We start from the raw sequence: 56666 nt of genomic DNA on the forward strand, positions 1-56666 counted from the left end.
ACAATTGTTTTTCATCATAATCGAAAAGGAAATTTTCATCTATTAACTCTTTCATAGCTTCCATTTGAGCCATATGTTTTTGGTTTTCTTGTGATAATAAGGGGCTATCTTTGGAAGAATTTTTACCAAGGGTAAAACCTGTAAATCCAATACCAATTACCAGCAAGAAGGCCAATAAAACCTTACCAATTTTTTTCATAATACCTCCACTTACATAAAGCCTAAAATTAAGGCTTTTATTATAATAAATACTTCTCAGTATTCTTCTATTTTAACACAATCAGAGCTTTTTTTTAAATAAAGGAAAATTTTTTAAAAAAAATAAGCTGGAAAATAACTTTCCAGCCAGAGCGTATACAAAGTATAAATTTAGATAATATTTTATTTTGAAATAAAATTAAGCTAAGTACCATCTCGACTAAGTGAGTGAAACGAACGCATGGAGAGATCTCATGAGATTTCTCGACTCACTACGTTCGCTCAAAATGGGTGAAAATTTAGTTTGTCAACAATCTGAAATATTTATTTAAAATATTCTACTTAATTTTAAATAAATATTTAGATTTTTTTATATAAGAAATTTTAAAGAAAAAAATCCCCCAATCTCTAAGAGATTAGGGGTTAAATCTTATTAGACTTTATTTTTCTTTTTAGTAACAAAATATCCAATTATAGCAAGAAGAAGAACTCCGACAACAGCTCCAACTCCTGCAACTCCTGTTTTTACATTTACAGCAGATTTTGGTTTTTGTGTTGAATTATTTGCCTTTGAAACAAGCTTACCTGTTTTATTTTGTGAAGATGATTCTGATTGATTTTTATCTTCTTTTTCGCTCAAGCCGTATTTAAAGCTACCATCTTCTTGTTCAATCAAATAATATGATTTCCATTTTGAATTTGTTTGCATTTCTTTTTTAGCAGCATCTATAGCTTCTTCTCTTGTTGGATAAGATTTTTCAGAAATTTTATCCTTATCATCCTTATCTCCGGGTACTGGTGTAACTGTTATTTTCTTATCTTTGCTAGGATCACCTTTTGGTTGCTCATCGCTTGGATTATTGGAAGAATGTTTAGGGTTTTCATTAGATGAAGGGTTAGATTCATTTGAATTATTTTTACCATCCTTACCTTTTTTTGGATTTTCAGAAGATTGATCAGTCTTTTTGTCTTTTCCTTTTTTGGGCTAGGAGTGCTTGCTGATCCTTTTTCACTATCTTTTTCATCATCTTTTGGATCTGTTGGAAATCTTAAGTAAACATCCTTTGATTCAGATTCAACTAATTTACCTTCCGCTGGCATTTCATCTTCAATACTTGCCAATAATTCAGAATCAGCCTTATCCTTCCTTCTAAATTCAATTTTAAATTTTTTCCTACTTCATACTCAAAATTTTCTATTCTATCGCTAAAGCCATCGATTTCACGTATGAGTTTACCATCAACAAACATATAGTTTTTTCCACTAGGAAGTGATCTACTTTCATTTTTTTTGTCTTTAAATTTTAAAGTCATTTTCCTAGTTTTTATAGGAATTTTAGGTATAATTTCCACATCTATTTTATGCCAATCTTTGGCATCTTTTATGACATTTATTTCACCTTCTGCATAAACTTTTCCATCTTTTCCATCAAGGATTTCAATTTTTTGTTTTCCCCTGGAACTAATTTATCATCAATTACAATTTTTTCTTGATCTCTATATTGTAAAAATTGTTTTGCATCTTGACCTTCAATCCTATAATAAGATCCATCTTTAAGCCAATCCTTAGCTCTTCTATTTTTCACATATAATGTAATCTTACTATAAACTTTCTCTTTATTATCTAGACTTGTGACATTATCTTCATTCTTTTCTTCTGTACTTTCCACACTTAAATCTGAACTAAGATCATCACTAGCCTTTACAGAATTTATTCCTGCAAAAGAAAGGGATAGGATAAGCACTGATGATAATAGGGCCTTATTTTTTAATTTCATAAACTCCTCCTTTTAAAAAATATTCTATCTTAACCTTATAATAGCAGGTATTTTAATAAAAGTCTATAATACATTTAAAATATTCTTTATAATTTCAACAACTTATAAAGTTAGATTTTATTTTTTAAACAATCCTTATTCCTCACAATTAATTAGAAAATATTTATCAAATAATTACAAAACAAAAAAACCTATTGATAGGTCTCAGAGCGTAGACAAAGTATAAATTTAGCCAATATTTTATTTTAAAATAAATATTAAGATACGTACCATCTCGACTAAGTGAGTGAAACAAACGCATGGAGAGATCTCACGAGATTTCTCCGCTCACTACGTTCGGTCGAAATGGACATTTTTTTAGTTTGTCAACAGACTGAGACCTATTTATAGGTCTTTACATTAAGGGTGCAAGTGGTTTTATTATTGCTGCTGCTAATTTTTTATATAATGGGTATGCCTTTACATCTTCCATACTTATTTCTTTCGAAATATCAAAAGTTATTTCAAAATCTTCTAGAATTTCTTTTATAACTGGAGACTTGTGAATATAAACTCCACATTCGAAATTTAAGTATAGGGCCCTATAATCTAAATTTACAGATCCTACTACAGCTTTTTCACCATCAGAAATCCAAGTTTTTGCGTGAACAAAGCCTGGTATGTATTCATAAATTTTTACTCCAGCTTGAATTAATTTTTTGTAATGAGATTTTGCCAACATATATGGAAATTTTTTGTCTGGAATTTTTGGAAGGACAATTCTCACATCAATTCCCCTTTTTGCTGCAAAGGTCAAAGATTTTATCATTTCGTTATCAATAATAAGGTAAGGGGTCATTATATAAACATAATCTTTTGCTGTATCAAGCATATGCATGTAAATATTTTTGAAAAATCTTTCTTTTCTAATTGGATTATCGCCAACTCCAATCATGTATCCCTCAGATTTTTTTGCATATGTTTTTAAATATCTTTCAAGATCTTCTTTTTCCTCGCTATCCCAAAGTTGCAAGAACATTATGGTAAATGATTGGACAACTGGCCCTTCAAGTCTTATAAAGGTATCCTTCCAATGGCCAAATCTTTCTTCCACATTTATATATTCATCAGCCAAATTTACCCCGCCGGTAAAAGAAACTTTTCCATCAACTACCAAGATTTTTCTGTGGTCCCTGTTGTTATGGTAGGTTGAAATAATTGGAATAATTGGTGAAAAAACCTTACATTTTATACCCAAATTTTCCATCTCTTCTGGAAAGTTTTTTGGTAAATTTAAAATAGCATTGGTCCCATCATACATAAGCCTTACTTCAACGCCCTCGCTTGCTTTTTTTGCAAGCTCTTCAAGAAGTGTTCCCCAAAAATATCCTTGATTTATTATAAAAAATTCTACAAAAATAAAGTCTTTGGCACTTCTTATGGCCTCTATTAAATCATTAACTGTATCATCTCCTACCCTATAATATTTTGCATCATTATTCTTGCTTACAGGGTATGATCCGTAATCATTTAAATATTTTACTAGATTGTAAAATTCCTTATCCTCATTTTTTAATTCTTCAACTAGGTCATTGTCTATAGTATGTAGATAATTAGTCTCCTCCTCACTATCCATAATGGTGCTTTCTTCTAATTTTTTTCCTATATCAATTCTTGATAGAATAAAAAACATAATCCCAAAGGTCGGAAAAACTGCTATTACAAAAAACCAAGAAAGTTTTTCGTAAGGGTTTACATCCATTGATAGGATAAAAAGCAAAGAAATCCCGCCAATAAGGGCTGATGATCCAAAAATTAAAGATTTATCAATTGATATATATTTTAATATCCCAATAATCGCTAAGATTTGAAGGATTATAAAAAGGATATAAAGACCTGCCCTACCAAATACTACCTTAAGTAGTGATGATCTTGTTTTTTCGACAAACCTATTTTCATTTAAAATTTTTTAATTTTTTCATTATATTTTTTCATATTACAATTATATCTAATTTTATAAAATTTTGAAAGGATAAAATATAATAAATTTAATTTTCTTACAAATAATATTTATATTTTTTCTTATTTTATTCTAATTTGCTAATTTTTACCAATAAAATTATAATAGTCCTATAATAATGGGTAAGTATGTTTTATTTTAAAGGAGCAATATGAAAAAAAGCAAAAATACAGAAAGAATATTACTTATTGGTGACTTTCTTTCAAGTGGTTATATGGGAGGAAGTCTTTGTAGGGATGTTTTGAATTTTTATTCTTATGATGTTGATTTTCTACCTTCAGCCTTAATTTCCAATCAATTTTCTCAAAGTCCAATCGAGATTTTTGATTCTAGCCAATATTTAAAAAAATACTCTTGAGGTATATAAAAAACAAAATAGAAAATATAAGGCAGTTCTGGTAGGTTTTGTCTTAAATTTAAAGCAGGCAAAAATAATTTGTGATTTTGTAAAAGAAAATGACCTTTTTATGGTTTTAGATCCAATTATGGGAGATTCAGGAAAAATTTATAATAGTCTTGATAAAGGCATTGTAGAAATTTATAAATATATGGCAGACTTTGCCAAAATTATTATCCCAAACCTTACCGAGGCAAATCTTTTAACTGACAATAAATTCACTAGCCCCCACCCCATAGTAGATTTTTTTTGAAAAAAGAGATAAAAATCTTATAATAACAAGCGTTGAAGATAATAATAGACACTTTATTTTAAGTAAAGATAAAGAATACATAGAGGAAGAATATATTTATTTGAACAAGTCTTTTGGAGGAAGTGGTGACTTATTTGATTCAATTTTTTTGGCATATTTTTTAGAAAATAAGGATCTTAAACAAAGCATCAAAAAAACCAAGGACATGATATCAAAAGTCCTTAATTATCAAATAAAATTGGATGATAAGGCTAGTGATATTAATATATTCGAAATTTTTAAAAATTTAGAAAGTAAGGTGTTAATTTGATAAAAAATAAATATTGGAAAAGAGCACTGCAGATAGCCTGGCCTTCGGTTTTAGAATCTTTCTTCATAGCCTTGGCAGGTCTTATTGATACCTTTATGGTTTCATCTATTGGATCAAATGCAGTTGCAGCCATAGGACTTACAACCCAACCAAAATTTATAGCCCTATCATTTTTTATAGCAATTTCGGTTTCAGTATCAGCCCTTGTTGCAAGAAGAAGGGGCGAAGAAGATAAAAAAATGGCCAACCAAACTATGGTAACAGCCATGATTGTTGCCTTGCTACTGTGTATATTGATTTCATCAATCTTTGTAATTTTCACCCCACAAATTATAAAACTTTCTGGATCATCTCCTGACACTCATGATTTAGGAGTTTCATATTTTAGGATAATAATGGGTGGATTAATATTTAATGTCATTTCCATGACAATAAATGCCGGTCAAAGAGGAAGTGGTAATACACAAATTGCCTTTACAACAAATTTGGTTTCATCTTTAGTAAATATATTTTTTAATTATTTACTTATAAATGGTAATTTGGGTTTTCCAAAACTAGGAGTTGCTGGAGCTGGTCTAGCAACTGTTCTTGGAACCATAGTTGCTGCTATTATGAGTTTTTCTTCCTTATTTAGAAAGTCCTCATATATGTCCTACAAGCTTATCAAAAAATACGCCCTAGGCTTTTCAAATTTTATTTTTAAAGAAATTTTAGCCCTAGGATCAAATATTTTTGTAGAAAATATAGCTGCAAGAATAGGATTTTTAGTTACTGCTATCACTGCTGCCAAACTTGGTACAGACCAATTTGCAGCCCACAATGTCGGAATGAATTTATTATCCCTCTCCTTTTCTTTTGGAGATGGAATGCAAGTTGCAGCAGTTGCCCTTACAGGAAAGGCCCTTGGAGCTAGAAAAAAAGATGAGGCAATAAAATACGGAAAAACTTGCCAAGAGATTGGACTTTCAATTTCTATAATAATTTCTATAATCTTGGTCTTATTTAGAAAAAATATCTTTAGGATGTTTTTTGATGACGAAAACATCATTGCTATGGGATCAATAATTACTTTTTATTTAACTTTTATAGTAATTTTCCAAATATCTCAAATAATTTTTGGAGGAGCCTTAAGGGCTGCTGGAGATGTAAAATATACCCTAGCAGTAAGTTTAATTTCAATTACCTTTATAAGATCAGCTGCTACCTTGTTTTTTGTCCATGTCCTTCATCTTGGAATCCAAGGAATTTGGATGGGAATAATGGCAGATCAAATATCAAGATTTGTAGGTTTGTGGACTAGGTTTAGAAAAGGCGATTGGGTTAATATAGAAATTTAAGAAATTTATTTGTTATAAATAAAAAATATTTTTAACATAATAATTTGAATTTTTCTTCAAATCTGGTATATTATAACTACTATCGGGAATGATAGTAAGTATATTTTTTTAAACAGGGGGATTAAACAATGAAAATTAAAAAAGTATTACCAGTATTAGCACTATCTCTAGCATTAGTTGGATGTGGAAATAAAGCTGAAACAACATCAAACTCAAACTCAGCAAGCACACCAGCTTCTACTACAACAACAGAAAAAGCTGATTCAAACGCTAGTACAACAGATTCAAACGCAGCAAGCACACCTTCATCAAACGATGCAAGCACACCTGCTTCAGACGCTGGATCAAATAAATAATTAAAATTTATATAAAAAAAAGAGCAAGATATCTTGCTCTTTTTTTTGTTTGTTTTAATTTCATAAATTTATATGAAAATATCAGTAAGATACATATAATAATTTTTCAGACTTTCATTAATTTTCTATTATCAACTAATACTTCTTCTCCATTATCAAATTTTACCTTTGTAAAATCAAAAAAGTCCCAATCTATCACTATTCCAACTTCACCTTTACTAATACTCCAATTTAAATCTTCAGTTAACATTACTTTGTCGCCTTTTTCAAATTCTGCCATTTTTTCCACCTCTCTTTTTTTAATTTCCAAGACCTACTACAACAATTTTTCTCTAATAAATTTATATCACTTCCTTTTTTATATTCTATATATTAAACTTAACACATTAATATATTAAATACTCAGTATTATAAAACCAAAATATTTTTATCTCAAAAAAATATTAGTCTATTAGTAATTTTCTTAAAATTTCAAAAGTATTTAAATACTTTTAAAAATATATCGATTTAATGTAAAATAAGTTTATAGAGTATAAGTATTTTAGGTGATTTTATGAAATATGATTTATTAAAAAAGGAATTTGCTTATTTTGGTTCATTTATGATTTGGGATAATTCAATTCAAAAAAATGGACTTCCTAAAAAATTAGATAATAAAGAATTTAGAGATGAGAGACTAAATAGTGATTTTATATATTTAGCTATGAATATTAGGCTTGATAAGAAAAATTTTAAAGATATTGATAAGGATTTTCTAACCAATGATGAAATTTTCACTTCTGATATGCCAGCTTTTTGTAGTTTTCATTCCTTAGATGATGGAAAATACAATAATACTCCTTATACAAGACTTAACAAATTATATTCAAATACCGTTTTGGAAGGAGCATATATTACAGATTTTTTCAAAGTTGCTCCAAATTCAAAAATACCAAATGGTTATGCTACAAAAACTTCTGATGAAGTTTTCCTATATTTAGATTCTTTAAGCAAGGAAGACAGGGATAATTTTCTTAGATACCAACTCCTAGCCCTTGAAAGGGAGCTTGAACTCTTAGAGATTGAAAATCCTAAATTTATAGTTATAGAATTAATTTATGATCTTGTTAAATACTCTTTTGATAAGTTTGTAAATAAAAAAGATTTTCCGAATCTTTATAAGGCAAAAATTGTTGATAAACCTTCAAGTTTTGGGACAGTTTTAAATAAATATCAAAGAGATATCATCCATATTTTCTTAAAAAATTTAGATTACAATTCTTATCCTAAATTTTTGATAGCTTATTTAGAAAAATATAGCCATCATATTAAAGATTTAAAATCTATTAAAAACAAAGCAGATTTAATGGCAATTTTTTATATTTGCCTTGAAGATTATGATGATTTTCCTAATGATATAAAATCTTATCTAGATAAAATCAAGATATCTTATAAGGATTTGATAGAAAATATCAAAAAATCTTTTTCAAAAGCCTTTATCTATGAACTTATAAAAAATTTTCCTTTTATTTATGCAGATGAATCTATGTGGAATGAATACATAGAAAAATTTTATAAAGAATTAGCTGAGGATGGGATGCTTGTTAATATTAGTCAAAATCTTTCCTACATAATAAATTTATTTAAAGTTAAGGAAATAGAAAATTTGACTTTTCTCTCAAAAGATTTTGATACCTATATATTCATATTCTTATTTAAAAAAGCTCTAAATTTACAAGGTAATATTTATTATAAAGATCTTGTTAAAGATTTTAAATACCCTAGCTTTTTTTCCCTAATTAATAAAGCAAATTACAAATTAGTTGAAAAAATATTAGATGATAATAATTTTTCTTTTACAAATTTATTGCTTTCTTATGAAGCTTTTAATAGTTTGTACTTTAAAAATTTAAAAGAAAAATTATTTAATAAGGACCTTTATTTGCTTATTAATTTTAATAATGAAAATATTTTAATATCTACAGGAAAAAACACTAACAAAATAGAATATAAGTATTATGATGATAAGTGCAGGCTCTTTCTTAAAGAAATTATTGAAAAGAAAAATTTAAAAAATGATCCCCTAAGCTTATCTTTAAATGAGAATGCTAAAATCAAAAAATCACTCAAACTTTCTGATTTTTTATTATCTATTAAAAGGGGATATCCTACTGTTGAGCTTAATGATGATTGGGTAAATAATTCAAATTCCAAAAAAGGAGTAAAATATTTATCTAATTCCAATATTAACAAGGGCTTTGTTGATCATAGAAATTGTCTTGTTTATGAATTAATAGATGAAGATAAGGAAAAATCTTATAACTATGCCGAAAAAGGCGATATTATAATTACCAAAAACTCCCCCTACTCAGCATCAATTGTCGATAGGGACGAAAAATATCTGGTAAATGATAACTGTTTTATCTTGAAAGTTGATAAAAATAAAATTGAACCTTTTTATATACTTGCTTTTTTATCATCAAAAAAATTAATAAGGTCAATAAATACCAATGTCCTATCTATTAAAAAAATAAAATCCTTACCAATCAACTTACATTCTAGCTCTGATATAAAAGATATTTCAGCTAAAATGGAAAAAACAATAATAGATTTAGAAGTTTTTTACGAAAATTTCTTAAACCTAGATTACAACAGAAAAAATATTTTTAATTCTAGAGAAAAACTTAAATAATTTTATACAAAAAAATCATCCTTTATTTCAAGGATGATTTTTTTTAATTAATCTATAATTAATTTTTAATTTGTAATTTTACTGTAGATGTTAAAACATCTGAGTAACTATAAGATACAGTTCTTTCTGTATCAAAAGCATTATTTACTTTTATTGTAAATACACTTGGGAAAGCATCTAAAATTACACCGCTTTTGGTTACAATTCTTTTTCTTCCTTTATCAGCCTTTAATGTTACTTCTTTTCCTACGTTTTTTTCAACTTCTGTTCTTATTTCATTAACTGATTTATATTCCATATACCCACCTTCCATGCATTTATATTTATTATACTATGAAATTGTGGATAAGTCAAATTAGCATAATATTATACGCTAGATTAAATTTCTTGTCAAATGTTTTTATAAAAAGCCCTGTAAGCTGTAAATGTAGAATAAAAATCTGCTTTTGAAATTAATTCTATTGGGGCATGCATGGAAATTACTGGTGTTCCACAATCAACTACATCCATTCCATATTCTGCAAGAATATAGGCTATTGTTCCTCCACCACCTTGGTCAACTTTTCCAAGCTCTCCTGTTTGGAAGATTACTCCGTCTTTATTAAAGGCAAGTCTAACTTCTGATAAATATTCTGCATCAGCATCATTTGAACCGCCTTTTCCACCAGAACCTGTATATTTTGTAAGGGCAACTCCGTGAGAAATTTGGGCTGAATTTTGGCTTTCTGTTGCATCTTTAAAGTTTGGATCTTCTGCCAAGGTTACGTCAGCTGATAAAACTTTTGAATTTCTCAAAGCTCTTTTAAATTTAATTAAATTAAATTCTTCTTTTAAATTCATTATTTCTAATAATGTATTTTCGAAAAATTGTGAAGTCATTCCAGTAGCACCTACTGATCCAATTTCTTCCTTGTCAACAAAAAGTCCTACCAAAGTCTTTTTAGTTTCTTTTATACCAAGAAGGGCTCTTAAGGCTGCGTATGAGCAAACCCTATCGTCGTGGCCATGAGAGGCAATCATTGACCTATCAAAACCAACTTCTCTTGCTTTTCCTGCAGGAACTACTTCAAGTTCAGCTGTTATAAAGTCTTCTTCTTCGATGCCGTATTTTTCATTTAATATTTTTAAAATATTTTTCTTTACAGGATTTTCTTTTTCATCCAATAGTGGTCTATTTCCCACAATTATTGATAATTGTTCACCTGTTACAACTTCTTCTGCAGGTTTTGTCATTAATTTTTTGGATAGGTGGATTAAAAGTTCAGATATATAAAATACTGGCTCATCTTCCCTTTCTCCAAGAGAAATTTCTACCTTATCTCCATTTTTTGTAAATACAACTCCGTGAAGGGCAAGGGGCATATTTGTCCAATTATATTTTTTCACTCCCCCATAATAGTGAGTTTTTAAATATCCGATTCCATTTTCTTCCATTAATGGTACAGGTTTTAAGTCAAGTCTTGGTGAATCGATGTGACCTCCAACTATAGCAAGTCCTTCTGATAAATCTTCACTTCCTATGTGAAACATAACTACAGCTTTGTTTTTATTGACTGCATAGATTTTATCACCAGGATTTATTTTTCCAGATTTTATTTTTTCATCTAGGTCAACATAACCTGCCTCTTTTGCATATTTTACAATCTCTTTTGCAGCAAGTCTTTCTGTTTTTGCCTTATCTAGAAAATCCATATAATCTTTTGATAGGCTTTCCAATTCTTTTTCTTGGTCAGAGGATAAATTTTCCCAGACATTTTTTCTCTTGTACTCTGTCATTTTTTCTCCTAAATTAATTTCCATATATTTTTTGCATATTCAAGAGGATTTTCTATCTCTAGTCCCTCAATGAGTTTTGCTTGGTCAAATAATATATTTACTACCATTTTAAATTCATCTGAATTTTCTTTTAAATCTTTTTCCAAAAGTTCATAGGCCTTGGAGTTTTTGTTAATTTCTAATACCTTTTGAGCCTTCAAATGGGGAGCATTTACTTGGTCTTTCAAAGTTTTTTCCATCTCAATTGAAACATCTCCCTTTTGTTTTATCATTGAAATTACATCATCTGATAAGTTTTGGGAAATTTTTACATCAACAACTTCTTCTGGTAAAATTTCTTTTATTTTTTCAATAAGATCCTTATTTTCTTCATTTACTTCTTCATTTTCATCAACTTCGTTTATTGATTTAAATGAAATATCCTTGTATGAATTTAGCATTTTTATTAAAAATTCATCTAGCTTTTGATCAAGAAGTAAAACATCCTTATCCTCTTCTACAGATTTTAGGGCTGGGGAATTTTTGATTTTTTCTAGATTTTCTCCAACTGTATAAAGGATATTTTCATCAGTAGATTTCATCTTGTCCTTGTATTCTTTCAAAGAAATTAGCTTATCTTCCCTATAAGAATTAAACAATAAAAGATCTTCTAGCCTATTTTTTTTTGCCCCATAAGATTCATAAATGGCACCCTTTATATTGTTTCCAAATTCTTTGAAAAATATTTGGTATTTTTCCCTATCATTTTTCATCATATCTAAAAGGTGAGATCTTATTTTGTTATTTATTTGTTTGGCAATAAACCTTAATTCCCTGGTTTCTTGAAGAGTTTCTCTAGAAATATTTAAGGATATATCGTCACTTTCCACAACTCCCTTGGCAAAGGCAAATTCATCATCTAATAAGTCCTCGTGTCTGTCTTTTATTTTTACACCTGATGAATAAAGTTCTAAGCCTTTTTGATAATCTTTAGAATAAAAATCAAAAGGTGCCCTTCTTGGAATATAAATTATTGCCCTAAATTCAACAGTTCCTTCAATATTTAAATGAAGCCATGAAAGTGGATCATCAAATCCGTATCCTTGGTCCTTATAGAAATTTATATAATCATCATCAGTTAAATCTTTTTTTGATTTTTTCCAAATTGGAATTTCAGAATTTAAAACTTCTACTTCACTGTAATCTTCATATTTTGGATCTTCGTCTGTAGAATCTTCTGTTTTTCTTGATTTTGTAACTTCCATTTTTATAGGATATCTGATGTAATTTGAATATTTTCTAATAAGCTCTTTTATCTTGTATTGATCAAGATAAATATCATAATTTTCATCATCAGAATTTTCCTTTAAAAATAGGGTAACATCTGTACCTTGAGATTTTTTATCAGATTTTTCTATCTCATAGCCTTGGGCATTTTCACTTATCCACTTATAAGCTTGGTCATCTTTTTTACTATTTACAACAATCTTATCACTTACCATAAAGGCAGAATAAAATCCGACACCAAATTGACCAATAAGATTATTTAAATCTTGACCTTGAATATCTTTTTTGAAGATTTCGGTACCAGATTTTGCAATAGTTCCAAGATTTTCTTCCAAATCTTTTTCATCCATTCCAATTCCTGTATCCCTAATTGTTAAAGATCTTTTTTCCTTGTTTGGGATAATTTCTATATAATAATCCTTCTTGTCAACATTTTTATCTGATTTTAAATCTTTATAATATAATTTATCAATAGCATCTGAGCCGTTTGATATTAATTCCCTAAGAAAAATATCCTTGTTTGTATAGATTGAATTTATCATCAAATCCATAACTTTTTTGGCTTCTGCCTTAAATTCTTTTTTCATAAATCCTCCTTAGCACTTTAACTCTTCGACTGCTAATACTATACTTATTTTATAGATTATTTCAATTATTTGAATCCTTTACAAGGCTAAAAATTTCAGCTTGAATTTTAATTTGTTCTTTTTTAATTTTTTCAATCTCTTCCTTTTGTTTTTTGGATGTAAAAATTGTTTGTAAAATATTAGAAAGAACAAAAACTCCAACAAAAACCATAATTTTTGATTCATTCTTTAAATTTGTATATCTGCCTATAAATAAAAAAATCAGAGCAAGGACTAGGGATTTTAGGAAAAATTTCAAAAATGAATTTTTACTTTTAATCTTTATTAAATCTTGGTCCAATTCTTCTAATTTTTTTCTTAAAGACATAATTTTTTCTAAATTTTTTTCACTCATAATATCACCATAATAATTGTACCCCAATTCCTAGTAAATTACTTTGATTTTTACCATATCTTATAGTAAAATAAATCATAGAAATAAGGAGGGTTTTATGGCTTTAGAAGATAGAAAAAAAGAAAAAGTAGAAATTACACATGATATGTTAATCGGTGATATAATCCAAGCAAAACCAGAATCAATTAATACTTTCCTTTCAATCGGAATGGGTTGTATTGCTTGCCCTTCATCATTATATGAAACACTTGATGAAGCTTGCATGGTACACGGAATTGATCCAGATTTTTTGCTTGAACAATTAAATAAATAATTAAAAAATGACTTTTGCTTTTGCAAAAGTCATTTTTTTACTCAAAATATTTTTCCCATTTATTATCGTAGGTCCAAGCATAATTTCCTCTTTTTTCAGAAATCTTATACTCGTCAAAATCTTTTAAAATTTTTCTAAATGTTCCGCTCATTATTATAAGGGCAATTATATTTGGAATTACCATAAGAGCATTTGCAGTATCAGCCACAGACCAGGCAAATTTTAGGCCACCAATTGATCCTACATAGCAAAAACCAATATAAGCATACTTAAAAATTTCAGCAATCTTTGTTGATCCTGTCAAATATTTTACACATCTTTGCCCATAATAACACCAGGAAACTGCAGTTGTAAAGGCAAATAAAATTAAGGCAAGAGAAACTATATATTTTCCTAAAGGAAGAGTTTTTGAAAAAGATGCTGCTGTTAAGGCAGCTCCTTCAAGGCCCTTTGTTTCATACAAGCCACTAGTAATAATTACAAGGGCAGTCATTGTACAAATAATCATTGAAGATACAAAAACTTCAATAGCTCCCCACATTCCTTGCCTAATTGGATGGTCGGTGTGGCTTGTTGCATGGGCCATTGGTGCTGTACCAAGTCCAGCTTCATTTGAAAAAATTCCTCTAGCAAGTCCCCACCTTATAGAAAGTAAAATGGCAGAACCTGTTGCCCCTCCTGCTACAGATTTTCCAGAAAAAGCACACACAATAATTTCCTTAAAAGCTGGAAGTAAATTTTCAAATTGTAAAATAAGAATTAAAATACAACCGATAATATAAAAAATAGACATAATAGGAACAATTTTTGATGCAAAAGCCCCAATTCTTTTTATGCCGCCAACAACAACCAATAGCATAAAAATTACAATCAAAATTCCACCAATATGAAGATTTAAACCAGTCATTGCATTTAAAGATTCAGAAATAGAATTTGATTGGACCAAGGCTCCTGTTCCAATAATTGCTATAAAGGCAAAAAATGAAAAAATCTTAGCCAAAAATTTTGACCCAGCTCCCTTTTCAATGTAATACATGGGTCCACCAATATATTTTCCATCATCATCCGAAACTCTTGTAGCAACTGCCATAGTTACCTCTACCATTTTTGTAGTCATGCAAACAAAACTTGCAATCCACATCCAAAAAATAGCACCAGGCCCACCAAAACCAATTGCTGTTGCAACTCCTACAATATTTCCAGCCCCAATAGTTCCTGCTAGAGCCGTAGAAACTGCCTCAAAAGGAGAAATTGAATTTTCATCCGATTTTGAATCCTTAACAAGTCTTCCAAAAGTATTTTTAAAAATATAGGAAAAATTCTTAAAGACCCAAAAATTCGACCTGAAAACTAAAACAAGTCCCCCAAAAAGAAGAGCAACTATCATAGGATACCCCCACAAAAAATCGCTCAGCTCACTATTCATTTTTACAATTTTATCCATAGGACAAACCCTCTTTCTAATTTATATACTTTTATTCTTATTATTATAAACCAATTTTTCAAAAATAAAATAATTATTTATAACTTTTTTTATTATAATAAATTTTATGGCATAAAAAAATCAAGGATTCCTCCTTGATTTTAATTTCTTAATAAAGTAAATTTTATCAATTTATAGCAATCATTGTAATTAAAAAAATGTTTATAATCAAATTATATCCCCCGGAAATTAGCAAAATACTATATTATTTGTAAACAAGTAAGTTTATTAGTCTTGAGCTATATTTTATTAATTTTATAAATAACTTATTCTACAAAACTTCTTCTGCTACTTCTTTTATTAGGGCAATTTTTTTCCATTGGTCTTCTTCTGTAATTTTATTTCCTTCTTCTGTTGATGAAAAACCACATTGTGGAGATATTGCTATTTGATCTTTATCTAAGTATTTTTTAGCTTCATCAATTCTAGCTATCAAATCTTCTTTTTTCTCCAAATCTGCCCTCTTACTTGTAACTAGTCCTAGGACAACTTTTTTTCCTTTAGGAACTTTTTTTAACGCCTCAAAAGATCCTGATCTTTTATCATCATATTCTAAGAAAAATCCATTTACATGCTCATCTTTTAATAAATAATCTGCTATTTTATCATAGCCACCCTTAAAGTGGAAGGCTGATTTATAATTTCCCCTACAAATATGGGTTAAAACATTTAATCCTTCTGGTGCCTTATCAATTGCCTCATTATTTATTGTCAAATATGTCTTCTTTAATTCTTCAACGTTTTTGCCGTCTTTTTCATATTCTTTTATTGCATCATCATCAACCAAGGCTCCCCAAGTGCAATCATCAATTTGTACAGTTTCACAACCTAAATCATGAAGTTCTTTGAAAAATTCTCCATAGGCCTTAGCCACATCTTTTATAAATTCATCTTCTTTTTCATAAACCCCGCCTTCTCCAATTTGATTATAAACTGTTCTTAATAATTGGGCAGGAGCAGGTATTGTTTGTTTTGCTCTTATGTCATTTTCTTCAAATTTTTGTACATATTTAAAATGTTCCAAAAATGGGTGGTTTGTACCTGAAATTTTACCTACAATTTTTACTGAGTCTGGCCTTAAAACTTCTCCATGAAATTTTATTCTCTTATCTTCTTCTAGGGTATATTTTTCTATTCCATTTAGGCCCCAGAAAAAGTCATAGTGCCACCAACTTCTTCTAAATTCACCGTCTGTTATAAATTTAAGACCAGCCTTTTTTTCCTTTTCAATTAGTTTTTCAATTTCTTCATCTTCAATTTTTTTAAGGTCAATTTCCTTAATTTCTCCCTTAGAAAAATCTTCTCTTGCTTTTTTTAATCTTTCTGGTCTTAAAAAAGATCCTACAATATCGTATTTGTATGGTGCTCTTACTGTCATTTTTTTCTCCTTAAAAATATAAATTTTTAGGCCTGAGTTAAAATCTGGTTGATATCTTTGTAATAAAAAAGTCCTTATTATAATCAAATGATTATAATAAGGACGAAAATTCCGCGTTACCACCTTAATTGCATAATATTTTATGCCTCTTATCAGATACATTCATATCCTATCTCTGTAACGGGAGATCCCGTCTTGTCCTAAATATCGAACAAGCCCATCGGAGGCCATTTTCGTTTTTGCTTTGTTTTATTCCATCTCAGCTTACGGAACTCTCTTTGAAAACTCTACTAAACTACTTTTCTCGTTTTATGGTTTTTTATTCTTCTAACTTGATACTTATTCTAGCAGGGATTTTTCTTTTGTCAAATTTTTTAATCGTCAAGGCACATTTGGTAAATTTTTCTTACATCAGCTGGGCTAAGTTCAATAAAGCCATCAATTTTCCTTTTTTGCCACAGGCTTTTTTGCTCATTTGGTCAAAATATTTTTCATCAATACCAATTTCTTTAAGATTTGAATCAAGACCCAATGTGTCAAAGAAAAATTCTTTTACCTTTTCAATTGTTTTTTTAGCTACTTCTATTTGATCAAGATTTTTATTAATATCAAATACATTTACTCCCAAATCATAAAATTTATGGGCTGTTGTTTCATTTAATACGTATTCCATCCACCTTGGTGTTAAAATTGCAAGTCCTAGTCCATGAGTTATATCATAAAAGGCTGAAAGTTCATGTTCTATTGGATGAACTGTCCACTGAGATTTGCTTGATGATGAAATAAATCCATTTATTGCCCAAGAAGATGCCCACATCAAGTTTGCTCTTGCCTCATAATTTTTTGGATCTTTCATGGCAATTGGTCCATATTTTATTACAGTTTTCATTAAAGATTCCATAATCCTATCGAGCATATACATTGACCCATCTTGATTGAAATAATTTTCAAAAATATGGGATAAGATATCACTTGAACCACATGCCGTTTGGTATTTACTAACTGTATAAGTAATTTCTGGATTTAAAAATGAAACTTTTGGTCTAGTATCAGGATGGCCTGATGAAAGTTTTTCTTTTGTTTCAGGATTTGTAATAACTCCCCCATTGTCCATTTCAGATCCTGTAGCAGCCATTGTTAGAACTGATAGAAGTGGAATTGCAGGGCTCATAGGCTTTTTCTTTGAAATAAATTCCCAAGGATCAAAATCTGCGAGGGCTCCTGCTGCCATAAATTTTGAAGCGTCAATAGTAGATCCACCACCAACAGCAAGAATTGCTCCAATATCATTTTCTTTAATAATTTTGACCCCTTTTCTTACAGAATCAATTCTAGGATTTGGTTCAATTCCTGAAAGTTCGAAAATTTCTACTCCAGAATTTTTAAGTTCTTTTACTACCTTGTCATAAACTCCATTTTTTTTAATAGATCCCCCACCATAGGTCAAAAGAACCTTATTTGAAAATTTTTTAACTTCCTCTCCCACAAAATCTAAGGCATCTTTTCCAAAATGTATTTTTGTAGGAATACTATAAGTAAAATCTAACATAAATCCTCCTTTATTATTAACCTACTTTATTGTTACCCAAAAACTCCTAATAAAATTTTTCAAAAATAAAAGGGCATATTTAATTTTTTGATTAAATATGCCCAAAATTTTATTCTAATGCTTTTTTAATTTTATCTTTATCAGCGAGTTCTACAATTTCTTTTACTTTTTCTTCTGTATCAAATTCTGTAGCAATTTTTGATAAGATTTCTAAGTGTTCGTCACCCTTTCCTGCTATTCCTATAACAAGATATACTTTTTCGTCATTCCAAGTAATTCCGTTTTTATTTACTATAACAACAAGTCCAGTATTTAAAATTTCTGACTTATAGTCATAAGCTCCGTGAGGAATAGCAAGTCCGTTGCCCATATTTGTATGGAATTCTGATTCTTTTTCCTTCATTCCATCTAAATATTTTTCTGTTGTATAGCCACCAGCTACAAATTTTTGGTTGATTTTTATAAGGGCGTCTTCTTTTGTTGTAATTGAATCATCAATTATAATATTATCATTTGGTAAAACTTCCAAACTTGTTTTTAAATCTGATCTTTTTTCATTTAATAATTTTACTACATCATCAAATTCTTTCGGATTTATATAGGATGATATTATAATTCTTGTCTTAGTTGGTGCTTTTTTCTTAGCAGCTTCTGCTAATTCTTTGTGGACAACTATAAGGTCAGCGTCATCAGGAATTGATTGGATTGATGTATGGATTACATCAAGGTCAAATCCTTCATTTTTTAATCTTTTCTTTAATGATGAAGCTGTCATTGCAGATGATCCCATCCCAGCATCACAAGCTACAACAATTTTTTCTATTTCTTTTGAAGAAATTTCATTTCCTACATTCTCATTTAAGTTTTCACTTACTTCTTCTTCATCGCCAGTATAATTTCTGTAATATCTTTTTACAAAAATACTTGCAACTAAGAAGGTTACAACTGTAGCTGATAATACTACAATTAACATTGATAAATATTTTCCCTTAGGTGTCATCGCTATTACTGAAAATATTGATGCAGGTGATGGGGTATAAACTGTTCCGTAATGAAGAAGTTGCATTACAATTATGTTTGTTGCTTGTCCTGCAATACATGCAATTAAGGTTAGTGGGTTTGATAAAACATATGGGAAATATATTTCATGAATTCCACCCAAAAATTGAATAATCATAGCACCAGGTGCTGCTTCTTTCATGTTTCCTTTTCCAAATTTCCAATAAGCAAGTAAGATTCCAAGTCCGATTCCTGGGTTTCCTATTATCATAAATAATGGAGAATAACCTACTTTTGCAACTTGGGTTAGGCCAAGAGGTGCCATTATACCATGGTCGATTGCGTTATTTAAGAATAATACCCTACCAGGTTCTATTAATAATGAAACAAGTGGTAAGAATCCTTTGTTCATTAAAAATTCAATTCCACCAGCCATTGCATTTGTAACTGATACTACAACAGGTTCTATAAACAAGAAAGATAGAACACAAATAATTCCACCAAGAATTCCTAGTGAGAAATTATCAACTATCATTTCAAATCCGTTTGGAACCTTATCTTTAACTAAATCATCAAATTTTTTAATTATTAAACCTGAAAATGGACCAATAATCATTGCTCCCAAAAACATCGGTATATCTGCACCAACAACTATACCAAAGGTTCCTATAGCTCCTGCTACTGCTCCTCTTTTTCCATGTACAAGTCCACCACCACTATAACCAATTAAGATTGGTAGAAGGTAGTTTAAAAGTGGTGAAATAAGTTCTGCTATTTTTTTGTTAGGAGCCCATCCTGAATCGATAAAGATTGCAGTAATAAGACCAAAAGCAATAAAAGCTCCTATATTTGGAATTACCATTCCACTTAGAAACGATCCAAATTTCTGAAATTTATCACGAGTATTATTAATATTATTTTCCCTAGCCATAATTTTACCTTTCAAATACTAAATAATTTTTGTCGTTTTTACAATTTTTTTCCTATAATTTTCACTTACCTTATCGCTTATTAAATAATCATAATCTTCAATCTTAGAAAATGTAAATGATGATACCTTATCAAACTTGCTTGAATCCAAAAGCATAATTTTTGTTTTTGATGTTTCCATCAATCTTTTTTTAAAGGCCGCTTGGTTTTCGTCAAATGTTGAAAACCCTTTCTTTAAATCGAAAGATTCACAAGATATAAAGGCCTTGTCACAATTTATATTATCCAAAAAGCTTAAAGCCTTGGGCCCATTTGTTGAATTAATATCTCTTCCAATAAGTCCACCAACGAATATAAGCTTAAAGGTTGAATTTTCTGACAAAAAATTTGCTATTGCAAAATCATTAATAATCAAAGTTAGCTTATCAAAACTTGTTAGTTTTTTACAAAGTTCAAAACTTGTTGTTCCTGAATCCAAAGCTATGGTGTCATTTTCTTCAACAAGATCTATTGCTTTTTGGGCAATAATTGTTTTTTTATCAGTATTGATTATCTTTTTTTCACTTATAGTTTGGTATTCACCAATCTTTTTATTTAAAATTGCCCCACCGTGGGTCCTAGTAAGTTTGTTGTTTTCTTCCAAAAAAGTCAAATCTGACCTGATTGTTGGCAAGGAAACATTAAATTTCCCTGCCAAATCAGCCACACTTACCTCATTTTTTTCCCTAAGATAAGTTAAAATTTCTATCCTTCTTTGCTCAGTAAACATTATTTTATATCTTCTGTATTAAATTTTTTCCAAGGAATGTTTACTTCAGCACCATTTTCTATTATGTCGTATATGTGCATTAATAGTGGATATTCTTCCTTATCAATTTTTCCGTTTTTATCAAGAACTGTTATAGCTTGGCCCATTCTTTTTGAAATTACAACAGATTCTAAGGTAACTCCCTTTAATTCTTCCATAGCCTCATCAAATGAAAGACCACGTCCTAAAAGAGTTCCTATCTTTCTTGTTCTTCCACCAAAAACTGTTACGTATAAGTCACCAACACCTAGCTCTATTTGGTTGTCATTTCCGTTTACAAATTCAAGAAGACCTGTCATTTCTTTTGTAGCTTGTGTGAATAATGCTGCTTGAGAATTATAATGAACAGCTCCTATACCTTCTCTTTTTTCAGCAAGACCAACTGCCAAAGTTACTGCCAAGGCATAGGCATTTTTTAAAGCAACTGAAAGCTCAACTGCTCTTACATCTGTAGAAGTTGATATATGGTAATAATCTGTTTCAAAAATTTCCTTGAAGAAATTTACTGTATCAATATCTTCCCCACAATAGCAAACTAAGGAATCATCATGGTCTGCAAGTTCATAAGAAGTACAAGGACCACCAACAGCACAAATTTTTCTGTCAATTCCTTTTTCTTTTAATTTCATTTCCCAATATTCAGGATAAGTTAATAAGTTTCCTTCTTCATCATTAACCATTCCCTTTGTTACTGAAATAATTGGAAGTTTTTCATCAATTTTTGGATAAATTTCATCCAACATCCAATCAACACCAAAGGATGATACACCACATATTACAGCATCAGCCCCTTCTAAAGCCTCATCTAATTCACTTAAATAATAAAATTTAGTGTTTTTGTTTAACTGTCTTTTTAATGTGTTGTGATAAGCAGTTTCTTTTCCTTCTTTGATAATATCATCATCAAGTGGAGATCCTACAAGTCTAATTTCATGACCATTTTCATTTGCAGGCATACTCATTGATGATGCCATCATACCAGCACCGATAAAAACTAATTTCATATTTCCCTTCTTTCTTCGTTTGTTTTTATTTTTTCTTTTTCTTTCGTTAACTTAATTATAGCAGCTTTTATAGTCTTGTCAAATGTTTTCATAATTTTTTAAAAAATTATTTTTCTTTTATTTACTTTTTAATAAAAAAAATCTTTTAATCTTGAAATAAATCAAGATTAAAAGATCTTTTCTATTACTTTATTAATTTTTAGTTAAAATCTAGCTATCTATATCCAAGTCTTCTTTTTTCATAAAGGCTTGGTTGCCAAAATAATCTACTTTTACAAAGTTTTCGTTCTCAATAGATAAAATTTTTACGCTAGATTTCTTTTTTATCTTATCCCACTTTTTTAAGGGATTTATCTTTTCGTACATAAAACAATCTCTTTTTACCAAATAGTATCCGTCAATTTGAAATTCTTTTTTATGATTTTTTTCATGAGCTTGAGTGCTTTCTTCTATTTCTAAAGGATAGTGGTGATTCGATTTTTCTTTACATGATGAAAATAAAAATAAAATCACTAGGCTTAGGCATATTTTCTTAAATATTGTAAACCACCCCCACAATTGGGCATGATAATTTTTTGTACTCATCTAGGCTATTTTCAAATTTCTCTTTTTTACTTTTATTTTCTTTTACAAAGGCAATTTTCCCATCTTCAAATTTTGTCATCATGAATGAAAGATATTCATAATTTTCTTCATTTATCAAAATTAAATCATAGGAATTTTTTATATTTTCCATCATTTCTTTAAAGTCTAAGGAATTTATAATTTTTGCCATATCATCTTCAATGCTTATATTTAAAATTGACAAGTCACCATCTCTAACTATTATTTTTTCAATATTTTTATCAAACTTATAATTATCTAGGTCTGTAAAGTCTAGGTATAGGGTATTTTTTATCCTTGCACAAGATCTTGCAATTTCTAATCCTTGATTTTCTTTCTTTGTTTCCAAATTTATTAAGCCAAAAGTTTTTTCTTTTTTATCAGAAATTTTTACTGCAATTTTTTCATAAACTAATTTATTATTTTTCATCAATAACTCCTAAAAGATCAACTTCAACCTCATCAAAATAATGGTAAGACCTAATTTTTCCAGCAAGAAATTCCTTAGTTACTATAAACAAGAGGGATAGAATTAAGGCCATTAGTCCTAAAAATATTCCTATCAAGATAGGTTTTTTACTAGATGCATCTTTGACACTTACATTTTGTAAAACTTCAATATTATCCTTTCCCAAATATTTTTTAATATCTTTTCTAAATTCTTTAATTATTAAATTTAAGGCAAGAGCTGTTTGTTTTTCTCCCTTACCCTTGTATTCAAAAGTAATAATTCCAGCAGATGCATTAATTTCTGTTTCTAAATTATTTTTTAATTTTTCAGATTTTTTTTCATCATTCATTTTTTTAGCAACATTTAAGTAAAGATCTTCTGAATTTAAAACTTCTCCATAAATATTTGCTAATTTTTCATTTAACATTAGGCTATTATAGGTCAAATCTTCTCCCCTATTTTCTGCTATCAAAATAGCAGCCTTAGCCTCATAAGTATCTTTTGTTTTAGAACTTGTGTAAAAATAACCAATTAGAAAAAATATAAGAGCTGAAATAAATACATATTTTATATTATCCTTTATGATTTTTCCTATTTCTGACGATTTAATTTTTTCCATTTTTTCCTCCTAATTTTTTAGTGATAATATAGCTTGTTCATTTGTAAAGAAAAATCCATAAGCTGGCGCCTTTACCATCAAAAATATGGCATAGGGCACTATATAGACAAAAATGGACAAGTAAACTAAAAAGTGAACATACTCATCTTCTTTTCTAAGTTTTTTTAATAATATTGGTAGATAAAGCATTTGAAATATTCCAAAAAAGTTTGAAAATCTAAAGGCTATGGCTGTTGATGACCTAAATACCAACAAAACTATAGCACAAAACCAAATTGCTTTTATGCTTGTATCTTCAATGGACATTTTTTTAATTTCTTTTTTATTAAAATATATTAAGCTAGTTAAAAATAAAAACAAGGCGTATAAAATTCTAGGGTCAATAAAGCTCATTTCCTTGGCAAAGGTCCCTTGAAAAGTGTAATTTGTTATCTTTAAACTCATAGTACCCATTCCAATAGCTGATAAAATTTGTCCAACAAGCATCAAAACTTGCTTGGAAAAAACTGAAACTAAAAAACTAAGTCCCATAGCTATGATTTGAAAAGTTTTGGATAGGTCAATTTTCATCAAAACAAAAAATGGCAACAAGATAACCGCCGATTTGTGAAAAGAAAGGGCAAGCAAAAGAGCTAATAGAGATTTTATTTTTTTGTTTTTGCTAAATAAGTAAATGCTCAAAAAACCTATTCCAATAGCCGATGCCGTCCTTGAAGTTTGCATATCAAATTGAATAAAAATCGGCAAAAAAATTATGGCCGACAAGAAAGGATTTTCACTTTCCTTTAAGCAAACATAGGCTGTAGGGGCTATAGATAAAAAATTCATCAAAATAATTATAGCCTGTCTAGAAATTCCCAAAACATTTATAAGATATGAAGAAATTCTAAAGCCAATTTCAACAGGGTAGGCAGAAAAAACCTTGGATAAGTCAGTTCCTATGTCTTTAGCAAAGTAAAGATAATTATAATAATCAGCATCTCCACTTCCCCTAAGTCCTGCAAATATAAAAAAGACCAAAAACATCAGGCCTGCTGCATATTTTATTTGTTTTTTCTTATCAAAATCAATCATAGAATTAATGGCATATAAGGATAATTCTATACTTGTAAACATCAAAAAACCCATCTTTACTCCTTTTAAAATATTATATCATAGAAAAAAGAAATTTTACTTAAAAAATCAATATAATATTTAAAAGAAGTAGATGGGAAAATTCTTAAAAATTTTATTTTTCCAAATATTTACTTACTATTACCTGGCAATTTCTCATTGCATCTAAGGCTATTTGGTGGTTTTTTTCACTTGTAGCCTTGCACAAATTTTCATATACAGTTACTTCTGTATCCAAAAGGGCATTTTTTATTAAAATTGCATTTGATAAAACACATATGTCTGTACAAATTCCTGTCATATAAATATTTTTTATTTTTCTTTTTCATTTAATTTTTTCAAATAATCAACAAGGTCATAGGATCCAAAAGATGGCTTATCAATTACCTTGTTATTTTTTGTATCAATTCTTATCTGCCAACCGTGAGAGCCTTTAATACAATGAGCAACTGGAAGGTGAGATCCTTCAAGACTTTGTAAATAATCTTTATCATGGCTATCTCTTGTAAAAATAACCTCTCCATCAAAATTTTCTACTAATTTTTCAATTGGTTTAACAATTTTTTCATTACCATCATTTCCCAAGGCTCCGTCTATAAAATCATTTTGTAAATCAATAACTAATAATACGTCCATGTTTTCTCCTTTTTATTTAGTATATAATTTAAAATTTTTTAATCAAATTGATTTTTAATAAAAAAATAAACCTAGCTTTCGCTAAGTTTACCTCTCACTATAAAATTTTTCAATTCCTAATAAATCTTTTACCTTTTTATTTGAAACTTGGTCTAGGGATTTTTCCTTCCAATTGGCACTTTCCTTATCAATTATCAAAGACCTTATCCCCTCTTTCATAGCTCCTATTTTTCTTGAATATTTTAATATTTTTAAATCGAGGTCAAAAACCTCATCTTGACTTAAATCTTTGCATAGGAAATATTTTTCAAATTGAACTTGGACCATGAAAATATACTTTTCTCTTAAATTTCCTAAAGTTTTTTGAGCAAAGTCATCATCTTTGTTTTCTTCTAAGCTTTGAAGAATCACATCAAGGCTTGAAAATGAAAAATATTTTTCAATTTTTTCCATATTTTTATCAAGACTAGAACTTATTTTTTCAGCCTTAAATTCTTCAGTTTGTCTTTTTAATTCTTCTATTAAATTTTTACCTTGGTAATTTTTTGTAAGCTCTATTAAAATATCCAAGACTTTCTCATAATTTTTAGAATTAATATAAAGATCTGCCAAATTATACCTTATTAAATCTGAACTTTCTAAACTTTCCCCACAAAGACCAAGATATTGGCCGACAGCTTGGGGAAGTTTTGAAAGGTGTTTACAAACACCAACATCCGGTACAAAACCAAGTCTAGTTTCTGGCATTGCCCAATTTACACTTTCATCACAAATAATAAAATCAGAATTGATAGTAAGGCCAATTCCTCCTCCCATCACTATTCCAAAATAATGGCTAATAAGAGGTTTTTTGTAATTTTTAACATACTTATCAAGGATAAACTCTTCTTGGTAAAATTCATCCTTATTTTCACACTCATCATTTAAAAGATAGTCATTATAAATAGACTTTAAATCTCCACCAGCACAAAATCCTTTTGGACAAAGTGAATCAAATAAAACAGCCCTAATTTGATCATCATCTTCCCATTTTTTTAAAATTTTTTCTATACTTTCTATCATTTCTAAATTCAAGGCATTTAAAACTTTGGGCCTATCCAAATAAATAATGCCAAGATTTTCTATAATTTTTTCTTTAATCATTTTTATCACCTATATTTAAGATATTTGAAAAACAAAAATTGTCAAGATTTTTTACATGAAAAAAGACCCAAAAATGGGTCTTAGTCTTATCTTAGAGCTTGTCTAAAGTTAGATTTTTTAGCATATTCTTCTGATTTAAACCAAATTATATTTTCATCACTGATTTTATCAAAGTCTCTTTTGTCTGGTGTATGATATATAAATTCATGTTTTTTCTTATTGTAAGAATTCATATTTCCCTTTATTTTTGGCCAACCTTCTGGGCAAACAGGTCCCAAACAATAAGTTCCTTTTTCAAGGTTCATATATTGCTCATTTTTAAGCTTGTAACCTTGACTTAGATTATCTAGATTAGATGAATCTTCAGTGCTTGTTTGATCTTCAATATCAGAAATATCATTGCTATTTGAATTTTCTACTAAATCACTTGGATCTTCTGTCTTTTCTTCACTTTCTTTTAAAGCCCTAAGCTTTTCTAAAATTTCATCAGCCTCTTTTATCAAACTTTGGCTCTCATCTAGAACTTTTTGATCTTCTGGACTGATTTTTCTTGCAAGTCTTATCAAAGCTTGGTTATATGCTTTAATATTTTTATTTTTTGAATTTTCTACCTTTTCAATTGTTTCAATCACATCTTTTTCATAAACTGAATTATCTTGGTCTGCTTTTACATAAAATGGAGTAAAAAATCCTATAATTAAGGCAAGCAATCCAGCCTTTAAAAATTTATTTTTCATTTTATTCTCCTATATATTTCTTATCTTTCTTAAGATAATAAGTGATCCAAATAAAAAGATGCCCACTGCTGATAGGCTTTTTACACCAGTTTTTACGTTAGAAGCTTTTCTTCCATTATTTATTGGAGTTTTACTTAAATTTGATTTGTCTTTATCATCTAATTTAACAAGTTTTGCGACTTTACTAGTACTTTTATTTGATGAGCTTTCTTCTTTTAATAACTTCTTATATTTTTCATTATAATCTTTTATTAATTTATCAACATCATCTGAACTTAAATTTTCATCTTTTAATCCATCTTTAATTTTATTATATGAGTCCAATAAATTTTTCTTCATGCCCTCATCTAATTTAAAATATCCTTCCAAAACTTCTAAAAGCCTAGTTTTATTTTTAATTAAGTCCAAATTATTGACCTCATCACCCATATGAAAATCTTTAAAATCTTCTTTTGGAAGTTTATCTAATAATCTATTAAATTTATCCCTAGCCTCTAAGATTTCCTTTGATTCTTTTTCGCCCTTTAAATTATTCAAATCATTGGTGTTTTTATCTAATTTTTCTACTATTGAATTTGCACTATTAATAATTTCATCAGTACTTGATGCATAAGTGCTTACTTTACTCACACAAAAAGATAAGGACAAAACTGCTACAAAAACAAGTTTTTTCTTTAAATTTTTCATAAATACCCCCACATTTTTTTCTTATTCATATAATACATTATTAATATATAAATTGTCAATTTATAAAAAATACCCTAGTTTTTTAGAATAAATTTAATTTTTATAAATTTTGGGTAAATAAGTTAATAGAATTTGGAGGCTTTATGAAAATAAAAAATAAAAATTATATCATTGGACTTGTCATGTTCATCTTGACACTTATTTTCTCTTATATGGGATACAGGGGGATATTTTTTCAATATAAGTACATAGAAATTTTAAAAATCCATGATAATCCCTTGGTTTTTGATAAGATTTGTCTTTATATTTGGCCCCTTATTTACATTTTTTCTCTTATATTTTTGCTCTTGCCTTATATAAAAAATCTTACAATGACAGATGAAGAAATTTATTATGAAAAATTGATGCCACTTTTTATTTATTGGAATATGGCAAATGGAATTTATAGTGTTATGGTAAATAATAACTACTTAATGCCTGCCCTAATTGCTATAATGGGGTATTCTTTAGTTTTAATTACTATGGTAAGAATAATTGACCAATATAAGGATTTTTCTAAAAAATATAAGTATTTAGTAACTCTTCCTACAGGAATCCATACGGGTTTTCTTATATTTTTTGTTTTTACAAATATCTTGATGTATTTGGGCCAAAATAAAAAAGATCCGTCCTCTATTTTTACAATAATTTTTGCCCTAATTTTATTAATCCTTTTAAGTGCAACAATTTTATTTGTCTATAAGGAAAATAAAAATCCCGGCTTAATTATTGGATATTTGTGGGCTATGATTGGAATAATATCAAGGCAAAGACCTAATAAAATAATATTTATAGGATCAATTATTTTATTTGCCCTAAGTATAATAATATCTATTTATATTAAAAATTTTAAAGAAAAAAATTCTAGCAAGTAGTAATTTGCTAGAATTTTTCTTTATTGTAAAATTTCTTCAACTATAGCAATTGGCTTGGTTTTTTCTTTTGAATAGGTAAAGGTATGGTAAAAACTTTCTATCCACTCATGATCTAATTTTTTATCATGATAAACTAGGCAAAGTGGGTCGCCTTTTTTTACCTTATCTCCTTTTTTAACTTTCATTTCAAGGCCTACAGCATAGTTAATGTCATCTTCTTTTCTCTCACGGCCTCCCCCAAGTTTCATTGATAATATTCCCAAATTCATGGAATGAATATTTTCAATATAGCCTTCATTTTTAGATTTCATTTCTGTTTTAAATTTAGCCTTAGGAAGCAAGGATGGATTTTCAATTTGATCTACATTTCCACCTTGGTAGGCTACCATTTTTTTAAGTTGGTCAAAGGCCTTGCCAGAATTTATGGCATCATTGAGCATTATTCTTGCCTCATTTTTATCCTTTGCAATTTTTCCTTGCATAAGCATAATCTCTCCAGCAGTTAAAACCAATTCTGTAAAATCTTTAGGTCCCTCTCCTTTTACTGTTTCTATAGCCTCTCTTACTTCAAGGGCATTTCCAATTGTATTTCCTAAAGGTTGGTTCATATCTGTAATCATAGCCCTTGTATCTTTTCCAAGTTTTTTCCCTATATTAATCATTGCCATTGCTAGTTTTTTTGCATCATCAATTGTATGCATAAAGGCACCCTCACCATATTTTACATCCAGTAAAATAGTATCAGAACCTGATGCTAATTTTTTGCTCATTATTGATGAGGCAATTAGGGGAATAGAATCAACAGTTGCTGTAACATCCCTTAAGGCATATAATTTTTTATCAGCAGGAACAAGCTCTCCTGTTTGTCCCATTATGGCAAAGCCAATTTCTCTAACTTGTTTTTTAAAATCTTCTTCTTTTAAAAAAAACATTAAATCCTTCTATAGATTCTAGTTTATCTAGAGTTCCTCCAGTATGGCCCAAGCCTCTTCCACTCATTTTGGCAAGTTTTAATCCACAAGCAGAAATTATTGGCCCAAGGGCAAGGGAAGTTTTATCACCAACTCCTCCTGTTGAATGTTTATCAGCCTTTATTCCTTCTATATCAGATAAATCCATAACATGGCCACTGTTTTTCATAGCATCTGCAAGTTTTGCTGTTTCGTGATCTGTCATCGAATTTAAAACAATTGCCATAAGAAGGGCTGATGTTTGATAATCTGGAATTGACCCATCTACCACTCCATCAATCCAAAATTGTATTTCATCATCTGTTAATTCTTTTTTATTTTCTTTTTTTCAATTATATCTACAAATCTCATAAACTCCCTCCACTTAGTAAATAAATACCCATCTAGGAGATTTTAGAAAATATTTACGAATTTTTTTCTAATAATTTTTCTATATTTTTATTTAACCTATCAAGTTGTTTAATCATTAGCCAATTTTGTGCAAATAAGCCGTTAATTCCGCCACTAGCAAACATAGAAGAATTCTCAGATATAAGATTTAAATCTTCTTTTTTATATCCTCTAGTCCGTAATATTCCACTATTTTTTCAAATCCTTTTTCATTTTTTCTATCAAAAATCGCCATATATCCCTCCTATTTATTTTTTACCCAAGCTATTTAAAAATAATTTTTAAAGTTTTTGCCTTATGATATTATTATCCTAGGAGGATTTTATGATAAAAAAATTAATCAAGATTTTTAGGCCAAATATTTTTAGGGTATTTATCTTACTTATTTTGTTTTTAACAATGGGGGCTTATTTTTTAAAAACTAATATGAGCGGTGGACTTCTTCTAGTTGGAGATTTAATTTTTATCTTTGTAACCCTGCTTTTTTCAGATCATTTTGACTTGTACAAGAGTAACAAATATAAAAACCAGTTTTTGCTTGCAGTTTTCTTCACCATTATTATAATTATGGTCTTATCTATGGTTTTGGTATATCTTAATATGGATGTGAATGATTTTAAGGGTTTCAAGTCTATTTCTTTTAACTTATACATGCTAACAGGAGCCTATATTTTATCCCTCTTTTATAAGGAAATTAGGTATTTTTTGGATAAAAAAGCAAAAAAATAAGAAGGAGTCCTTCTTATTTTTTTAATATATCCAAGGGATCTATAGCTTGTGGAGATATGGATAATTTATTTTTGCTATTATAAAATACAAAAATTGGAAAGTTTGTATTTCCATCTTCTATATTTTCTACCAAGGTTTCCATAAAAAATTTCAAATCATTTTGGCTTATATCCTTTTGACTCTTATCTTGGTTAAAAATCCAAAAAGGTGATAGGGGTTTAAATTCTTTTATATCTAAAAGTACTCCTGCATTTTGGTTTATATTTGAAAAACTTACCCCAAAAGCATAAATTCCATTTTCATGGTCTTCCTTTTGGTCTATATTTACATTTTCTGGTATCTTTACCACGTCAATTTCCATTACACTTGTTATTTTTCCATTATTTTTTTCAAATTTTTCTAAAATTTTATCCTTATCTAATTGTTTTTTTACTAGATTATAATATTTTTTATCCTTTAACATTTTCACTCCTTTTTTAAGTAAAATTTTAGGGATGAAATTAACTTACATCCCCAATATTTTTTATTTAATTTTCTATTTCTTTTAATTCTAAACTTTCTATAGAATCTTCTTTTGCCTTATCTTCTTCTTTTTCTGGTATTAATAGGTTCATCAAAATAGCAGAAATTGTTGAAAGCACAACTGGTGATGATCCAATTGCTATTGAAAGTCCTTCTGGCATAAAGGAAACTCCTGCTATTTGTGCGCTTGATACAACTGATGTAAATCCAATTCCAATTGCTACTGATACTCCAACAATTGAAGTATTTCTTGCAGATAGGGGTTGACTTGTTATCATCCTAATCCCATTCATTGTTATAGCAGCAAAAATTGAAAGGGTCGCTCCTCCCAAAACTGGATATGGGATTGTTGTAAGGATTGATGATAATTTTGGCACAAGTCCTGATACCAAAATTATTAAAGAAGCAAGGGTAAATACTTTTTTGTTTATAACCTTATTTATTGAAATAATTCCTGCATTTTGTGAAAATGTTGCTGTTGGAAGGCAACCAAGTGCAGCTAAAAATATATTTGCCACACCAAAACCTATAGTACCACCACTCAATTCTCTTTTTGAAGGAATCCTATTCATTCCTCCAACAGTTGTTGAAGTCATATCTCCTATTCCTTCAATGGCTGTTACAATAAAAATAATTGTTATTGAAAAAATTGCTGATGGTTCAAAAGATATGCCAAAATGAAATGGTTCAACAACAGAAATCCATCCAGCTTGACTTACTGATGAAAAATCAACCATATCAAAAAATAAAGAAATTATGTATCCTATTATTATTGCAAATAATACATTAGCAAGTTTTACCATTCCCTTTCCAAAATGGGTAAAGCCTAGGGATAAAATTAAAGTTATTCCTCCAACAAGCCAATTTTGCCATGCTCCCCATCCAGCTACATCTACGCTTCCTGCGCCTCCAATATTTGTAATTGCAATCGGATAAAGCGAAAGACCTATTACAAGAACAACAGTTCCTGAAACAAGGGGTGGAAAAAGAGGCATTATGTATTTTAATCCAAGTCCAAAAAGTATGGCACAAATTCCTCCAACTACTTGGGCACCAAGAACTATGGCCACAACTTCTTTGGGCCCTCTTGCTCCAAACTGAATTGAAAGTGCAATCATAGTTGGAAGATAGGAAAAGGAAACTCCAAAAATCATGGGAAGTTTTGACCCTATTTTTTTTATAGGATAAATCATAAGTAAGCTTGTTAGGGCTGATCCTATAAGAGAAATTTGAATCATGATAATTGTGTCTGAATGATTAAGTCCTGCTGCTCCAGCAAAAATTAAAGTTGGAGTTATACATCCTGCTATCATTGCTATAACATGTTGAAAAGCAAGGGGCAAGGACTCTCTCAAAGTTGCATCTCCATCAAAACTAAAAAGTCCGTTAAGTGATTTGTTTTTTTCCATATTCTTCTCTTTCATATAAAATTTTTTGTTTAATTTAATCAATTAAAAGGACAATAAAAATTGCTTTTTATAATTGATATAGTAACAAAATACATAATAAGAATATCATAGGATAAAAATTATTACAAACCCTTAAAAAATTTATTTTAAAAAATCTAAATTAATATTTTTCATTAAATTTTTCAAGGTCTAAAAAATAAAATATAAATAAGGAGATTAGAGGAAGAAGGGCGTGTGATAGTATATAAGAATAATTAATAAAATCTAAGGCCTTTTGTCCTTGATCTAATATTTGTCCATCAAATTGACCAATTTTTAAAAAAATTCCACTTATAAAAACTCCCAAGCCAGCTCCTAATTTTATGGAAAAAGTTGTTAATGAATAAATTGTTCCAGTAAGTTTTTTCCCATTTTTTTTAAAAGAAGAATCATCAATTTCTGCTATTATTGCATTTAAAACCCCTGTTTGAGGAGCTGTACCCAAAGATTTTAAAAATATACCCAATAAAAATAAAATAAATGATTTTCTTACAAGAGAGATAATTAAAATAAATCCCCCAAGCAAACCTATACTATGGCCTAATATTCCAGCATCTCTCATAGATAATCTTTTAGTAATCTTTGGTATAAAGGGAAGGGCACATATTATTGGTAGATAGGTGAAAATATTTATTGTAATAAGCCTATCTGTATTTTTTAAACTATATTTTGCAAAGTAAGCCATCATAGTTGATGAAAGAGCAATTGATAGGTAGGTGAAGATATGGAGAAAAAATATGAGGATAAAATATTTATTTTTAAGTAAAATTTTTATGCTTTGGAAAACTTTAAAATCACTTTTTATCTCTTCATCTTTAAGCTCTTTTACTGAAAATACAGGAATAAGTAAAAATATAAGGGCAATAATTGAATAAATAAGGGCAAGCTTTGACCAAGCTTTTTGTCCCTTACCAAAATAAACTATCAAATTAAGGCTATAAGAGTTTATAAAAACTATGGCTATCATGGCACAAAAATACCTAAAAGATCCCATCTCAACCCTATCTTCCTTATTTTTAGTGCAAAGGGCTGTCATAGCCGAATAGGAAATATTGTTCATAGTATAAAAAATTGTTCCAAGCAAGGAATAAATTAAAAATACATAGGCATATTTTCCATTTTGACTGAAATTATCTCTCACATTAAACAAAAGATAGGTAAAAATTACAGTCGGAAAAATTGAAATCAGATACCAAATTTTTGCCTTGCCCATTTTACTATTGGTTTTATCAATAATTCTTCCCATTATTATGTCACTTATTCCATCAAAAATTTTTGATACCATAAACAAGGACCCAATTATGGCAGGGTCAATTTTTATAATATTTGTGCAATAAAGCATTATAAAAGAAGATATAAAAGTCCAAGAAAAATTGGACCCAATATCTCCCAAGCCATAGCCTATTTTTTGAATTTTTTTCAAACTTTTTTCTCTTTCCATATTCATTCCTTAAATTTATAAAAATCCTTGCCAAATTTGACAAGGACCTTATTAATCAGCATGTGGGGAAATTTTCAAATCTAAAAACAAGTCATTATATAGTATTGTTCTTTCCTTGCCAAGGTTTTTAAAAACTTCCAACTTTTCTATATCTTCATCGTCCGGATACAAGGTCTTATCATCTCTTGCTTCTTTATCAATATATTTCATAGCCTTTTTGTTTGGAGTAGGATACCAAACATAATCTGCATTTTTTGCTGCAACTTCTGGCCTTAAAAGATAATTTATTAAGGCGTAAGCCCCCTTGGTATTTTTTGATGTTTTTGGAATAACCATGGTATCAAACCAAATATTTGATCCTTCTTTTGGAATCGTGTAAGAAAGATTTGGATTAATAGATTCTGCCATTGAAGCTTCCCCAGAAAATGTAATTCCAACATCAGCCTCACCTTGGGCCATATACATTCTTATCTCATCAGCAAGGATTGCCTTTACATTTTTCATAAAACCAACTAATTCATCCTTAGTTTGCCTTAAAACTTTCTCATCAGTTTCATTTAAAGATTTGCCATTTGCCAAAAGTCCAATTCCCAAAGTTTCCCTTGCTCCATCAAAAGATAAAATTTCTCCTTCAAATTTAGGATCCCACAAATTTTTCCAAGATGAAAAATCTTCTTTTTTGTACTTTTTGTTGTTATAAATTATACCAAAAGATCCCCAAAAATATGGAATTGAATATTGGTTATTTGGATCATATGATAAATTTAAAAATCTAGGATCTATATTATTAAGACCCTTTATTTTTGAATGGTCTAATTTTTTCAAAAGTTTCTTATCTTTCATCATCTCAACCGTATATTCTGACGGAAAAGCCAAATCGTAGGAAGTTTTTCCCTGCTCCACTTTTGCCATCATGGCCTCGTTAGAATCGAAAGTTTCATATATCACGTGATAGCCTGTTTCTTTTTCAAAATCCTTTATAATTTGAGGATCTATATAGTCTCCCCAATTATAAAAATAAATATTTTTTGAATCCTGGTCCTTTTCTTTTTCGTTTAATTTTTTTTGTCCCAAAAATAAAAGAAGACAAATAGTTAAAATTCCTATAAAAAATTTATAAACCTTATTCATCTTGCTCTCCTTTTTTCTTCTCTACTTTGTATGACATAATAGCCAATCGCCAAAATTAAGGACAAAATAAAAATCATGGTTGAAAGGGCATTTATTTCCAGAGAAATTCCTGTCCTAACTCTTGAATAAATTTCTACAGAAAGAGTAGAAAATCCTGATCCTGTCACAAAAAATGTAACTGCAAAGTCATCAAGAGAATAGGTTAGGGCCATAAAAAATCCCGCAAAAATTCCACTTGCAATATTTGGAAGGATAATTTTATTTAAAATAGTAATATCATTTGCTCCCAAATCTTCCGCAGCCTTCATCATATCAGAATTTAAGGCGTAAAGTCTTGGTAGAACCATCAAAACCACAATTGGAATCGAAAAGGCAATGTGAGAGAGCAAAACAGAATAAAAACCCATGGGAATTTTTATTAAAAATGAAAATAAAATCAAAAATGAGGCCCCCATCATTACATCAGGTAAAACCATCAAAACCGAATTTAGGCTTAAAACCTTCTTCTTTAAATTTTTATCCCTCATATAGTAAATTGAAATAGCACCAAGTGTTCCAATAATTGTTGCAATTAAAGACGACAAAAGTCCAATTATTAGGGTATTTATTACAATATTTATTAATCTTTCGTCCTCAAAAACTTTTTTATAATATTTTAGGGTAAAGCTTTCAAAAACATTCATATTACCCCCGCTATTAAAGGAATAAAAAATCAAAAATCCTAGGGGTAAGTACATGACTATAAATAAAAAAATCAAGTATAAATTTCCCAGTCTATTTTTTTTATTTTCCATTTTTGACCGCCTTTTTATTTAAAATAGAAATAACTCCGAACATCATAAAAATCAAAACCAAACCAATAGTCGATCCCATGCCCCAATTTTGAGTTACCAAATAATGTTCTTCTACTGCAGCTCCTAGGGTTATAATTTTATTTCCACCAATAATTCTTGTAATCAAAAACAAGGAAAGAGAAGGAATAAAAACAGCTTGACTTGCAGCCATTACTCCGTCCATAGAAAGGGGAAGAATTATTTTTCTAAAAGTTTGAAACTTACTTGCTCCCAAATCTTCGCTTGCAATTATATATTCATTTGGAATAGAATCTATAGCCCTAAAAATCGGAATTATCATAAAGGGAAGCTCAACGTAGGATGCAACCAAAATAAAGGCAGGATTTGTAAACAAAACCCCCTTACTTGCAAGTCCTAAAAATCCCATAATACTACCGTTTTTATTAAAAAGTCCAATAAAGGCATAGGCCTTTAAAACCAAATTTATCCAAGTTGGAAGAATTACCAAAAGCAAGATAAAATCTTTGTGCTTAGCCTTGGATAAAAAATATGAAAAAGGATAGGCCCAAAAAAGGGTAAAGGCTGTTATCAAAAATGCAGTAAGGATAGAATTAAAGGTCATAATCATATAATTTTTATTTGAAAAATAGGAAATATAATTGTTAAAGGTAAAATTTCCATAAATATCAAAAAATGATTGGTAAATTAATAGAAGAATTGGGGCAATTATAAAAATTAAAATCCAAATATAATAAATAGCTGATAATTTTTGGTATTTTTTAGCCATCATCTTCTCCTATAGCATATTTTTCCATTCTCTTATCAAAATCATCCTCGCTTTCGTTATAACGCATAACGTGGATATTTTCTGCATCAAAAGAAATTCCTATATCATCGCCCTCTTCAAAATTTCTTGTTGTATGAATTTTCCACCTAAAATCAGAAGAATCAAAACAAATTAATTCATTAAAAACTCCCCTGTACAAGATATTATCAATATTTACAACTATATCTGCCTCATCTATTGGGAGAATATTAATATCTTCAGGTCTAATTACAACTTCAACTCTTTCATTTTTATTAATTCCAGCATCAGAGCAAGCAAAAGTTTTATTAGACAATTCAACCTTATAATCATCAACCATCCTAGCCTTTAAAATATTACTTTCTCCAATAAATTGGGCAACATAGCGATTTATCGGTTCATCATAAATATCTTTTGGACTTCCTTGTTGGACAATTTCTCCCTTATCCATTACAAAAATCCAATCACTCATGGCAAGGGCTTCCTCTTGGTCGTGGGTTACAAAAACAAAAGTTATTCCAAGCTCCCATTGCAAATCACGAAGTAAGACCTGCATAGACTTACGAAGCTTCATATCAAGAGCAGACAAGGGCTCATCTAATAAAAGCACATCAGGTTTATTAACAATAGCACGAGCTATGGCAACTCTTTGCCTTTGCCCACCAGACATTTGAGAAATTTCACGTTTTTCAAAACCAGATAAATTAACCATATCAAGAGCTTTTTTTAACCTCTTTTTCTATAATTTTTTTATCAGTTTTTTTAATTTCAAGCCCAAAGGCAACATTATCAAAAACATTCATGTGAGGAAAAAGAGAATAATTTTGAAAAACAGTATTAACTGTCCTCTTATTTGCAGGTACATTCAAAACATTTTCACCATTTATATAAATTTCCCCAGAATTTGCTTCCAAAAAACCGGCAATAAGGTTTAAAATTGTAGTCTTTCCACAACCAGAAGGCCCCAAGAGAGTATAAAATTTTCCTTTTTCTAATTCCAAATCAACAGATTTTAATATTTCTTCATCATCAAAAAATTTAGAAACCTTCTTTAAAACAACAGAATATTTATTATCACACACATTATCACCCCCATAGTTTCTTTTAAAAGTATAACATAAAAGAAGAAAAAACACTCACAGAATAAAAATCACTTTATTTTTTAAAAAAATAAGATGGTTAATTAAAATTATAACCATCCTATTTTTTGACACATTGAAATTTAGAAGTATTCTTTATATATTTATTTTTAAAAAGCATCTCTTAAGATATTTGCCAAATCAAATTTTGTAACCAAGGCTGGATTTGTTGGTGTGCACCTATCGTTTAGGGCTGTAAGTGCCATTTTTTCTACAGCATCATGGTAAGATTTTTCATCAATTTTTCCAAGTCCTCTTAATTTTTCTGGGATACCAAATTTTTGATTCATTTCTTTTATCACTTTGATTAGGCAAGTGTAGTCCCTATGATTTAGTTCTTGAGCTAATTTATCTAATTTTTTCTAGCCTCTTCTGAATTTTTACAATTATATTCTATTACATAAGGAAGAAGTATTGCATTTAATCTACCATGAGAAATATGGAAAGTTCCACCAATTGTATGAGCTAGGGAATGGTTAATTCCAAGTCCTGCATTATTAAAGGCAATTCCTGCCATGTTTGAAACTTCTAGCATCTTTTCTCTAAGTTTTAGCCTATCCCCATCATCATAAACTTTTGGTAAAATTTCAAAAACTGTTTCTATGCAAGTTTTTGAAAAAGTATCAGTATATATTGATGCATTTTTGCTAATATAAGCCTCTATTGCGTGAGTAAGTACATCCATTCCTGTATCAGCTGTAATGAAATTTGGCACAGTTTTTGTAAATTTTGGAATTAATAGGGCATAATCTGGAAGCATTATATCATCTATTAATACTTTTTTATCATTACCAACTGTTACAACTGCAAAATTTGTAGACTCGCTTCCTGTCCCTGCTGTTGTAGGAATGGCTACAAAAGTTTTCTTTGTTTTTTCTTCATTATATATGTCATAAATAATAGCCTTGGTAGCATCGATTGCAGATCCTCCCCCAATTGCACAAATTAAGTCAGGATTTGAAGCCTTTAGGGCTTTTTTTCCTTCTTCAACTAATTCTTGGCTAGGGTCTGGTTTTATTTCACTAAAAATATCATAAGAAATATTTCTATCTAATAATCTTGTTACTTGGTCTATCATTCTACTTTCTACTACAAATGGATCTGTTACAAAAAATATTTTATTAACGTCTAAAGAATTTAAAATTTCTAGGCTATCATCTCCAACATTTATAGTAGGTTTTACTGAAAATGTCATTTATTTTCCTCTACTTTCATTTCTATGGGTATTAGTATCTCTGTTACATATTTTTTTTCATCTCTAAAAGTCCAAGAATCCACTACAAATCTTTCTATAACCTCGTCTGATAATTTATACCTATATTTTTTAGCCCAACTTCTAAGTTTTTCGTAGGATTTACTTAAATTTTCATATTTTCCAAAATGATAAATCGATCCATAAAATCCATCTTTTATAGTGAAGGTGATTTTCTTATCAAGAATTGGTTTTACTGCTTTTTGTATGTATAGACCCTTTATAGGCCTATGTTCCTTCTCATATTTTAATCTTTTAATATAAGAATCAAAATAAAACATAACAGGACCTGTTATCTTGTTATCCTTGCTTTTTACAAAATTTGCAAAGTCTAAATCTAAGACAGTATCTTCATAGTGAAAATCAAAATCCATAGGATAGGAAATTAATTCGCTTTCCTTAATGTATTTAATACTTGGAGTGTTGTTTCCAATTAAAAAAGCTGAAGATGCTTCTGATATTAACTCATTCCAATCTTTTATTATAGTTAATCTTTCTTCTAATCTTTTTATATCATTGCTTGTTCTTTTAATTAGTTCATTAAAAGTTCTACTAACATCATCATAATCTGCATTAAATATAAAATCTCTAATCTCATCCAATGAAAAATTCATAAATTGTAAGTATTTTATTATAGAAATTAAAAGGATAGTATCCTCTGTATAATACCTGTATCCGTTTTCTTTAACTAAGTCAGGTTTTATAAGCCCTATAGTTTCATAATGTCTTAAAGTTCTAGTAGATACATCCGCCTTGTTTGAAGCTTGACCAATGGAATATAATTTTTCTTTATTGATCATTTTTACTCCTTAATCATTTAGTTTTTTAAATAAGTACTTTGTATTTTCGTAAATACTTTCTTCCAAGTTATAAGAAGGATCTTTTATCATCTCTTCAATAGCCCACAAGCTTTTTAAAGACAAAGATGAAATTTCTGCTATATAATAGTCATTTGATGAAATCCTTTTATCCTCAGTCTCTTTTGGCCTTACTCTTAAGAGTTCCTTTGGAGTATCCGTTGACTTTAAGTTTAATATATTTTTAATATTTTCCAATAAATGAAGCTTAACTGGTGATAAGACTTCTAAGTTTTCTTTAATAGATACAAACTTATCCTTATCAGTAAATTCCATCATCCTGGCATATTTATCAAAAATTGGATTAAAAGAATTTTTTTCTGCTTCTTTTAAGTCTTCATATATATAATTTATAACTTTTTTATTATAGGCTAAGTATTGAGCAAGTCTCATAATAAAAAATTCTTTTGGTGAATCCTGGCACACTGCCCTGCCATTAATCCCCCTAATTTGATCAAAGTTTTTCCATTCAAAATCTAAAATCCAAGAAAGTTCATCAAAAATACATGATAAATTATAATCCTCAACTATATCTTTCATCAAGTTTTTATCAATATTTGTAAATAAATATCTCATATTAATTTCCTTTCACCAAATTAATGGCCCTAATTTGTGGATTTTTAATTGAATTTTGTATTTCAATTGCATGATTTAATAAAAAATCATCATCTGATCTAGTAATAGACCTATACTTTAATATATCTCTTACATATAGACTTAATTTCTCACTCAAATAAACAAGATCTTTTTTATCATTTGATAAGAAAAATTTATTCATATCCTCAAATAACTGGTCAGGATAATACTTAATTTGTACTAGTCTTTTGTATCTTAATTTATAATAAGGCATATAAACTTTTGCAAATAAAAAAAGCACTCCAAATAAAGCTTCCATAAACTCAGCCTTTGCAAAAAAAACTGCTGAAATATCACTTCTATCAAGAGACCTTTTTAAGTTATATTGTCCAGCTTGAGCCATTTGAAATAAATAGGCTGCAAGTTTTTTTCTAACTACATCTTCTGGATAAAAATCTAGTAAATATTTTCTATAATCTGAAAATAGACTACAATTATCTAAAAAAATTTCTCCATTAGTAACAGTAGCAAGGAAAGATTCTGGAATTTTTAAAAAATCTATATCCTTAATTGGAAACTTCCTATATGATGTGTATTTTTCATAAAAATCCTCTAAAGAAAATAAGCCCACTCTTTTATCTGAAAGCTTCGAATCAATTCTCTCATATCCTAAAAATTCCTTTGGTAATTTTTTGAGTACAGATTCAATTTTATTTTTATAAATTTTTACATCATCTTCTTTTAACCAAATGCAAAATCCAGGACCAAAATCATGATCTTTTGAAATATCATCATCAAGACCAAAACATTCAGAGCCCTCTCCTACAAGTCCAATTGATGCAATATCTAAAATTTCTGGACAAGTGTCTTTAAATATAGGATAGGCTATATCATTAAAATATTTTTTAGATAATTCAATTCCTTTCATGACATATCCCTTTGTTTTTTAGCTTGATTAAGGTTTTTAACTAAAATATCCCTTACTGGACCCTTACCAACAGTTTCATCAAACACTTCCAAGGCTTTTTCATAATAATATATAGATGTATAGTATTCTTTATTATTATAGTAAATATTGGCAGCTGTTGCATAAGCATTAGCCAAGTGTGGAAGTCTTAACTTATTTTTTTCATAATAAAATATAGCCTCATTGGCATTTACCAAGGCCTTGCCAAACTTCTTTTTGAGTATTAAAATCTCTGCAAGATTAATTTTAGATACAGCTATCTTTTCTTCATTTTCTATAATTTTTAGAGCATTTTCAATATCTTCTTGGGCTAAATCAAGCATATTTTTTGCCCTATAAGCCTGAGACCTATTATTATATACACTTGCCATCAAATATTTTGTATCTTCAAGTTCTTTTAAAATATTTTCAGTTTCATTTAAATTTTTAATAGCCATGTCATAGTTTTTAGCAACTATATCGCAGTTTGATATATTTATTAGAAGACTGGCATAATCTTTTGAAATAAATCCGCAGCTGTCTAACACTAATTTTTGTATTACTTTATAAATCTTATAAGCAAAGTCTGTTTGACCCTTTACTCTAAGAAAAGATGCGAGCTCATTACCGACAGCGATAATGGCTCTTTCATCTTTTAAACTTATAGTTTTAGAAAATTCTTCCATCAAAAATAGAATAACTTCCTTGCCATTTGATTTATTAAACTTTAGCTTTAAATCTTTATAAAAGTTTGATAAATCATATTTCATGATTCTTATTTATTTTTTGGTAAAATTGTTTCAACTTCTGTATGTGGTCTTGGAATTACGTGAACTGAAATTAATTCTCCAACTCTTTGTGCTGCTGCAGCTCCTGCATCTGTTGCTGCTTTTACAGCTCCTACATCTCCTCTAACTAAAACTGTTACAAGTCCTCCACCAACATGTTCTTTTCCTACAAGAGTAACGTTAGCTGCTTTTACCATAGCATCTGCTGCTTCAATACTTCCTACTAATCCTTTTGTTTCGATCATTCCTAAAGCTTCGTTCATTTTTTCTCTCCTTTATATTTTTTATTTTTTTATTAACTTATTTATTCACCTTTGAAGGCATTTACTAGTGAGTCTACCATTTCTTTTAATTCTTCTAGGTTTATCTCACCTGTTTCATTAAAGTTTGAAGATCTTTTTTCTTCTTCTGTTTTACAATTATTACAACCTGTTGAATATTCAAAATATTTTGGTTGATTTCCATAGTTTGGTAATGAGTTATTATTTATTGAGGAATTATTTCCGTGATATTTTTTGAATAATTCATCTTCTTCAACAAGTTTATCAGCATCTTTTACTCCATAAACTAATTTTTTGAAGTTAACAAGGTGTTTTGGACCAACATTTTCAGATACGCTTGATCCTCCCATTGTTCCACAACCTAAGGTTAAAGCTATTGGAAGGCCTGTTGTAAGTCCTGTTCCTCCCATTGTTCCACCGGTATTTACAAGAATTCTACTTGCTGGTTTTATAGCAAATTTTCTTGCAATTTCTTTATCTTCTGTATGTAGGCTCATTGTGTGACCTATACCATTTTCTAGAAGTTTAAATGAAAGATCGCAAGCTTCTTTCCAATCATTTACTGTGTAAAATCCTAGTACTGATGTTAATTTTTCATAAGATAGTGGATATTCTTTTCCAACTCCATATTGTTCACCAACAAGTACTCTAGTTCCATTTGGTATACTAATTCCTGCAGCATCTGCTATAACTTTTGCACTTCTTCCTACAAAGTTAGGATTCATTGCTGTTCCATTTCTAAATAATAAGGCACAAACTTTTTTACATTCCTCATCAGTCATGAAATATGCACCAGCTTTTTCAAATTCTGATACAACTTCTTGTCTATTTGATCTTTCAACAATAAGTGATTGTTCTGATGCACAAATTGTTCCATTATCAAAAGTTTTTGATGCCATTATATTTCTAACAGCTTTTTTGATATCAGCAGTTTTTTCTATATAGGCTGGAGAGTTTCCTGCTCCTACTCCTATAGCTGGTTTTCCAGCAGAATATGCTGCTTTTACCATTGCTGGACCACCTGTAGCAATGATTAATTTAACTTCGTCAGCATGCATCAATTCATTTGTTGCATCCATTGAAAGTTTTGTTAATCCTTGTACTATATTTTCTGGTGCTCCCGCTCTTACAGCCGCTTCATTTACAATCTCAATTGCTCTTGATGTACATTTACTAGCTTTTGGATGTGGACTAAAGATTATAGGGTTTCTAGATTTTATAGCAATCATTGAATTGTATAAAACTGTTGATGTTGGATTTGTTGATGGAACAATTCCCATTACCAAACCAACTGGATCTGCTACAGTAATAACTTGACCTTTTTCGTCAGCATCTACTATTCCTATAGTTTTTTGATTTTTAATTTCTTCATATAAAAGTCCACTAGCCATGTGGTTTTTATAAATTTTATCTTCTACTTTTCCAAAACCTGTTTCTTCTACAGCAATTTCTGCTAATTCTTTTGCATGAATTTCTCCAGCTTCTGCGATTGCTTTTATAATTCTATCAATTTGATCGAATGTATAATCTCTTAATTTTTTTTCTGCTTCAGCTCCTTTTCTAGCAAGATCTCTTGCTGCTTGGATTGAAGATAGATCAAAATCTAATTCTGCCATGCTTACCTTCTTTCTAATTTATTTTTATTATTCTTTGTGTGGTAAGATTGTTTCAACTTCTGTATGTGGTCTTGGAATTACGTGAACTGAAATTAATTCTCCAACTCTTTGTGCTGCTGCAGCTCCTGCATCTGTTGCTGCTTTTACAGCTCCTACATCTCCTCTAACTAAAACTGTTACAAGTCCTCCACCGATGTTTTCTTTTCCCATCAATGTAACGTTAGCTGCTTTTACCATAGCATCTGCTGCTTCGATACTTCCTACTAAACCTTTTGTTTCAATCATTCCTAATGCGTCTAATTGTGCCATTTTTTTAATCTCCTTTTTTTCTTCTTTTTTTACATTTTTATTTGTATTTTTATTTGTATTTTTTTTGCTTACTTCTGTCTTTACTTCTTGGTCTTTTGTAGCTTCAGTTTTCTTTGCTACTTCTTGTTTTTTCTCTGTCATCTAAACCCCTTATACTATAATTTCTATAAAGTCTTTAGGACCTAAGCCTAGAGCGTTGGCTTCCTCTTGATCAATGTGACAATCAAGATATCCATTATCTCCAACCCTAATACTTACATTTTCAAGTATTGCCGATCTTTCGCCTTTAGTTCTTATTGAAACTATATCTCCATTTTTAAATCCTCTTTCTTTTGCTTGAAGATTATTAAAATGAATATGTCTTTGAGCGACTATTGCCCCTTCATTTAAAATAACTGTTCCTGCCGGTCCAATTACTGTAACTCCTGGAGTGTCTTTAAGATCACCTGAGAGTCTAAGTACTGGTTTTATACCAAGTTTAAAGGCATCCGACCTAAGTATTTCTACTTGACTTTGTTTTCTTGTTGGTCCTATTACCCTAACTTTTTCTATACAACCTTTTTTCGCTGCAATTGTTACACATTCCTTACATGCAAATTGTCCAGGTTGTGATAGGCTTTTTATTGGTGTAAGTTTATATCCCTTACCAAAAAGAGTATCTAAGTCTTTTTGTGATAGGTGAATATGTCTTCCTGATATTCCTACAGGAACTTTATAAAGGTCTATATTAACTTCGTTTTTATTTTTTTATAATTATCTACTAAACTTTCTAACAACTGACTTAAATCATTCATCCTAACCCATCATCCTTTCAATATCTGATTCAGATAATAGGCCTTGTTCTATACCTTTTTTAAGAATCTTGTAAATTTGATCTTCTGATAAAACAGCTGATGATTTTTTACAGTCTTGACTTTCTTTAACTTCTTCTTTCTTTTCTTCTATATCATTTTTTTGACTCTTACAATCACATTTTTTAAATTCTATACCAAATTCTTTTGCTAGGTCTTTGGCAGCTGCTGTGATTATAGTATTATCATCGATATAGATTTCTTTTTCATTTTTGTTCTTTAAGACTTCTTCTTGACTTATGAGTCTTTTCATCAAAACCTCCTAGAAATCACAATCCTCGTCTATTATTCCGACTATAACAGCATCTACAGGAATTTTTTGATTTTGATTTTCCTCTAGGATTGCTCTTGCAGATGAGCCTTGGGTTATAATTACCCTATCTCCCCTACCAGCACCTATTGTATCTACTGCTACTATTTTTTATTTTCTCACTTCCATCTAAAATTTCTACTAACATAAATTTAAGACCGTTTAGTGAATCATACTTTCTTGTAGCCCATACATTGCCTATAAGTTTTGCGATTACCATATATCTTTTTCCTTAATTTTTTCTTCAATATTTCTTAGGGCGACCTTAACTTCTTCCATCTCTCCTATTATTGCGAGCATAATCATATTTTGTGGACATGAACCTCTAACATCTATAACTTCAACTCCACTAGTTTTATAAGCTATGTCACTTGCTAGAGTCATTTCAATTAATTTCCCCTGAACAAGTCCCATTGCTCCAGGATTTGTTTCGATTTTTAATTTTGATCTGTTTTTAACAATATCAAGTGTAGCTGGGCTTGGCGCCTTTATTAGTCTAATATCCATTTTTTTGATCCTCTATTAGTGATAAGGCTATGCCTATTGGTGTTACAAACATAGGGTTTGATGGTTTTAGAGTTTTTATATTTGTCTTTTTAGAAACATAATCTTCCATTCCACTTAAAAGTGCTGTACCACCTACTAAAACAATTTGATCAATTTCTTGGTCTTTACTTGAATTTTCAATTATAGAAATTATTTTATCTATAACAGGTCTTACTACAGGAAATATTTCCTTATGTTTAGAAAAATCTCTTTTTAATTTTTCTGCACTATCAAAGTCTATTTTATATGCTCCTGATAGGACTAATGAGAAATGGGTTCCCCCTGTAGGCTCATCTAAAACTTTAACTACTTTTTCATTTTTTATTATTGATATTCCAGTTGTACCACCACCAATGTCAACTACAGCTCCATTATCAAGATTTAATAATTTATTTGCAGCTGTTGGTTCGTCTAGGACTTTTTCTACTATAAAACCACTTGATTCAGCAACATTTTTAACGGCTCCACCGTCTATATTCTCTGTTCCTGGTGGTATAGCACATCCTGCAATAAGAAGTTCTTCTCCTAGTTTTTCTTCTAGTTGATTTTTTAACTTTCTTACTATATCGCAAGCTCCTATATAATCTACAACCATTCCATCCCTAACTACTTGAGCAAATTCATAAGCTCCTGCAACTGGTCTTTTGTCTTCATCAAAGACGCATAAGACTATAAAAGCAGTTCCTATGTCTATACCTGTATAGAGTTTTTTATTTTTGTTTTTATGGGCTTTTCTATTGATTGTTCAAAGTCTTTTATGACTTTATTTACATTTTCTAAATTAATAAGCTTATCCTCCTTTGCTAATGTTTATAAACCATTTATAAAGTCTAGAAGCTAATTTATCTATGAAATCTTCATTTTTTTCTTCTTTGATTTTATTAAGTTTCTCAATTGCTTCATCAATACTTACAAAGCTTTTAAGATATGGATTATCAAGGTTCATGTTTATGTAGATATTAATAGCCTCTTCTTTTTTACATTCTTTTTCCTCTAGGTCTATTTTTTCATTTTTATAAATTTTTATCGCTAAGTTATTTAGATAAGTTGCAAATTCATGATCAAAATCTCTTATTTCAAGTGCTAGTTTTTTAATTATTAGCACTACTTTCTTATCTAATTTATCATCATCCGATTTTTTAGAATCTGGATTATCCTTTAGCTTAATTTCTTCTTTTTTATTTTTTTAGGCTTTGACTTGTCAATTATGTCAATTCTAAAATCTAAAAGAAATTGTCTAGCTTGTGGAGTTAGCTTACTACCTTTTTCAATGATATATGAGTCAAAAGGGCTTTTTTTGTATTGGTATCTTAAATTTTCTTCTGTTATAAAAAGCATCTTTCATCCTCAATTTCTTTTATATATTTTCTTAACTTATCTAGACCCATGCCTTTTTTAATAGATATCTCAAATATATGATCACTTCCAATAGCCTCGGCTATTTGTCTTAATTTTTTACTTGTTTTTTATCATATAAGTCAATCTTATTAATTACAGTAATAGTTGGTCTAGTAAATGACTTGGCAAAGTTTGGTGGGAAATGACAATCTTTTTCTAGGTCTATCATGAAAATATTTACTAATGCTTGATTTTGACCAACCATAATCAAGGCACTATTTAAGTAAGGATTTTCAATATAGCCTTCTGAAACTTCAATAGTCTTATCTCTAAATTGCAAGTCTAAACTTTTTTTTGCTTTAAGGTCAACTCCTTCAATTAAGCTTGCTAGACTTGTTTTTCCCACCCCATCATTGCCAGCTATCAACCACTTTCTTCTCATGACTTTGTCACAGGACAAGAGGTAAATTTTAGCATGGATTCAAAAGTATATTTAACTGCCTCTAAGGACTGTTTTACACTTTCATTATCACCTTGTAAAAGTACGCATCCGTTGAATCTATCTATAAAACAAACTTCAACGCTTGCAGCCTTTGCTGCTACATCAGCTGCTATTATAGAACTTTCTGTTGGGGTTAGGGTCATAATTCCAATGGCATTTCCCTTATCCAAACCGATTTTCTCATTCACCGATGGATCGGGAGATGAAATAAGATGAAGAAGGGTTATTTGTTTACCTGGAACTGATTCTTGAACTATTCTTTGTAAATTTTCCATATAATCACCTAATGCCTTACTAAATTTACTTCAATTTTATTTTCATCAATCCATTTTTGAATTGCATCAAGTTGTTCATTTGATAAGGCAAATTCTCCTTCCATTTCACTATCCATTGGATAGTCCATATCGAGTTGTTCGTATTTTCCAACTCCATACCTATGATAAGGGAGTAAATCTATGCCATCAAAATTTTTAAAACATTTAAAATCTTCTAAAAAATCGACAACTGCCATTATTTCTTCATGACTATCATTTACGCCTTTTAAAATTGGCATCCTTACCCTAACTTTTTTTCCACTTTCGAGTAAATATCTTAGATTGGATAAGATTCTTTCATTATTTACTCCAGTCCAATATTTATGTTTTACAGGATCCATTTGCTTAATATCAAATAAGAAAATATCTACATGGTCTTTTATTAGGTCTAAAGATTTTCTTGGCATATATCCACAAGTTTCTATAGCTGTATTTATTCCATCCATATGACTTGCTTCGAGTAAGGATTTTAAACTTTCGGCTTGGGCACTACATTCTCCACCACCTACTGTAAGTCCTCCTCCACTCATCATATAAAAATCTTTATCTTCTTTAACAATATCCATCAATTCAGTTATTGTTTTATCTTCACCAACAATTTCTATAGCTTTTTGTAGGCAATTTTTCTCACATCTTCTACAACCAATGCATGTTATATCTCTATGGACTTTGTGGATGCCATTTTCCATATAATGAATTTTTTTAGGGCAAACATCTACACATTGACCACAATTTATACAAGCATTTTTTTTGATCATTACTTGATATTCGCTTTTTAATCCTTCAGGGTTGGAGCACCACTTACACCTAAGTGGGCAACCCTTGAAAAATATTAAAGTTCTTACACCTGGACCATCATGGACGTTGTATTTTTGAGTATTGAAAATTCTAGCAGTTCTTTCAATTCCTTCTTTTTTTGAATCTACATCCATTTATATTCCTTTCTAGTCTAGAAATGTTCTAGCATTGTACGGCTTATAATTTCGTCTTGTACATCCTTACATAATTCAACGAAGAATGCTGAGTATCCAGCTACACGAACAACTAAGTCTCTGTGTTTTTCTGGATGAGCTTGAGCATCTAACATGGTTTCATTGTCTAGGTAGTTAAATTGCATCTCACCATTTCCATACATACAAGCTGTACGTAATAAGGTTACTAGAGCATTTTCACCTTCTATAGAATCTAAAATTCCCTTTTGAATTTTAAAGTTGTGTACCATACCCATGTTCATTGAATCATTTGCCATTTTTGATACTGATTTAATGATTGCTGTTGGACCGTTAAAGTCAGCACCTTGTGTTGGTGATATACCATCAGATAATGGTGTCCATGCATCACGGCCGTTTGCAGATGCTCCTGTCATTTGTCCAAATGGTGTGTTGTTTGATATTGAAAGTGTTCCATGGCAAAGTCTAGAATAAAGTGTTCTATATTTAGCATGTTCTCTTTCTGTAAAGTTTATAATATCGTTACAAATGCTATCTGCATAGTCATCATCATTTCCATATTTTGGTGCATCTAAGCAATCTCTTTTAATTTGATCATAGCCTTTAAATTCTGCTTTTAATGCTTCATTTAATTGTTCTAGGCTATATTTTTTATCATCGTAAACCAATTTTTTGATTGCTGCCATACTATCTGCATAAGTTGCAAGTCCTGACCATACAACTCCTGGTCCGAAGTTATACATAGCTCCACCTGCTGAAACATCTTTACCATGTTCCATACAACCTTCATACATTACTGACATTAATGGCTTTGGTGCCATGTCTCTGTGAACTCTTTGAGAAATTGTTGTTGCAGCTGCTGTTAATTTTGTTATATATGAAATTTGTTCTTTTACAGCTTTTTCAAATTTTTCCCATGTATCAAAGTTTGATAGGCTTCCTAAATCAGGTGTTACTTGTTTTCCATACCAAAGTGGAACACCATGGTTAAGTGTTAATTCTATTGCTATTGGCCATTGTGTATATGAAGTTGATGTCCATTGATATAATCTTCCAGATTTTTGTGGCTCAACGCAACCCATCATACAATAATCTCTAGCATCTTCTACGCTTACTCCCTTAGCAAGCATCATTTTTATGTGAGTATCATCAAAGTGACAAGCAGGGAATCCCATTCCAGCTCTTACTACATCTACAATTTTTCTTAAGTATTTTTCTGGAGATTTTGTGTGAATTCTTGTTGCAAGTGATGGTTGGTATACTTTTACGTGTCTTACTGCATCCATTAATAGGTATGTCAAATCATTTGTTGCATCAGCACCTTCTCTTGTAACACCACCGATTGTCATATTTACAAATGGTTGGTATCCTGCAAAGAATTTAGATGATCCTTCGCTTGTTAACCACATCATCTCACTCATCTTTATTAACATACATCCTGCAAGCTCAAATGCTTGGTAGTCATTCATTCTTCCACTTTCGATGTCTGCTTTGTAGAATGGATACATGTATTGGTCAACTCTTCCTATAGACATTCCTGTTTGGTTTTCTTCAACTACTAGTAAGGATTCTATTGTCCAAACAGCTTGAATAGCTTCCCAGAATGTTCTTGGTTTGTTTGCTGGAACATAAGCATTTACTTCTGCTATTTTTTCCAATTCCATTTTTCTTTTTGGATTTGTTTCTTTTTGAGCTAATTGTTTTGCGTATTCGCTTAATCTTTTAGCATAAATCATTACTCCTTCAGTTGTTTCAATAACTGACTTGTAGAAGTAAATTTTATCTATATCTTCTGGATTTGAATAATCAAGTTTTTCTAAGTGATCTTTCGCTTCTTGTTGGATATCTTTCATTCCTTTTTTCATTAGAATTACGTCATATCCTGGGTTTGAATCTCCTCCTCCGTTTACTTGGTGGTAAGAACAGTCTGATACGAAAGATTCTCCTGATAATTCCCATACTCCTGCATCTCTATATTGGTCTTCACAAACTTCATCAAGACTTCTTCCTTCCCAGAATGGGAATAATACGTCTTTACAATATTGTTTATCTTCTTCTGAAATGTGGAATGGATCTTGAGGTCTATTTTCAATTGTATCTAATTCATCTCTTAGCCATCTCCAAGATATATCTGGAGAAAATGCTCCACTTCTTGGTGCTCCACAAGGTGAACCTACTATTAATTCATTATCTTGAATAACAAGTGGTGCTGTTTCACAATTTTTTCTAAAAGCTTTTGCTCTTAGTACATTCTTTGGCATTCCTGGATTTTCTCTTGTAAGTTCTGTTACTATTTTTGCCCTATGTAAGGTTATAGTTGGAACTTGTTTTAAAAAGTTTGCTTTTAGATCAACAAGTCTTTGTGTTGGTCCATCAGGAATTTGTGTTCCTTCTGATTGTATTCCTACATTTAAATTTGTATTGTTATTATCTTCTTTGTTTAATTGGTCTTGTACTTTTTCAAATAATTGACGTACACTTTCTTTTTCAGAATCTGACATATGCTCTGTAGCCATTGCCAATTTCTTAGAAAACTCTCTTAAGTCCATTTCTCCTCCTAATAATTTTTTTCTAATGAATTTAATATTTTTTCAAATAAATCTTTGTCTTTTTTCACTGTTTTTTTACTTAGAAAAGAATTTATATCTTTTTCATCGCATATACCAATTTCTCTAAATTTCATAAAGTGATTTGGTGTTAGGGATGTTTGATTTAATCCTTCTATTTTTTTAGTCGATAGGCTAAAACTTATTGGAAGATTAGTTCCTATTCCTACTGATCCTAAACCTGTTGGAGAATTTACTAGAACTCTTGCAACCGGTTTTTTTTTCTATAAATTGTTCTATTACATAGGAATCATTGGAATATATTGAAAGGCTTTGACCTTTTTTGTCATTTAAAATTAATTCAACACATTTTTCGCAAGCGTTTAACCAATCATTTTCAATATATAGGGAAAGAATAGGATTGTATTTTTCTTTTGAGTAAGGGCTATTTTCTGATACATAAGGTTTGGTAACTACTAAAATCTTTGTATCTGAATTAACCTTTATTCCTGCAATTTCGGCAATTTGTTTTGCACTTCTTCCTATAAGTTCCTTCCTGCAATTGTAATTTTTGTCATATAAAATTTTTTCAAGTTTTATATGCTCGTCCTTGCTTAAAAAAATATGCACCATATTCTTTAAATTTTTGAACGACTTGGTCATAGGCATTTTCCTCTACTACTACCGATTGCTCAACGCCTGGCAAAAGACCATTATTAAAGGCTTTTGAATTTATAACTTCACAACTTGCCTTATCTATATCGCAATCTTTATCTATAAATACTATGTTATTGCCTATTTCTGCTTTAAAAATTTGAGCCTGATCGTTTTGAATTTCTCTTTTATCTTCACTTAGAAGATTTTCTAATATGAAAGAAACTTTATCGCTTTCGTATAAGGTTTTTTCTCCTAAGTCAGAATTGTAGGTTAAGATATCTAAAAATCCTCTTGGATAAAAATCTTCTTTTAAGATTTTTTTAATATCTTCAACCATCTTTGTTACTGTATTTTCACATCTTGTATCACTTACTATAATAAGAGGATTTAGGGCCCTTATTGCAAAATAAATTGCTTGAAAACAAGTAAGTGTTGATAGGTATGGGGCTATAAATACAAGGCTAAGACCTTTTGAAAGGGCTACTTGTCTTGAATTTTGACCGCTTACTATGTCAAATATGTTAGGATAGAAATCTAGCTCGTTATCTAAATTATCTAAATAATATTTACCAAGCTTTATCTCATCCTCATATCTTCCATACGATGTTTCTTCAAAAGACATTTTTGCAAGTTGGTCTATGTTAGCTTTATAGTATTGTTTTATTTTATTTAATAGGTCATTTCTTTCTTCCTTGTCAATTTCAAGAAGAGATTCCTTAGAACTTTCTGCCTGCTCTAGTAAAATCCTAGCTTGTTGAACTGAAAGAAGATCTGTATCTATTACTTTCATAGTCCCCCCCTTATATCAAATTATCTAAATTATAAATTTCGGTTACTTTTTCTAAATCTGGATGTGGGCTTGGTATTACTAAAGATGAGTAAACTTCTGCTCCCATAGCTTCTACTGCCTTAACTCCTGCTTCTACTGCAGATTCAACTGCTGATACATCTCCTTTTACAAGTACTGAAATATATCCACTAGCTACGTTTTCGTAGCCTACAATTTCTACGCCACTTGCTTTTTCCATTGCATCTGCAGCTTCTAGCACATATACTAAACCGAAAGTTTCTATGCCTCCTAATGCTTGCATATTCACTCCTAATCTTCTACTTTATGAACTGATATTACCTTGCTTACATTTGTTACTGGTCTTTTCATAACATTGTGAGCTGTGATTTTCCCGATTTTTTCGCCTTCAGCTACTCCAGCTTCTACTGCACTTATACATGAAGAAACATCTCCTCTTACTATTACAGTAACAAGGGTTGATCCAATATTTTCATAAGATACAAGTTTTACATCAGCTGCTTTTAACATGGCATCTAGTGCCTTTATAGCTGGTAACATGCCCAAAGTTTCTATAAGACCTATTGCTTGTGATTCGTACTGCATAATTTCACCTACTTAATATAAGAATTTATAGTGTTTTTTTGATCTTCGCTTGCTTTGTAATATACGACTAATTCATCATCTATTAAGGTGTATGAATCTTCATCTACTAAGCCATTTTCCTTAGCTGTCATAAGACTTTCTATTATGTTAGCTTTAGTAAAAGCCTTATGATCTTTAAATTCATCTTCCAAAGCTAGATAAACATCATTTGCACTTGCCTTGTCTACATTAGTAAAATATTTTAATATTTCATAATTTAATGGTCTTCTCATTATTTGTTACCTCTTTTTAAATAATCAAGTGGATTTACACTCATTATGAAAATACCTAATGCCATAAGAAGTGATCCTACCCATGCTATTGGTGCTATTTCATAACCTGGATTTTTCAAAATTATTCCAAGTATAATCCAGCAGAAAAATGGTCCCCAGAAAGTATATGTACCATTACAAGCCATACCTAAGGCTGCACCGCACATTGAATTTCCCTTATACCAAAAAGCAAATGATATAAATGTAAAAAATCCACTGGCAAACAAGATTAAGATTGTTGGATCAGTTATAGCATTAACGAAAAGATTTGAAATAAGATGAATCCCGCTTCCTTCAATTACTCCAAAAATTGGTAAGACTATTAGTAGGTTTGTTAATGAAGATGTTGTTTGTCTTATTGCAATTCCTATTTCAGAATCAATCATTGATGTTCCAAATCCTGCTATAACTCCTTCAAGTCCCCAGCCAAAGGCTGCAACTATTGCAAGAATTATTCCTAAAACCATTCCATCTTTAACTTCTCCTGTAAGACTTGTTGCACCTATTAAAAGAGAAGATGCCAAGCAAATTACAATTCCTAGGATTGTTCTTGCTGATAATTCTTGTTTTAAAATTACTCTTCCAAGTATAGCTCCGATGGCAACATTAAGACCTGCTATTGGAATAACAACTGGTCCTCCCATTTGAACAGCAAGAATATATGTAACTCCTGCTATAGGTCCTCCGACTACAGCCGCAAATACCATAATCATTCCAGGTTTTGTTTTTAAAGTTTTTAGAAAATCTCCAAATTTTCCCTTAATTATTGAATTTGCTAAAGCCCAGATTGCCGATGTTAAATCATTTATTCCTGTTGCAAGTGTACCAAGAATAAAAGCTATGGTAATATCAGAAAGTCCAGCTTCGCCTGAATACCAATACTTCCATATTCCATATACTGTGGCTGTAGTAACTAATGCTGTGTAAAGTCCGTAATAAATACCAGATTGAATTCCAATATTTAATCCCTTGTTAAAATACTTTTTATCAAGTTTTTTCTTAGTGGATTCTGCTTTACTAACAGCATTTGAATAATTTTTTGTTTTTTCCACCACTTCGTCTCCTTTTTTCTTAATTTGGAAATATATAATGTTTTCCTTATCTAAATATTAACAATATACCTAACGTAAAAGTCAACTTTTTTTACTTGACCAACGTTTTCCGTTGAAATTATAGCTTTCTTTTGATATTTTTTTGTCATACCATGCTTAAATCTTTTATTTAACTCTAACCTATGCGTAAAAGTTTTTGATTTCTTTGCAGGTTTTTTTAGTTATTTTTTGAGATAAATTTTTATAAAATACATTAATTTTTTTAATATATTTTATAAAAATTTAAAAATTTAAGTCTTTTTATAATTTTCTATGGTCATTCCTTCATGTTTTTTGAAAACTTTAGAAAAATATGAGTAATCACTATAGGATAAATAATTTGATAGGTCAACCATGGTCATTTCCTCATTAATTATTATCTCTTTGCCTATATTTATTTTTAATAAATTTATGTAGTTGACAACTGTTATTTTAAAATTACTTCTAAAAAGTCTACTTAAATAAGCCTGAGATATGGCACAATTTTTTACTATATCATTTAAGGAGATGTTTTTGTATATATTATTATTTATATATATAAAGACATCTTCTAGTATAGAAAAATCTTTGCACGCCTTTACTTGATACAAGTCTTTTAAAAATTCAAAGGCTATTATGTCAAGAATTTTAGAATTAGTCATATTCTTTGAAAAATAATTACTAAGATTTATATTTCCTATTTTTTCCTTTATTAATATTTTTTCTAGGACAAACTCTAGCTTTTTTCTTTGTAATTTAGATGATTTATCAAGACATACTTCTTTTAGCTTAGTTTTTAAAATATCTAAGCTTTTTAAAAAGTCCCTTTCTTTTAGCTTTATATTAAATTCTGTCAAAAAATCATCCAGATTTATATTTATAGACTCTTCTTTTAACTTTATTAATTTATTTGTTATATCTTTTTTAGATATGGGTTTTTTTATAATGTCATTAAAATCAAGGTTTAATTTATTAATGTTTGCCAAGTTTATATCTCTTGAAAGTAGAAAAATTTTAATTTTTTTATTTTTTAATTTGATTTTTTCTATAAAGTTTAAAAATTTTGAATTTTGCATAGACACTTCTAATATTATTACATCAACATTATTTTTATCTATATGGGCTAGGGCCTGATCTATTGTGTTTTTTGTAATAATTTCTTTTGCCATCTTACTTTCTTCTAAAATTTTTATTA

At 29.6% G+C, this 56666-nt stretch carries 66 protein-coding genes, 5 pseudogenes and 1 other annotated feature (1 of these 72 running past the window's edge); of the genes and pseudogenes, 9 read left to right on the forward strand and 62 right to left on the reverse strand.

Features of this window, described 5'->3' with window-relative positions:
- The 6 genes and pseudogenes from ANHYDRO_RS03770 to cls all read right to left on the reverse strand — a co-directional run.
- A pseudogene (locus tag ANHYDRO_RS03770) lies at nt 1–199 on the reverse strand (S41 family peptidase); the annotation flags it as partial.
- 432 nt (nt 200–631) lie between these two features.
- Complete coding sequence (locus ANHYDRO_RS03775; protein WP_316244742.1) at nt 632–1009, reverse strand: DUF5633 domain-containing protein; 378 nt, start codon at nt 1007–1009, stop codon at nt 632–634.
- The gene (locus ANHYDRO_RS03780; protein ID WP_148315697.1) at nt 1006–1320 is read right to left on the reverse strand and encodes a hypothetical protein; all 315 of its coding nucleotides are present in this window, start codon (nt 1318–1320) and stop codon (nt 1006–1008) included. The genes ANHYDRO_RS03775 and ANHYDRO_RS03780 overlap by 4 nt, the downstream gene beginning before the upstream one ends.
- Complete coding sequence (locus ANHYDRO_RS09965; protein ID WP_004813663.1) at nt 1278–1550, reverse strand: hypothetical protein; 273 nt, start codon at nt 1548–1550, stop codon at nt 1278–1280. The genes ANHYDRO_RS03780 and ANHYDRO_RS09965 overlap by 43 nt, the downstream gene beginning before the upstream one ends.
- A 38-nt stretch (nt 1551–1588) precedes the next feature.
- Entirely contained in the window at nt 1589–1975 is a 387-nt protein-coding gene (locus ANHYDRO_RS03790) for a hypothetical protein (protein ID WP_004813664.1), read from the reverse strand.
- Between the two features lie 394 nt (nt 1976–2369).
- Nucleotides 2370–3734, reverse strand: coding sequence for a cardiolipin synthase (cls, locus tag ANHYDRO_RS03795; protein WP_244261633.1), 1365 nt, complete (start codon nt 3732–3734; stop codon nt 2370–2372).
- A gap of 391 nt (nt 3735–4125) precedes the next feature.
- Here cls and ANHYDRO_RS10460 point away from each other — a divergent pair, with 391 nt between their 5' ends.
- The 5 genes from ANHYDRO_RS10460 (at nt 4126) to ANHYDRO_RS03810 (ending at nt 6627) form a co-directional block, all read left to right on the forward strand.
- Entirely contained in the window at nt 4126–4332 is a 207-nt protein-coding gene (locus tag ANHYDRO_RS10460; protein ID WP_004813669.1) for a hypothetical protein, read from the forward strand.
- A gap of 76 nt (nt 4333–4408) precedes the next feature.
- On the forward strand, nt 4409–4624 hold the full coding sequence (locus tag ANHYDRO_RS10465; RefSeq protein WP_244261637.1) for a bifunctional hydroxymethylpyrimidine kinase/phosphomethylpyrimidine kinase: 216 nt from the start codon (nt 4409–4411) through the stop codon (nt 4622–4624).
- Between the two features lie 100 nt (nt 4625–4724).
- A complete protein-coding gene (locus tag ANHYDRO_RS10470) occupies nt 4725–4934 on the forward strand; it encodes a hypothetical protein (protein ID WP_004813675.1) in 210 nt (69 codons plus the stop codon).
- Complete coding sequence (locus ANHYDRO_RS03805) at nt 4931–6271, forward strand: MATE family efflux transporter (protein WP_004813676.1); 1341 nt, start codon at nt 4931–4933, stop codon at nt 6269–6271. The genes ANHYDRO_RS10470 and ANHYDRO_RS03805 overlap by 4 nt, the downstream gene beginning before the upstream one ends.
- A gap of 128 nt (nt 6272–6399) precedes the next feature.
- Entirely contained in the window at nt 6400–6627 is a 228-nt protein-coding gene (locus ANHYDRO_RS03810) for a hypothetical protein (RefSeq protein ID WP_004813678.1), read from the forward strand.
- 106 nt (nt 6628–6733) lie between these two features.
- Here the strand turns inward: ANHYDRO_RS03810 and ANHYDRO_RS09870 are convergent, their stop codons facing one another.
- The gene (locus ANHYDRO_RS09870; protein WP_004817767.1) at nt 6734–6907 is read right to left on the reverse strand and encodes a hypothetical protein; all 174 of its coding nucleotides are present in this window, start codon (nt 6905–6907) and stop codon (nt 6734–6736) included.
- 273 nt (nt 6908–7180) lie between these two features.
- Between ANHYDRO_RS09870 and ANHYDRO_RS03815 the strand changes: the two genes are divergently transcribed.
- A complete protein-coding gene (locus ANHYDRO_RS03815; RefSeq protein ID WP_004813683.1) occupies nt 7181–9298 on the forward strand; it encodes a restriction endonuclease subunit S domain-containing protein in 2118 nt (705 codons plus the stop codon).
- Nucleotides 9299–9356: 58 nt separating this feature from the next.
- On the opposite strand, the gene ANHYDRO_RS03820 is transcribed toward ANHYDRO_RS03815, so the two are convergent.
- The 4 genes from ANHYDRO_RS03820 to ANHYDRO_RS03835 all read right to left on the reverse strand — a co-directional run bounded on the left by ANHYDRO_RS03820 (nt 9357) and on the right by ANHYDRO_RS03835 (nt 13321).
- Entirely contained in the window at nt 9357–9596 is a 240-nt protein-coding gene (locus tag ANHYDRO_RS03820) for a Veg family protein (protein WP_037376783.1), read from the reverse strand.
- A gap of 92 nt (nt 9597–9688) precedes the next feature.
- Nucleotides 9689–11074, reverse strand: coding sequence for an aminopeptidase (locus tag ANHYDRO_RS03825; RefSeq protein WP_081449341.1), 1386 nt, complete (start codon nt 11072–11074; stop codon nt 9689–9691).
- An 8-nt stretch (nt 11075–11082) separates the two neighbouring features.
- A complete protein-coding gene (htpG, locus tag ANHYDRO_RS03830; RefSeq protein WP_004813689.1) occupies nt 11083–12927 on the reverse strand; it encodes a molecular chaperone HtpG in 1845 nt (614 codons plus the stop codon).
- Between the two features lie 61 nt (nt 12928–12988).
- Nucleotides 12989–13321 carry a hypothetical protein gene (locus ANHYDRO_RS03835; protein WP_004813691.1) on the reverse strand — a complete coding sequence of 111 codons (333 nt, stop codon included), beginning with the start codon at nt 13319–13321 and terminating at the stop codon, nt 12989–12991.
- A gap of 97 nt (nt 13322–13418) precedes the next feature.
- Between ANHYDRO_RS03835 and ANHYDRO_RS03840 the strand changes: the two genes are divergently transcribed.
- Nucleotides 13419–13634 (forward strand): DUF1858 domain-containing protein, encoded by a 216-nt coding sequence (locus tag ANHYDRO_RS03840; protein ID WP_004813692.1) that lies wholly within the window; start codon nt 13419–13421, stop codon nt 13632–13634.
- Between the two features lie 37 nt (nt 13635–13671).
- Here ANHYDRO_RS03840 and ANHYDRO_RS03845 read toward each other — a convergent pair whose 3' ends face one another.
- The 15 genes and pseudogenes from ANHYDRO_RS03845 to ANHYDRO_RS03910 all read right to left on the reverse strand — a co-directional run bounded on the left by ANHYDRO_RS03845 (nt 13672) and on the right by ANHYDRO_RS03910 (nt 27774).
- Nucleotides 13672–15078 (reverse strand): alanine/glycine:cation symporter family protein, encoded by a 1407-nt coding sequence (locus ANHYDRO_RS03845; RefSeq protein ID WP_004813694.1) that lies wholly within the window; start codon nt 15076–15078, stop codon nt 13672–13674.
- Between the two features lie 310 nt (nt 15079–15388).
- Nucleotides 15389–16495: a 5-methyltetrahydropteroyltriglutamate--homocysteine S-methyltransferase gene (locus ANHYDRO_RS03850; RefSeq protein ID WP_039913965.1), complete on the reverse strand. Its 1107-nt coding sequence runs from the start codon at nt 16493–16495 to the stop codon at nt 15389–15391.
- Nucleotides 16496–16590: 95 nt separating this feature from the next.
- Nucleotides 16591–16815 (reverse strand) — a binding site (T-box leader).
- A gap of 54 nt (nt 16816–16869) precedes the next feature.
- Nucleotides 16870–18044: pseudogene (locus tag ANHYDRO_RS03855) on the reverse strand (iron-containing alcohol dehydrogenase).
- Between the two features lie 109 nt (nt 18045–18153).
- Nucleotides 18154–19974, reverse strand: coding sequence for a PTS mannitol transporter subunit IICBA (locus tag ANHYDRO_RS03860; RefSeq protein ID WP_004813701.1), 1821 nt, complete (start codon nt 19972–19974; stop codon nt 18154–18156).
- An 18-nt stretch (nt 19975–19992) separates the two neighbouring features.
- Nucleotides 19993–20742, reverse strand: coding sequence for a DeoR/GlpR family DNA-binding transcription regulator (locus ANHYDRO_RS03865; protein WP_004813702.1), 750 nt, complete (start codon nt 20740–20742; stop codon nt 19993–19995).
- Nucleotides 20742–21785, reverse strand: coding sequence for a glycerol-3-phosphate dehydrogenase (locus tag ANHYDRO_RS03870; RefSeq protein ID WP_004813705.1), 1044 nt, complete (start codon nt 21783–21785; stop codon nt 20742–20744). The genes ANHYDRO_RS03865 and ANHYDRO_RS03870 overlap by 1 nt, the downstream gene beginning before the upstream one ends.
- Nucleotides 21786–21995: 210 nt before the next feature.
- Nucleotides 21996–22370: a hypothetical protein gene (locus ANHYDRO_RS03875; protein ID WP_244261634.1), complete on the reverse strand. Its 375-nt coding sequence runs from the start codon at nt 22368–22370 to the stop codon at nt 21996–21998.
- Nucleotides 22318–22818 (reverse strand): hypothetical protein, encoded by a 501-nt coding sequence (locus tag ANHYDRO_RS03880; protein WP_004813708.1) that lies wholly within the window; start codon nt 22816–22818, stop codon nt 22318–22320. Before ANHYDRO_RS03880 ends, ANHYDRO_RS03875 begins: the two co-directional genes overlap by 53 nt.
- Complete coding sequence (locus tag ANHYDRO_RS03885) at nt 22808–23458, reverse strand: YveK family protein (protein WP_004813711.1); 651 nt, start codon at nt 23456–23458, stop codon at nt 22808–22810. The genes ANHYDRO_RS03880 and ANHYDRO_RS03885 overlap by 11 nt, the downstream gene beginning before the upstream one ends.
- 9 nt (nt 23459–23467) lie before the next feature.
- Nucleotides 23468–24586 (reverse strand): EpsG family protein, encoded by a 1119-nt coding sequence (locus ANHYDRO_RS03890; protein WP_004813712.1) that lies wholly within the window; start codon nt 24584–24586, stop codon nt 23468–23470.
- 100 nt (nt 24587–24686) lie between these two features.
- Complete coding sequence (locus tag ANHYDRO_RS10475; protein WP_004813715.1) at nt 24687–24872, reverse strand: isochorismatase family protein; 186 nt, start codon at nt 24870–24872, stop codon at nt 24687–24689.
- 11 nt (nt 24873–24883) lie between these two features.
- Complete coding sequence (locus ANHYDRO_RS10480; protein ID WP_004813716.1) at nt 24884–25207, reverse strand: cysteine hydrolase family protein; 324 nt, start codon at nt 25205–25207, stop codon at nt 24884–24886.
- A gap of 87 nt (nt 25208–25294) precedes the next feature.
- On the reverse strand, nt 25295–26350 hold the full coding sequence (locus ANHYDRO_RS03900) for an enoyl-CoA hydratase/isomerase family protein (protein ID WP_004813718.1): 1056 nt from the start codon (nt 26348–26350) through the stop codon (nt 25295–25297).
- Between the two features lie 86 nt (nt 26351–26436).
- Nucleotides 26437–27087, reverse strand: coding sequence for a sunset domain-containing protein (locus tag ANHYDRO_RS03905; RefSeq protein ID WP_004813721.1), 651 nt, complete (start codon nt 27085–27087; stop codon nt 26437–26439).
- Nucleotides 27088–27096: 9 nt separating this feature from the next.
- Nucleotides 27097–27774, reverse strand: a complete 678-nt coding sequence (locus ANHYDRO_RS03910) for a hypothetical protein (RefSeq protein WP_004813723.1) — start codon at nt 27772–27774, stop codon at nt 27097–27099.
- Between the two features lie 143 nt (nt 27775–27917).
- On the opposite strand from ANHYDRO_RS03910, the gene ANHYDRO_RS03915 reads away from it, so the two are divergent.
- Nucleotides 27918–28688: a hypothetical protein gene (locus tag ANHYDRO_RS03915; RefSeq protein ID WP_004813725.1), complete on the forward strand. Its 771-nt coding sequence runs from the start codon at nt 27918–27920 to the stop codon at nt 28686–28688.
- Nucleotides 28689–28708: 20 nt separating this feature from the next.
- Here the strand turns inward: ANHYDRO_RS03915 and ANHYDRO_RS03920 are convergent.
- Nucleotides 28709–30010 (reverse strand): annotated as a pseudogene (locus ANHYDRO_RS03920) (pyrimidine-nucleoside phosphorylase).
- A gap of 363 nt (nt 30011–30373) precedes the next feature.
- Here ANHYDRO_RS03920 and ANHYDRO_RS03930 point away from each other — a divergent pair.
- Nucleotides 30374–30778: a hypothetical protein gene (locus tag ANHYDRO_RS03930; RefSeq protein ID WP_039913973.1), complete on the forward strand. Its 405-nt coding sequence runs from the start codon at nt 30374–30376 to the stop codon at nt 30776–30778.
- Nucleotides 30779–30791: 13 nt separating this feature from the next.
- Here the strand turns inward: ANHYDRO_RS03930 and ANHYDRO_RS03935 are convergent, their stop codons facing one another.
- The 35 genes and pseudogenes from ANHYDRO_RS03935 to ANHYDRO_RS09330 all read right to left on the reverse strand — a co-directional run.
- Nucleotides 30792–31241: a hypothetical protein gene (locus tag ANHYDRO_RS03935; protein WP_004813733.1), complete on the reverse strand. Its 450-nt coding sequence runs from the start codon at nt 31239–31241 to the stop codon at nt 30792–30794.
- A 64-nt stretch (nt 31242–31305) separates the two neighbouring features.
- On the reverse strand, nt 31306–32709 hold the full coding sequence (locus tag ANHYDRO_RS03940; RefSeq protein ID WP_039913975.1) for a uracil-xanthine permease family protein: 1404 nt from the start codon (nt 32707–32709) through the stop codon (nt 31306–31308).
- Nucleotides 32710–32869: 160 nt separating this feature from the next.
- Complete coding sequence (locus ANHYDRO_RS03945; protein ID WP_148315698.1) at nt 32870–34189, reverse strand: MFS transporter; 1320 nt, start codon at nt 34187–34189, stop codon at nt 32870–32872.
- A gap of 51 nt (nt 34190–34240) precedes the next feature.
- Complete coding sequence (locus tag ANHYDRO_RS03950; RefSeq protein ID WP_004813739.1) at nt 34241–35320, reverse strand: ABC transporter substrate-binding protein; 1080 nt, start codon at nt 35318–35320, stop codon at nt 34241–34243.
- Nucleotides 35317–36114: an ABC transporter permease gene (locus tag ANHYDRO_RS03955; RefSeq protein ID WP_004813741.1), complete on the reverse strand. Its 798-nt coding sequence runs from the start codon at nt 36112–36114 to the stop codon at nt 35317–35319. The genes ANHYDRO_RS03950 and ANHYDRO_RS03955 overlap by 4 nt, the downstream gene beginning before the upstream one ends.
- On the reverse strand, nt 36104–36901 hold the full coding sequence (locus ANHYDRO_RS03960; protein WP_039913977.1) for an ABC transporter permease: 798 nt from the start codon (nt 36899–36901) through the stop codon (nt 36104–36106). Before ANHYDRO_RS03960 ends, ANHYDRO_RS03955 begins: the two co-directional genes overlap by 11 nt.
- A pseudogene (locus tag ANHYDRO_RS03965) lies at nt 36894–38001 on the reverse strand (ABC transporter ATP-binding protein). Before ANHYDRO_RS03965 ends, ANHYDRO_RS03960 begins: the two are co-directional and overlap by 8 nt.
- Before the next feature lie 167 nt (nt 38002–38168).
- Nucleotides 38169–38360, reverse strand: coding sequence for a hypothetical protein (locus tag ANHYDRO_RS11160; RefSeq protein ID WP_004813750.1), 192 nt, complete (start codon nt 38358–38360; stop codon nt 38169–38171).
- Between the two features lie 50 nt (nt 38361–38410).
- Complete coding sequence (locus ANHYDRO_RS03970; protein WP_004813753.1) at nt 38411–39253, reverse strand: iron-containing alcohol dehydrogenase; 843 nt, start codon at nt 39251–39253, stop codon at nt 38411–38413.
- Nucleotides 39250–40110, reverse strand: coding sequence for a MerR family transcriptional regulator (locus ANHYDRO_RS03975; RefSeq protein WP_004813754.1), 861 nt, complete (start codon nt 40108–40110; stop codon nt 39250–39252). Before ANHYDRO_RS03975 ends, ANHYDRO_RS03970 begins: the two co-directional genes overlap by 4 nt.
- A 9-nt stretch (nt 40111–40119) precedes the next feature.
- The gene (locus ANHYDRO_RS03980) at nt 40120–40743 is read right to left on the reverse strand and encodes a DUF4125 family protein (RefSeq protein WP_004813756.1); all 624 of its coding nucleotides are present in this window, start codon (nt 40741–40743) and stop codon (nt 40120–40122) included.
- Between the two features lies 1 nt (nt 40744).
- Nucleotides 40745–41671 (reverse strand): DUF4037 domain-containing protein, encoded by a 927-nt coding sequence (locus tag ANHYDRO_RS03985; RefSeq protein ID WP_004813758.1) that lies wholly within the window; start codon nt 41669–41671, stop codon nt 40745–40747.
- Nucleotides 41668–42459, reverse strand: coding sequence for a hypothetical protein (locus ANHYDRO_RS03990; RefSeq protein ID WP_004813760.1), 792 nt, complete (start codon nt 42457–42459; stop codon nt 41668–41670). The genes ANHYDRO_RS03985 and ANHYDRO_RS03990 overlap by 4 nt, the downstream gene beginning before the upstream one ends.
- 5 nt (nt 42460–42464) lie before the next feature.
- Nucleotides 42465–42740: an ethanolamine utilization microcompartment protein EutM gene (gene eutM, locus ANHYDRO_RS03995; protein WP_004813762.1), complete on the reverse strand. Its 276-nt coding sequence runs from the start codon at nt 42738–42740 to the stop codon at nt 42465–42467.
- A 41-nt stretch (nt 42741–42781) separates the two neighbouring features.
- Nucleotides 42782–44374: an acetaldehyde dehydrogenase (acetylating) gene (locus tag ANHYDRO_RS04000; RefSeq protein ID WP_004813764.1), complete on the reverse strand. Its 1593-nt coding sequence runs from the start codon at nt 44372–44374 to the stop codon at nt 42782–42784.
- Nucleotides 44375–44401: 27 nt separating this feature from the next.
- Nucleotides 44402–44683: an ethanolamine utilization microcompartment protein EutM gene (gene eutM, locus ANHYDRO_RS04005; protein WP_037376806.1), complete on the reverse strand. Its 282-nt coding sequence runs from the start codon at nt 44681–44683 to the stop codon at nt 44402–44404.
- A 150-nt stretch (nt 44684–44833) separates the two neighbouring features.
- Nucleotides 44834–45409, reverse strand: a complete 576-nt coding sequence (locus ANHYDRO_RS09605; RefSeq protein WP_316244743.1) for a phosphate propanoyltransferase — start codon at nt 45407–45409, stop codon at nt 44834–44836.
- A 69-nt stretch (nt 45410–45478) separates the two neighbouring features.
- Entirely contained in the window at nt 45479–45787 is a 309-nt protein-coding gene (locus tag ANHYDRO_RS04010) for a hypothetical protein (protein ID WP_004813768.1), read from the reverse strand.
- Between the two features lie 9 nt (nt 45788–45796).
- Nucleotides 45797–46064 (reverse strand): annotated as a pseudogene (locus ANHYDRO_RS11335) (EutN/CcmL family microcompartment protein).
- The gene (locus ANHYDRO_RS04020) at nt 46058–46351 is read right to left on the reverse strand and encodes a BMC domain-containing protein (RefSeq protein WP_004813771.1); all 294 of its coding nucleotides are present in this window, start codon (nt 46349–46351) and stop codon (nt 46058–46060) included. Before ANHYDRO_RS04020 ends, ANHYDRO_RS11335 begins: the two are co-directional and overlap by 7 nt.
- A complete protein-coding gene (eutJ, locus tag ANHYDRO_RS04025) occupies nt 46341–47132 on the reverse strand; it encodes an ethanolamine utilization protein EutJ (RefSeq protein WP_162010668.1) in 792 nt (263 codons plus the stop codon). Before eutJ ends, ANHYDRO_RS04020 begins: the two co-directional genes overlap by 11 nt.
- A 48-nt stretch (nt 47133–47180) precedes the next feature.
- Nucleotides 47181–47495 carry a hypothetical protein gene (locus ANHYDRO_RS10490; protein ID WP_004813774.1) on the reverse strand — a complete coding sequence of 105 codons (315 nt, stop codon included), beginning with the start codon at nt 47493–47495 and terminating at the stop codon, nt 47181–47183.
- 53 nt (nt 47496–47548) lie between these two features.
- Nucleotides 47549–47728 carry a hypothetical protein gene (locus ANHYDRO_RS10495; protein WP_004813776.1) on the reverse strand — a complete coding sequence of 60 codons (180 nt, stop codon included), beginning with the start codon at nt 47726–47728 and terminating at the stop codon, nt 47549–47551.
- 109 nt (nt 47729–47837) lie between these two features.
- A complete protein-coding gene (locus ANHYDRO_RS04035; RefSeq protein WP_244261635.1) occupies nt 47838–48155 on the reverse strand; it encodes a EutP/PduV family microcompartment system protein in 318 nt (105 codons plus the stop codon).
- A gap of 11 nt (nt 48156–48166) precedes the next feature.
- A complete protein-coding gene (locus ANHYDRO_RS04040; RefSeq protein ID WP_004813780.1) occupies nt 48167–48505 on the reverse strand; it encodes a BMC domain-containing protein in 339 nt (112 codons plus the stop codon).
- 8 nt (nt 48506–48513) lie between these two features.
- The gene (gene cutD, locus ANHYDRO_RS04045; protein WP_004813783.1) at nt 48514–49476 is read right to left on the reverse strand and encodes a choline TMA-lyase-activating enzyme; all 963 of its coding nucleotides are present in this window, start codon (nt 49474–49476) and stop codon (nt 48514–48516) included.
- A 17-nt stretch (nt 49477–49493) separates the two neighbouring features.
- Nucleotides 49494–52043, reverse strand: coding sequence for a choline trimethylamine-lyase (gene cutC, locus ANHYDRO_RS04050; protein ID WP_004813785.1), 2550 nt, complete (start codon nt 52041–52043; stop codon nt 49494–49496).
- Between the two features lie 8 nt (nt 52044–52051).
- On the reverse strand, nt 52052–52177 hold the full coding sequence (locus tag ANHYDRO_RS11170; protein ID WP_004813786.1) for a hypothetical protein: 126 nt from the start codon (nt 52175–52177) through the stop codon (nt 52052–52054).
- A 76-nt stretch (nt 52178–52253) separates the two neighbouring features.
- A complete protein-coding gene (locus ANHYDRO_RS10500) occupies nt 52254–52673 on the reverse strand; it encodes an aldehyde dehydrogenase family protein (protein WP_004813789.1) in 420 nt (139 codons plus the stop codon).
- Nucleotides 52630–53487, reverse strand: a complete 858-nt coding sequence (locus ANHYDRO_RS10505) for an aldehyde dehydrogenase family protein (protein WP_004813790.1) — start codon at nt 53485–53487, stop codon at nt 52630–52632. Before ANHYDRO_RS10505 ends, ANHYDRO_RS10500 begins: the two co-directional genes overlap by 44 nt.
- Before the next feature lie 10 nt (nt 53488–53497).
- On the reverse strand, nt 53498–53788 hold the full coding sequence (locus tag ANHYDRO_RS04060; protein WP_037376788.1) for a BMC domain-containing protein: 291 nt from the start codon (nt 53786–53788) through the stop codon (nt 53498–53500).
- Nucleotides 53789–53796: 8 nt separating this feature from the next.
- Entirely contained in the window at nt 53797–54090 is a 294-nt protein-coding gene (locus ANHYDRO_RS04065; protein WP_004813794.1) for a BMC domain-containing protein, read from the reverse strand.
- A gap of 8 nt (nt 54091–54098) precedes the next feature.
- Nucleotides 54099–54362: a hypothetical protein gene (locus ANHYDRO_RS04070; RefSeq protein ID WP_004813796.1), complete on the reverse strand. Its 264-nt coding sequence runs from the start codon at nt 54360–54362 to the stop codon at nt 54099–54101.
- A complete protein-coding gene (locus tag ANHYDRO_RS04075; protein ID WP_004813797.1) occupies nt 54362–55456 on the reverse strand; it encodes a DMT family transporter in 1095 nt (364 codons plus the stop codon). The genes ANHYDRO_RS04070 and ANHYDRO_RS04075 overlap by 1 nt, the downstream gene beginning before the upstream one ends.
- A gap of 287 nt (nt 55457–55743) precedes the next feature.
- Nucleotides 55744–56666: the 3' portion of a response regulator transcription factor gene (locus ANHYDRO_RS09330; RefSeq protein WP_004813799.1), read on the reverse strand. Its footprint extends 49 nt past the window's final position; 923 of the gene's 972 nt are visible here — the last part of the coding sequence; the start codon falls outside the window, past its right edge; the stop codon is at nt 55744–55746.

It is taken from the genome of Anaerococcus hydrogenalis DSM 7454 (assembly GCF_000173355.1).
Classification (GTDB): domain Bacteria; phylum Bacillota; class Clostridia; order Tissierellales; family Peptoniphilaceae; genus Anaerococcus; species Anaerococcus hydrogenalis.

What these genes read in the sequence shown, in the direction of transcription:
- ANHYDRO_RS03790 (WP_004813664.1), bottom strand. Translation starts at nt 1,975, where the DNA reads ATGAAATTAAAAAATAAGGCCCTATTATCATCAGTGCTTATCCTATCC.
- ANHYDRO_RS10460 (WP_004813669.1), top strand. Translation starts at nt 4,126, where the DNA reads ATGAAAAAAAGCAAAAATACAGAAAGAATATTACTTATTGGTGACTTT.
- ANHYDRO_RS03810 (WP_004813678.1), top strand. Translation starts at nt 6,400, where the DNA reads ATGAAAATTAAAAAAGTATTACCAGTATTAGCACTATCTCTAGCATTA.
- ANHYDRO_RS09870 (WP_004817767.1), bottom strand. Translation starts at nt 6,907, where the DNA reads ATGGCAGAATTTGAAAAAGGCGACAAAGTAATGTTAACTGAAGATTTA.
- ANHYDRO_RS03815 (WP_004813683.1), top strand. Translation starts at nt 7,181, where the DNA reads ATGAAATATGATTTATTAAAAAAGGAATTTGCTTATTTTGGTTCATTT.
- ANHYDRO_RS03820 (WP_037376783.1), bottom strand. Translation starts at nt 9,596, where the DNA reads ATGGAATATAAATCAGTTAATGAAATAAGAACAGAAGTTGAAAAAAAC.
- ANHYDRO_RS03825 (WP_081449341.1), bottom strand. Translation starts at nt 11,074, where the DNA reads ATGACAGAGTACAAGAGAAAAAATGTCTGGGAAAATTTATCCTCTGAC.
- htpG (WP_004813689.1), bottom strand. Translation starts at nt 12,927, where the DNA reads ATGAAAAAAGAATTTAAGGCAGAAGCCAAAAAAGTTATGGATTTGATG.
- ANHYDRO_RS03835 (WP_004813691.1), bottom strand. Translation starts at nt 13,321, where the DNA reads ATGAGTGAAAAAAATTTAGAAAAAATTATGTCTTTAAGAAAAAAATTA.
- ANHYDRO_RS03840 (WP_004813692.1), top strand. Translation starts at nt 13,419, where the DNA reads ATGGCTTTAGAAGATAGAAAAAAAGAAAAAGTAGAAATTACACATGAT.
- ANHYDRO_RS03845 (WP_004813694.1), bottom strand. Translation starts at nt 15,078, where the DNA reads ATGGATAAAATTGTAAAAATGAATAGTGAGCTGAGCGATTTTTTGTGG.
- ANHYDRO_RS03850 (WP_039913965.1), bottom strand. Translation starts at nt 16,495, where the DNA reads ATGACAGTAAGAGCACCATACAAATACGATATTGTAGGATCTTTTTTA.
- ANHYDRO_RS03860 (WP_004813701.1), bottom strand. Translation starts at nt 19,974, where the DNA reads ATGGCTAGGGAAAATAATATTAATAATACTCGTGATAAATTTCAGAAA.
- ANHYDRO_RS03865 (WP_004813702.1), bottom strand. Translation starts at nt 20,742, where the DNA reads ATGTTTACTGAGCAAAGAAGGATAGAAATTTTAACTTATCTTAGGGAA.
- ANHYDRO_RS03870 (WP_004813705.1), bottom strand. Translation starts at nt 21,785, where the DNA reads ATGAAATTAGTTTTTATCGGTGCTGGTATGATGGCATCATCAATGAGT.
- ANHYDRO_RS03875 (WP_244261634.1), bottom strand. Translation starts at nt 22,370, where the DNA reads ATGAGTACAAAAAATTATCATGCCCAATTGTGGGGGTGGTTTACAATA.
- ANHYDRO_RS03880 (WP_004813708.1), bottom strand. Translation starts at nt 22,818, where the DNA reads ATGAAAAATAATAAATTAGTTTATGAAAAAATTGCAGTAAAAATTTCT.
- ANHYDRO_RS03885 (WP_004813711.1), bottom strand. Translation starts at nt 23,458, where the DNA reads ATGGAAAAAATTAAATCGTCAGAAATAGGAAAAATCATAAAGGATAAT.
- ANHYDRO_RS03890 (WP_004813712.1), bottom strand. Translation starts at nt 24,586, where the DNA reads ATGGGTTTTTTGATGTTTACAAGTATAGAATTATCCTTATATGCCATT.
- ANHYDRO_RS10475 (WP_004813715.1), bottom strand. Translation starts at nt 24,872, where the DNA reads ATGACAGGAATTTGTACAGACATATGTGTTTTATCAAATGCAATTTTA.
- ANHYDRO_RS10480 (WP_004813716.1), bottom strand. Translation starts at nt 25,207, where the DNA reads ATGGACGTATTATTAGTTATTGATTTACAAAATGATTTTATAGACGGA.
- ANHYDRO_RS03900 (WP_004813718.1), bottom strand. Translation starts at nt 26,350, where the DNA reads ATGATTAAAGAAAAAATTATAGAAAATCTTGGCATTATTTATTTGGAT.
- ANHYDRO_RS03905 (WP_004813721.1), bottom strand. Translation starts at nt 27,087, where the DNA reads ATGAAAAATAAATTTTTAAAGGCTGGATTGCTTGCCTTAATTATAGGA.
- ANHYDRO_RS03910 (WP_004813723.1), bottom strand. Translation starts at nt 27,774, where the DNA reads ATGAAAAATTTAAAGAAAAAACTTGTTTTTGTAGCAGTTTTGTCCTTA.
- ANHYDRO_RS03915 (WP_004813725.1), top strand. Translation starts at nt 27,918, where the DNA reads ATGAAAATAAAAAATAAAAATTATATCATTGGACTTGTCATGTTCATC.
- ANHYDRO_RS03930 (WP_039913973.1), top strand. Translation starts at nt 30,374, where the DNA reads ATGATAAAAAAATTAATCAAGATTTTTAGGCCAAATATTTTTAGGGTA.
- ANHYDRO_RS03935 (WP_004813733.1), bottom strand. Translation starts at nt 31,241, where the DNA reads ATGTTAAAGGATAAAAAATATTATAATCTAGTAAAAAAACAATTAGAT.
- ANHYDRO_RS03940 (WP_039913975.1), bottom strand. Translation starts at nt 32,709, where the DNA reads ATGGAAAAAAACAAATCACTTAACGGACTTTTTAGTTTTGATGGAGAT.
- ANHYDRO_RS03945 (WP_148315698.1), bottom strand. Translation starts at nt 34,189, where the DNA reads ATGGAAAGAGAAAAAAGTTTGAAAAAAATTCAAAAAATAGGCTATGGC.
- ANHYDRO_RS03950 (WP_004813739.1), bottom strand. Translation starts at nt 35,320, where the DNA reads ATGAATAAGGTTTATAAATTTTTTATAGGAATTTTAACTATTTGTCTT.
- ANHYDRO_RS03955 (WP_004813741.1), bottom strand. Translation starts at nt 36,114, where the DNA reads ATGGAAAATAAAAAAAATAGACTGGGAAATTTATACTTGATTTTTTTA.
- ANHYDRO_RS03960 (WP_039913977.1), bottom strand. Translation starts at nt 36,901, where the DNA reads ATGGCTAAAAAATACCAAAAATTATCAGCTATTTATTATATTTGGATT.
- ANHYDRO_RS03970 (WP_004813753.1), bottom strand. Translation starts at nt 39,253, where the DNA reads ATGACATTTTCAGTAAAACCTACTATAAATGTTGGAGATGATAGCCTA.
- ANHYDRO_RS03975 (WP_004813754.1), bottom strand. Translation starts at nt 40,110, where the DNA reads ATGATCAATAAAGAAAAATTATATTCCATTGGTCAAGCTTCAAACAAG.
- ANHYDRO_RS03980 (WP_004813756.1), bottom strand. Translation starts at nt 40,743, where the DNA reads ATGAGATATTTATTTACAAATATTGATAAAAACTTGATGAAAGATATA.
- ANHYDRO_RS03985 (WP_004813758.1), bottom strand. Translation starts at nt 41,671, where the DNA reads ATGAAAGGAATTGAATTATCTAAAAAATATTTTAATGATATAGCCTAT.
- ANHYDRO_RS03990 (WP_004813760.1), bottom strand. Translation starts at nt 42,459, where the DNA reads ATGAAATATGATTTATCAAACTTTTATAAAGATTTAAAGCTAAAGTTT.
- eutM (WP_004813762.1), bottom strand. Translation starts at nt 42,740, where the DNA reads ATGAACGAAGCTTTAGGAATGATCGAAACAAAAGGATTAGTAGGAAGT.
- ANHYDRO_RS04000 (WP_004813764.1), bottom strand. Translation starts at nt 44,374, where the DNA reads ATGGCAGAATTAGATTTTGATCTATCTTCAATCCAAGCAGCAAGAGAT.
- eutM (WP_037376806.1), bottom strand. Translation starts at nt 44,683, where the DNA reads ATGGCACAATTAGACGCATTAGGAATGATTGAAACAAAAGGTTTAGTA.
- ANHYDRO_RS04010 (WP_004813768.1), bottom strand. Translation starts at nt 45,787, where the DNA reads ATGAAAAGACTCATAAGTCAAGAAGAAGTCTTAAAGAACAAAAATGAA.
- ANHYDRO_RS04020 (WP_004813771.1), bottom strand. Translation starts at nt 46,351, where the DNA reads ATGGATATTAGACTAATAAAGGCGCCAAGCCCAGCTACACTTGATATT.
- ANHYDRO_RS10495 (WP_004813776.1), bottom strand. Translation starts at nt 47,728, where the DNA reads ATGCTTTTTATAACAGAAGAAAATTTAAGATACCAATACAAAAAAAGC.
- ANHYDRO_RS04040 (WP_004813780.1), bottom strand. Translation starts at nt 48,505, where the DNA reads ATGGAAAATTTACAAAGAATAGTTCAAGAATCAGTTCCAGGTAAACAA.
- cutD (WP_004813783.1), bottom strand. Translation starts at nt 49,476, where the DNA reads ATGGATGTAGATTCAAAAAAAGAAGGAATTGAAAGAACTGCTAGAATT.
- cutC (WP_004813785.1), bottom strand. Translation starts at nt 52,043, where the DNA reads ATGGACTTAAGAGAGTTTTCTAAGAAATTGGCAATGGCTACAGAGCAT.
- ANHYDRO_RS11170 (WP_004813786.1), bottom strand. Translation starts at nt 52,177, where the DNA reads ATGAAATTTAGAGAAATTGGTATATGCGATGAAAAAGATATAAATTCT.
- ANHYDRO_RS10500 (WP_004813789.1), bottom strand. Translation starts at nt 52,673, where the DNA reads ATGGTGCATATTTTTTTAAGCAAGGACGAGCATATAAAACTTGAAAAA.
- ANHYDRO_RS10505 (WP_004813790.1), bottom strand. Translation starts at nt 53,487, where the DNA reads ATGAAAGTAATAGATACAGATCTTCTTTCAGTTCAACAAGCTAGGATT.
- ANHYDRO_RS04060 (WP_037376788.1), bottom strand. Translation starts at nt 53,788, where the DNA reads ATGCAAGCATTAGGAGGCATAGAAACTTTCGGTTTAGTATATGTGCTA.
- ANHYDRO_RS04065 (WP_004813794.1), bottom strand. Translation starts at nt 54,090, where the DNA reads ATGCAGTACGAATCACAAGCAATAGGTCTTATAGAAACTTTGGGCATG.
- ANHYDRO_RS04070 (WP_004813796.1), bottom strand. Translation starts at nt 54,362, where the DNA reads ATGAGAAGACCATTAAATTATGAAATATTAAAATATTTTACTAATGTA.